Source organism: Vibrio sp. STUT-A11 (assembly GCF_026000435.1).
Classification (GTDB): Bacteria; Pseudomonadota; Gammaproteobacteria; order Enterobacterales; family Vibrionaceae; genus Vibrio.
This window is the reverse complement of sequence record NZ_AP026764.1, coordinates 806,313-863,983: the sequence shown is the minus strand read 5'-3', so window position 1 is coordinate 863,983 and position 57,671 is coordinate 806,313. Positions and strand designations below refer to the sequence as shown.

The 57,671-nt window shown below is 45.0% G+C and carries 51 protein-coding genes and 1 riboswitch (1 of these 52 only partly in view); of the genes, 33 read left to right on the top strand and 18 right to left on the bottom strand.

Features of this window, described 5'->3' with window-relative positions; genetic code table 11:
* Window positions 1–79: 79 nt before the first annotated feature.
* The 4 genes from OO774_RS19550 (at window position 80) to OO774_RS19535 (ending at window position 3,853) form a co-directional block, all read left to right on the top strand.
* The gene (locus OO774_RS19550) at window positions 80–436 is read left to right on the top strand and encodes a diacylglycerol kinase (RefSeq protein ID WP_269469180.1); all 357 of its coding nucleotides are present in this window, start codon (window positions 80–82) and stop codon (window positions 434–436) included.
* A gap of 21 nt (window positions 437–457) precedes the next feature.
* Window positions 458–2,116 (top strand): phosphoethanolamine--lipid A transferase, encoded by a 1,659-nt coding sequence (locus OO774_RS19545; RefSeq protein WP_264908545.1) that lies wholly within the window; start codon window positions 458–460, stop codon window positions 2,114–2,116.
* A gap of 136 nt (window positions 2,117–2,252) precedes the next feature.
* A complete protein-coding gene (locus OO774_RS19540) occupies window positions 2,253–3,185 on the top strand; it encodes a Gfo/Idh/MocA family oxidoreductase (protein WP_264908544.1) in 933 nt (310 codons plus the stop codon).
* 236 nt (window positions 3,186–3,421) lie between these two features.
* Window positions 3,422–3,853: a YccF domain-containing protein gene (locus OO774_RS19535; RefSeq protein ID WP_264908543.1), complete on the top strand. Its 432-nt coding sequence runs from the start codon at window positions 3,422–3,424 to the stop codon at window positions 3,851–3,853.
* Window positions 3,854–4,437: 584 nt separating this feature from the next.
* Here OO774_RS19535 and OO774_RS19530 read toward each other — a convergent pair.
* Window positions 4,438–5,286 (bottom strand): pirin family protein, encoded by an 849-nt coding sequence (locus OO774_RS19530; RefSeq protein WP_264908541.1) that lies wholly within the window; start codon window positions 5,284–5,286, stop codon window positions 4,438–4,440.
* Between the two features lie 431 nt (window positions 5,287–5,717).
* On the opposite strand from OO774_RS19530, the gene OO774_RS19525 reads away from it, so the two are divergent.
* The 5 genes from OO774_RS19525 (at window position 5,718) to OO774_RS19505 (ending at window position 8,598) form a co-directional block, all read left to right on the top strand.
* On the top strand, window positions 5,718–5,927 hold the full coding sequence (locus OO774_RS19525; protein WP_041155911.1) for a cold-shock protein: 210 nt from the start codon (window positions 5,718–5,720) through the stop codon (window positions 5,925–5,927).
* Between the two features lie 238 nt (window positions 5,928–6,165).
* The gene (locus tag OO774_RS19520) at window positions 6,166–6,375 is read left to right on the top strand and encodes a hypothetical protein (RefSeq protein WP_176290718.1); all 210 of its coding nucleotides are present in this window, start codon (window positions 6,166–6,168) and stop codon (window positions 6,373–6,375) included.
* Between the two features lie 50 nt (window positions 6,376–6,425).
* Window positions 6,426–6,566 (top strand): hypothetical protein, encoded by a 141-nt coding sequence (locus tag OO774_RS19515; protein WP_014233734.1) that lies wholly within the window; start codon window positions 6,426–6,428, stop codon window positions 6,564–6,566.
* Between the two features lie 181 nt (window positions 6,567–6,747).
* Window positions 6,748–6,847: riboswitch (purine riboswitch) on the top strand.
* An 89-nt stretch (window positions 6,848–6,936) separates the two neighbouring features.
* On the top strand, window positions 6,937–7,950 hold the full coding sequence (locus OO774_RS19510) for an adenosine deaminase (protein WP_264908539.1): 1,014 nt from the start codon (window positions 6,937–6,939) through the stop codon (window positions 7,948–7,950).
* Window positions 7,951–8,124: 174 nt separating this feature from the next.
* Entirely contained in the window at window positions 8,125–8,598 is a 474-nt protein-coding gene (locus OO774_RS19505) for a peroxiredoxin (protein WP_264908537.1), read from the top strand.
* Window positions 8,599–9,271: 673 nt separating this feature from the next.
* Here the strand turns inward: OO774_RS19505 and yghU are convergent.
* Window positions 9,272–10,129 carry a glutathione-dependent disulfide-bond oxidoreductase gene (yghU, locus tag OO774_RS19500; protein ID WP_264908535.1) on the bottom strand — a complete coding sequence of 286 codons (858 nt, stop codon included), beginning with the start codon at window positions 10,127–10,129 and terminating at the stop codon, window positions 9,272–9,274.
* A gap of 248 nt (window positions 10,130–10,377) precedes the next feature.
* Window positions 10,378–11,097 (bottom strand): beta-ketoacyl-ACP reductase, encoded by a 720-nt coding sequence (locus tag OO774_RS19495; RefSeq protein WP_264908533.1) that lies wholly within the window; start codon window positions 11,095–11,097, stop codon window positions 10,378–10,380.
* A gap of 307 nt (window positions 11,098–11,404) precedes the next feature.
* Between OO774_RS19495 and OO774_RS19490 the strand changes: the two genes are divergently transcribed.
* The gene (locus tag OO774_RS19490; RefSeq protein WP_264908532.1) at window positions 11,405–12,061 is read left to right on the top strand and encodes a cupin domain-containing protein; all 657 of its coding nucleotides are present in this window, start codon (window positions 11,405–11,407) and stop codon (window positions 12,059–12,061) included.
* Between the two features lie 43 nt (window positions 12,062–12,104).
* Here OO774_RS19490 and OO774_RS19485 read toward each other — a convergent pair whose 3' ends face one another.
* Window positions 12,105–12,344, bottom strand: coding sequence for a YdcH family protein (locus OO774_RS19485; RefSeq protein ID WP_264908530.1), 240 nt, complete (start codon window positions 12,342–12,344; stop codon window positions 12,105–12,107).
* Between the two features lie 545 nt (window positions 12,345–12,889).
* On the opposite strand from OO774_RS19485, the gene OO774_RS19480 reads away from it, so the two are divergent.
* The 3 genes from OO774_RS19480 to OO774_RS19470 all read left to right on the top strand — a co-directional run bounded on the left by OO774_RS19480 (window position 12,890) and on the right by OO774_RS19470 (window position 16,576).
* Window positions 12,890–13,918 carry a hypothetical protein gene (locus tag OO774_RS19480; RefSeq protein WP_264908529.1) on the top strand — a complete coding sequence of 343 codons (1,029 nt, stop codon included), beginning with the start codon at window positions 12,890–12,892 and terminating at the stop codon, window positions 13,916–13,918.
* A gap of 162 nt (window positions 13,919–14,080) precedes the next feature.
* A complete protein-coding gene (locus OO774_RS19475) occupies window positions 14,081–14,794 on the top strand; it encodes a lipoate--protein ligase (RefSeq protein ID WP_264908528.1) in 714 nt (237 codons plus the stop codon).
* Between the two features lie 237 nt (window positions 14,795–15,031).
* Window positions 15,032–16,576, top strand: a complete 1,545-nt coding sequence (locus tag OO774_RS19470; protein ID WP_264908526.1) for a DEAD/DEAH box helicase — start codon at window positions 15,032–15,034, stop codon at window positions 16,574–16,576.
* 100 nt (window positions 16,577–16,676) lie between these two features.
* Here OO774_RS19470 and OO774_RS19465 read toward each other — a convergent pair whose 3' ends face one another.
* Genes OO774_RS19465 through OO774_RS19455 form a run of 3 tightly spaced genes read right to left on the bottom strand, consistent with a single transcriptional unit; the run spans window position 16,677 to window position 19,054 of the window.
* Window positions 16,677–17,735 (bottom strand): zinc-binding dehydrogenase, encoded by a 1,059-nt coding sequence (locus OO774_RS19465; RefSeq protein WP_264908524.1) that lies wholly within the window; start codon window positions 17,733–17,735, stop codon window positions 16,677–16,679.
* 4 nt (window positions 17,736–17,739) lie between these two features.
* Window positions 17,740–18,252 (bottom strand): 2,4'-dihydroxyacetophenone dioxygenase family protein, encoded by a 513-nt coding sequence (locus OO774_RS19460; protein WP_264908523.1) that lies wholly within the window; start codon window positions 18,250–18,252, stop codon window positions 17,740–17,742.
* Between the two features lie 40 nt (window positions 18,253–18,292).
* Window positions 18,293–19,054, bottom strand: a complete 762-nt coding sequence (locus tag OO774_RS19455) for an SDR family oxidoreductase (RefSeq protein ID WP_264908522.1) — start codon at window positions 19,052–19,054, stop codon at window positions 18,293–18,295.
* A gap of 128 nt (window positions 19,055–19,182) precedes the next feature.
* Between OO774_RS19455 and OO774_RS19450 the strand changes: the two genes are divergently transcribed.
* Window positions 19,183–20,199: an AraC family transcriptional regulator gene (locus OO774_RS19450; RefSeq protein WP_264908519.1), complete on the top strand. Its 1,017-nt coding sequence runs from the start codon at window positions 19,183–19,185 to the stop codon at window positions 20,197–20,199.
* Between the two features lie 56 nt (window positions 20,200–20,255).
* On the opposite strand, the gene OO774_RS19445 is transcribed toward OO774_RS19450, so the two are convergent.
* Complete coding sequence (locus OO774_RS19445; protein WP_264908517.1) at window positions 20,256–21,698, bottom strand: family 1 glycosylhydrolase; 1,443 nt, start codon at window positions 21,696–21,698, stop codon at window positions 20,256–20,258.
* 410 nt (window positions 21,699–22,108) lie between these two features.
* Here OO774_RS19445 and OO774_RS19440 point away from each other — a divergent pair, with 410 nt between their 5' ends.
* Both OO774_RS19440 and OO774_RS19435 read left to right on the top strand, forming a co-directional pair.
* The gene (locus OO774_RS19440; RefSeq protein WP_264908515.1) at window positions 22,109–23,998 is read left to right on the top strand and encodes a beta-glucoside-specific PTS transporter subunit IIABC; all 1,890 of its coding nucleotides are present in this window, start codon (window positions 22,109–22,111) and stop codon (window positions 23,996–23,998) included.
* Between the two features lie 12 nt (window positions 23,999–24,010).
* Window positions 24,011–25,447 (top strand): 6-phospho-beta-glucosidase, encoded by a 1,437-nt coding sequence (locus tag OO774_RS19435; RefSeq protein ID WP_264908513.1) that lies wholly within the window; start codon window positions 24,011–24,013, stop codon window positions 25,445–25,447.
* Between the two features lie 227 nt (window positions 25,448–25,674).
* Here the strand turns inward: OO774_RS19435 and hxpB are convergent, their stop codons facing one another.
* A complete protein-coding gene (hxpB, locus tag OO774_RS19430) occupies window positions 25,675–26,349 on the bottom strand; it encodes a hexitol phosphatase HxpB (protein ID WP_264908511.1) in 675 nt (224 codons plus the stop codon).
* Window positions 26,350–26,735: 386 nt separating this feature from the next.
* On the opposite strand from hxpB, the gene OO774_RS19425 reads away from it, so the two are divergent.
* The 7 genes from OO774_RS19425 to OO774_RS19395 all read left to right on the top strand — a co-directional run bounded on the left by OO774_RS19425 (window position 26,736) and on the right by OO774_RS19395 (window position 34,960).
* Entirely contained in the window at window positions 26,736–27,740 is a 1,005-nt protein-coding gene (locus OO774_RS19425; protein ID WP_264908509.1) for a LacI family DNA-binding transcriptional regulator, read from the top strand.
* Window positions 27,741–28,191: 451 nt separating this feature from the next.
* Complete coding sequence (gene doeA, locus OO774_RS19420; RefSeq protein ID WP_264908507.1) at window positions 28,192–29,379, top strand: ectoine hydrolase DoeA; 1,188 nt, start codon at window positions 28,192–28,194, stop codon at window positions 29,377–29,379.
* Between the two features lie 45 nt (window positions 29,380–29,424).
* A complete protein-coding gene (gene doeB / locus OO774_RS19415) occupies window positions 29,425–30,432 on the top strand; it encodes a N(2)-acetyl-L-2,4-diaminobutanoate deacetylase DoeB (RefSeq protein ID WP_264908505.1) in 1,008 nt (335 codons plus the stop codon).
* Between the two features lie 52 nt (window positions 30,433–30,484).
* Window positions 30,485–30,964: an Lrp/AsnC family transcriptional regulator gene (locus OO774_RS19410; protein WP_264908503.1), complete on the top strand. Its 480-nt coding sequence runs from the start codon at window positions 30,485–30,487 to the stop codon at window positions 30,962–30,964.
* A gap of 152 nt (window positions 30,965–31,116) precedes the next feature.
* Complete coding sequence (locus OO774_RS19405; RefSeq protein WP_264908657.1) at window positions 31,117–32,655, top strand: NAD-dependent succinate-semialdehyde dehydrogenase; 1,539 nt, start codon at window positions 31,117–31,119, stop codon at window positions 32,653–32,655.
* A gap of 34 nt (window positions 32,656–32,689) precedes the next feature.
* Window positions 32,690–34,096 (top strand): aspartate aminotransferase family protein, encoded by a 1,407-nt coding sequence (locus tag OO774_RS19400; RefSeq protein WP_264908501.1) that lies wholly within the window; start codon window positions 32,690–32,692, stop codon window positions 34,094–34,096.
* A 342-nt stretch (window positions 34,097–34,438) separates the two neighbouring features.
* Complete coding sequence (locus tag OO774_RS19395) at window positions 34,439–34,960, top strand: DUF2058 domain-containing protein (RefSeq protein WP_264908499.1); 522 nt, start codon at window positions 34,439–34,441, stop codon at window positions 34,958–34,960.
* Window positions 34,961–35,050: 90 nt separating this feature from the next.
* On the opposite strand, the gene OO774_RS19390 is transcribed toward OO774_RS19395, so the two are convergent.
* Entirely contained in the window at window positions 35,051–36,877 is a 1,827-nt protein-coding gene (locus OO774_RS19390; RefSeq protein ID WP_264908497.1) for an ABC transporter ATP-binding protein, read from the bottom strand.
* Between the two features lie 144 nt (window positions 36,878–37,021).
* On the opposite strand from OO774_RS19390, the gene OO774_RS19385 reads away from it, so the two are divergent.
* Genes OO774_RS19385 through fhuB form a run of 4 tightly spaced genes read left to right on the top strand, consistent with a single transcriptional unit; the run spans window position 37,022 to window position 42,837 of the window.
* Window positions 37,022–39,109: a TonB-dependent siderophore receptor gene (locus tag OO774_RS19385; protein ID WP_264908495.1), complete on the top strand. Its 2,088-nt coding sequence runs from the start codon at window positions 37,022–37,024 to the stop codon at window positions 39,107–39,109.
* 52 nt (window positions 39,110–39,161) lie between these two features.
* Entirely contained in the window at window positions 39,162–39,947 is a 786-nt protein-coding gene (locus OO774_RS19380; protein ID WP_264908494.1) for an ABC transporter ATP-binding protein, read from the top strand.
* Window positions 39,938–40,873 (top strand): iron-siderophore ABC transporter substrate-binding protein, encoded by a 936-nt coding sequence (locus OO774_RS19375; protein ID WP_264908492.1) that lies wholly within the window; start codon window positions 39,938–39,940, stop codon window positions 40,871–40,873. Before OO774_RS19380 ends, OO774_RS19375 begins: the two co-directional genes overlap by 10 nt.
* Window positions 40,870–42,837 (top strand): Fe(3+)-hydroxamate ABC transporter permease FhuB, encoded by a 1,968-nt coding sequence (fhuB, locus tag OO774_RS19370; RefSeq protein WP_264908490.1) that lies wholly within the window; start codon window positions 40,870–40,872, stop codon window positions 42,835–42,837. Before OO774_RS19375 ends, fhuB begins: the two co-directional genes overlap by 4 nt.
* Window positions 42,838–43,106: 269 nt before the next feature.
* Here fhuB and OO774_RS19365 read toward each other — a convergent pair whose 3' ends face one another.
* The 7 genes from OO774_RS19365 to OO774_RS19335 all read right to left on the bottom strand — a co-directional run bounded on the left by OO774_RS19365 (window position 43,107) and on the right by OO774_RS19335 (window position 49,983).
* Window positions 43,107–43,952 carry a mechanosensitive ion channel family protein gene (locus OO774_RS19365; RefSeq protein WP_264908488.1) on the bottom strand — a complete coding sequence of 282 codons (846 nt, stop codon included), beginning with the start codon at window positions 43,950–43,952 and terminating at the stop codon, window positions 43,107–43,109.
* Between the two features lie 166 nt (window positions 43,953–44,118).
* Window positions 44,119–45,459: an HlyD family type I secretion periplasmic adaptor subunit gene (locus OO774_RS19360; RefSeq protein WP_264908486.1), complete on the bottom strand. Its 1,341-nt coding sequence runs from the start codon at window positions 45,457–45,459 to the stop codon at window positions 44,119–44,121.
* Entirely contained in the window at window positions 45,431–47,152 is a 1,722-nt protein-coding gene (locus tag OO774_RS19355; protein WP_264908484.1) for a type I secretion system permease/ATPase, read from the bottom strand. Before OO774_RS19355 ends, OO774_RS19360 begins: the two co-directional genes overlap by 29 nt.
* Window positions 47,153–47,230: 78 nt before the next feature.
* On the bottom strand, window positions 47,231–47,803 hold the full coding sequence (locus tag OO774_RS19350) for a calcium-binding protein (RefSeq protein ID WP_264908482.1): 573 nt from the start codon (window positions 47,801–47,803) through the stop codon (window positions 47,231–47,233).
* A gap of 243 nt (window positions 47,804–48,046) precedes the next feature.
* Window positions 48,047–48,691, bottom strand: coding sequence for a LuxR C-terminal-related transcriptional regulator (locus OO774_RS19345; protein ID WP_269469179.1), 645 nt, complete (start codon window positions 48,689–48,691; stop codon window positions 48,047–48,049).
* Window positions 48,692–48,930: 239 nt separating this feature from the next.
* Window positions 48,931–49,599 carry a LuxR C-terminal-related transcriptional regulator gene (locus OO774_RS19340; protein WP_264908479.1) on the bottom strand — a complete coding sequence of 223 codons (669 nt, stop codon included), beginning with the start codon at window positions 49,597–49,599 and terminating at the stop codon, window positions 48,931–48,933.
* Window positions 49,600–49,782: 183 nt separating this feature from the next.
* The gene (locus OO774_RS19335) at window positions 49,783–49,983 is read right to left on the bottom strand and encodes a restriction endonuclease subunit S (protein ID WP_264908477.1); all 201 of its coding nucleotides are present in this window, start codon (window positions 49,981–49,983) and stop codon (window positions 49,783–49,785) included.
* A 247-nt stretch (window positions 49,984–50,230) separates the two neighbouring features.
* Between OO774_RS19335 and OO774_RS19330 the strand changes: the two genes are divergently transcribed.
* From OO774_RS19330 to OO774_RS19305, 6 genes are read left to right on the top strand one after another with little or no spacing between them, the layout of a single operon-like run.
* On the top strand, window positions 50,231–51,187 hold the full coding sequence (locus OO774_RS19330; protein WP_014234903.1) for a MoxR family ATPase: 957 nt from the start codon (window positions 50,231–50,233) through the stop codon (window positions 51,185–51,187).
* Between the two features lie 15 nt (window positions 51,188–51,202).
* Window positions 51,203–52,129 (top strand): DUF58 domain-containing protein, encoded by a 927-nt coding sequence (locus OO774_RS19325; protein ID WP_264908474.1) that lies wholly within the window; start codon window positions 51,203–51,205, stop codon window positions 52,127–52,129.
* A 28-nt stretch (window positions 52,130–52,157) separates the two neighbouring features.
* On the top strand, window positions 52,158–52,634 hold the full coding sequence (locus OO774_RS19320) for a DUF4381 domain-containing protein (protein WP_264908472.1): 477 nt from the start codon (window positions 52,158–52,160) through the stop codon (window positions 52,632–52,634).
* Window positions 52,627–53,631, top strand: a complete 1,005-nt coding sequence (locus OO774_RS19315) for a VWA domain-containing protein (RefSeq protein ID WP_264908470.1) — start codon at window positions 52,627–52,629, stop codon at window positions 53,629–53,631. The genes OO774_RS19320 and OO774_RS19315 overlap by 8 nt, the downstream gene beginning before the upstream one ends.
* The gene (locus OO774_RS19310; RefSeq protein WP_264908468.1) at window positions 53,624–55,585 is read left to right on the top strand and encodes a VWA domain-containing protein; all 1,962 of its coding nucleotides are present in this window, start codon (window positions 53,624–53,626) and stop codon (window positions 55,583–55,585) included. Before OO774_RS19315 ends, OO774_RS19310 begins: the two co-directional genes overlap by 8 nt.
* Before the next feature lie 4 nt (window positions 55,586–55,589).
* Window positions 55,590–57,236 (top strand): BatD family protein, encoded by a 1,647-nt coding sequence (locus OO774_RS19305; RefSeq protein WP_264908466.1) that lies wholly within the window; start codon window positions 55,590–55,592, stop codon window positions 57,234–57,236.
* 340 nt (window positions 57,237–57,576) lie between these two features.
* Here the strand turns inward: OO774_RS19305 and pstB are convergent, their stop codons facing one another.
* Window positions 57,577–57,671: the final stretch of a phosphate ABC transporter ATP-binding protein PstB gene (pstB, locus tag OO774_RS19300; RefSeq protein WP_264908464.1), read on the bottom strand. Its footprint extends 655 nt past the window's final position; the window shows 95 of its 750 coding nt (coding positions 656–750); its start codon lies beyond the right edge, outside the window; it ends in the stop codon at window positions 57,577–57,579.

The following is a 57,671-nucleotide window of genomic DNA, read 5'->3' as shown; positions in this document are numbered from 1 at the left end:
ACCTATTAATCTCGCCATTAGCTTGGTGCACGTCGAAACCAGGCATGCATTTATCAATAAGCAGTATTGGAACTCTATTTTGAAACCAGGAAAAACAGGCATTCGCCGAGTCATGGACGCGACCGGATATTCATTACAAGGATTGAAAGCCGCTTGGATTAATGAAGCTGCGTTTAGACAAGAATTACTTCTTTCAGTCATTCTCTCGATCAGCGCATTCTTCTTGCCCGTCACAACATTAGAACGAGTGCTGATGATCGGCAGTTTATTTTTGGTGTTAATCGTCGAATTAATTAATTCCGCCGTAGAAGCGGTTGTTGACCGTGTCAGCGACGAATGGCACGTACTAAGTGGCCGTGCCAAAGACATTGGCTCTGCCGCCGTGTTTGTTGCACTACTACTCGTCCTGTTTGTTTGGACGTCATTTTTGCTTTAGTTTTTTGTAAGGCAGTTATTTATGAAGACAGTTGATTTACAACGAGAAGGGGTATCTTACGTTACCTTTTCTTTTTTATTAGCGTTTTATTTTGCGCTTGTTGTCAATATCCCGATTTACAAAGAGCTCATTGGGATTCTATCTAGCCTCGATAACGTTAAAGTCGGGTTTGTTGTTACCATCCCAATTTTCTTTATCGCTGCACTTAACTTCCTTTTCAATTTGTTCAGTTGGCCGTGGATAGGGAAACCGTTTTTTATCCTACTGCTCATTCTCTCGAGCATGGTGAGCTACGCGAGTTACAACTATGGCACACTGTTCGACTACGGCATGATCGCCAATATTGTTGAAACAGATACCAGCGAAGCCAGCTCATACTTCAGTGCGTATTCCGCTTTGTGGGTGCTATTAATGGGTATGGTACCTGCGCTGGTAGTAGCCAACACCAAGTTGCGTCCGTTAAGCGGCCAATGTTTGCACTTTTCTATCACCAAGTTGGTGTCTATGATCGCCTCTCTTGCTGTTATTGCGGGCATTGCAGCGTTGTATTATCAAGACTATGCATCGGTAGGCAGAAACAACAGCTATCTGAAAAAAATGATTATCCCAACTCAGTTCGTCTACAGTACCGCGGGATACGTGAAAAAAAATTACCTTACGACTCCGGAGCCTTATCGAGAAATTGGTACCGAGGCCAAACAGTCCGCAGCAGCGTTAACACAAGCACAGAAAAAGCCAACGCTGTTAGTCTTTGTTGTCGGTGAAACTGCTCGCTCTCAAAATTATCAACTCAACGGATACGAGCGAACAACGAACCCCTACACCAGCAAGCTAGACGTAATTTCCTTTCAGGATTTTGCTTCCTGCGGCACCGCAACAGCGGTATCGCTTCCGTGTATGTTTTCCCAACTGACACACCATAACTTCGACCGTAGTAAAGCAGACAACCAAGACAATGTGTTAGATATTATGCAACGAGCAGACATAGACGTGATGTGGAAAGAAAACGATGGCGGTGATAAGCACGTTGCACACAAAATCAAAAAGATCGCGGTAGACAGAACGAAGACAGATCAATGGTGTAATGGCACTACTTGCTATGATATGGCGCTTCTAGACAACTTTGAGCAAGAAATAGATAGTATGAAGGGTAACCGAGTCGTCACGCTACATCTTATCGGCAGCCATGGTCCAACCTACTTCCAGCGATATCCGAAAGACAAAGCGTTCTTCCAACCAGATTGCCCTCGTGCCGATATCGAAAACTGTAGTGTCGAACAAATCGTCAATAGCTATGACAACACCATCCGCTACACAGACTATGTGCTAGAACAGGCCATCGATAAACTCACGACATTGGAAGACAAATACAACACGGCTTTGGTTTACATCTCTGACCATGGCGAATCTCTGGGTGAAAGTGGTATGTTCCTGCATGGCATGCCTTATAGCCTCGCACCAGACACCCAAAAACGAGTGCCTTTTATAATGTGGATGTCACCAAACTTTAAGCAGGCAAAACAGATTAATACTGACTGTTTGAGCCAAGAAGCGCAAAGAGTGGGTAAATACTCTCAGGATAATGTCTTCCACTCGCTGTTAGGCATTATGGATGTTAAAACCAGCGCGTACGACAGCGCACTGGACATTTTCAAAACATGCCGCACGGCACATACCTAAGTAATTAATGGGTAAACTAAAACATGAAGCCTGACCACAAATTGTGAGTCAGGCTTTTTTATGACATGACACTTCAGCAAATTCTCTCTCCCCCTTGCTATACTGGCTGCTAGTCACCTCAAAGAGAACAACCCAGATGAAAATTGGCATCATCGGCTTAGGCGATATTGCGCAAAAGGCTTACCTTCCGGTTATCACTCAGCTCCCCAATATTGACTTGGTATTTTGTACCAGAAATGCAAATACCCTGAGCGCTGTGGCTCAACAGTATAGAATCGCAGAAACCTGTCATGACTATCAGCAACTTATGAACTTCGGCGTCGATGCCGTCATGATACACGCCGCTACCAGTGTCCACTTTCAAATCGCTGAATACTTTTTAAAGCAGGGTATTCCGACCTTTGTGGATAAACCTCTGGCTGACAATGCCGCAGAGGTCGAAAAACTGTATGAGATTTCGGCTCAGACGAATCAGCCTCTTTATGTTGGCTTCAATCGCCGCCATATACCACTCTACAATCAACACATGCATGGCGTCCAAAAGGGCGATCTCACTGGATTGAAGTCGCTTCGCTGGGAAAAGAATCGACATAACTTGCCAGGCGACGTTCGTACTTTTATTTTTGACGACTTCATTCATCCGTTAGACAGTGTGAACGTAGTGGCTAAAGCCAACCTGAAGGACATTTACGTCGCCCATCAGTTTGATGGAGCTAAGTTAGCCCGGCTGGATGTGCAATGGCAACATGGTGAGACACTTCTGCATGCTTCAATGAATCGCCATTTTGGCATCACAACCGAACGAGTACAGGCGTGTTACGCCAACCAAGCGGTCGAGTTCGACTCTTTTATCGAGGGCAAACTTTGGCAAGAAAACCAAGAGCAAAAATTAAGCTTGAAGGATTGGACGCCAATGCTAACCAGTAAAGGCTTCCATGCCATGCTATTAGATTGGTTTAGCGTCATAGAAAGCGGAAAACTGGGGAATACAGTTGTCGATCGCAATATCGCCAGCCACCAATTAGCAGAAGCAATATACCAACAAATTGAGAAAGCCATTTTACGTTAAGCGCCGCTAATACGGTATCCACGTTCATTTGCTTAAGTTCAATTGAATAAGCATGGTGTGTCTTCTCATCTAACAGTTAGTTACTTCCCCCACCCGAGCTAAGATTAATGTTATTCATACTCTGTTAAGATTCCTGTGACATACTTAAAATCATGTCCAGCTTGGATTCAATGACGTCACTTTACATCGGTGGCATGAACTCGATTTAAAATCGACGATTAGAAATAGGAAATAGAATGAGAACTCTTGGCAACATCATCTGGTTTGTGTTGGGTGGCGTATTTATGGGATTGCTTTGGTGGTTTTTTGGTATTCTGGCATTCATAAGCATTCTCGGTATCCCTTGGGGACGTGCTTGTTTCGTCATGGGTAACTTTTCGTTCTTCCCGTTCGGAAAGGAAGCCATTTCACGTGATGAACTGACCAAGGAGATGGACATCGGAACCAGTCCACTTGGCGTTATTGGCAATATCGTGTGGTTTGTGTTTGCAGGTATCTGGCTGGCAATCGGTCATGTCATTTCCGCCGTTGCTTGCTTCGTTACCATCATCGGTATTCCGTTTGCACTTCAGCACCTGAAACTGGCGATGATCTCTCTTGCGCCAATAGGTAAAACTGTCGTATCGAAAGAAGAAGCTGCGATGGCACGCTTCAATATTAATCGATAGAACTCTCTACCCTCTGGGAGATTATTCTCAGAGGGCAACGCCTGTCAAAAGTAAGCCAATGATTGCCACTGCGTACTCAATTATGGTTGGTTGTGTGTTCATAGCGTCACCTAATATTGAAGATTAATACCTAGCTCACGAACCTGCGTTTCTTCTCAAAGCAGAACTACAAGCATAGTAAAGATCCTCTTGATAGGAGGAGATTCAGGCGACAATAACGAGAGATATTATGTCGGCGTCGAGTATTGTCAGCAAAGATAATGACTTACAAACTCGAAATTTTGGTAGGGAGTTGATAAAAAGAACTGACTCAAGTTTGCCCACCAGAGATATTCAGATTGAAACGCTCAAACCGCTTTCCAGAACTTTTACTTGCAGTCTATGGGCCCGGTTTAGAGGCAGGAGTACACCCCATTCCGTGCTGGCACCGCCTTTAAAGTTACCGAATTTTAAAAGAAAAAAGCCACACCCTAAGGCGTGGCGAATGCAAATTCGATGGCAGTGGATTATCGTACTTGCTTTTAAATAAGCCCAACAGTCAGGCTCCAATTCTCTTATTGTTGTTCCCGGCAAAGCACCGCAAACTAATAAGTTTCAAACAGTCCGGCATTGTAGTCTTGAATTGCTTGTTCGATTTCTTCAATGCTGTTCATCACAAATGGACCATAGTGAACCACAGGCTCGTTAATCGGCTCGCCAATGAAAACTAATACTCCACTTGCGTCGTTTGCCGTCAGCTCAACCAACTCTCCTTGAGACAAGAGCGCCATTTCGCCTTGTTTTATGACGCGTTGCTGAGTTTCAATTTTACCTTGGTAGACATAAACCATCATGTTGTGGTTCGACTCGGTGACAAGCTGGAGCGTTGCGCCTGCATGTGGTCGCCAATCAGCAACCGTTGCATCAACGCCCGTTTTCGTTAGTGGACCGCTCGTTCGGTTCCCATTGATATTAAGTTCCCCGGCAATGATACGAACCAAACCACCATTTTCCTCATTCACTTCGGTGATGGTTTCAGGCTGGAAATCGTGATACTGAGCAGGCTGCATTTTGTTTTTTGCTGGCTGATTAATCCAAATCTGAAAACCATGCAGCTCACCGTCTTGCATAATTGGCATTTCACTATGAATAACACCACGGCCAGCAGCCATCCATTGAGCGCCACCAGAACGAAGCTCACCAACATTATTCATGTGGTCGCGATGCTGAAAATGTCCTTTCAGCATATAAGTCAGGGTTTCAATGCCTCGGTGAGGATGCGGAGGAAAACCACCGATATAGTCAGCGCGGTTATCAGACTTCAGCTCATCTACCATCAAAAATGGTGAAAAACTGGCATTATTGAACCCGGCTACACGGCGGATTTTAACTCCATCTCCATCAGCAGTGGGCTGGGAAGGAATCACCTGACGGACTTCTCTTGTTTTACTCATAACCTTTCTCCTCAAAAGCCTTGCTCGCCGTTTTAAAATGGCTAGCAATACTCGGCTATCGGTATGTCCCTATTGTAGGTTGACGGAAAATAATCATGACCATATGCAGTTGAGCTAATTGTTCAATTTTTTCGAACAATAAGGAACTCACCTATCCATACAAAAACCAACGCCCGAAAAGCCAGCATTAAAGCAAGGGTAAAAAACAATCAAAAATAAGTGTGGCTATTTCCTAAACTCGGTGTATAGTGAGCGTTGGCTCTTAAAGAAGAGCTGTTAATGCAACATTTAGTTTAAGTTCCTTCTCAGTAAAATCTTGAATCACCCATTCAGACACCTGCGTACAACTTCCTCTTGATTGAACATTCAATAGCTTAAAAAAGATCCACACGAAAATTCGTAATTAAAATGTTTATTTCAAAGGTGTTTTTATGTCTAAAGTAACTGGTTCAGTAAAATGGTTTAACGAAACTAAAGGCTTTGGTTTCCTATCTCAAGACAACGGCGGCCAAGATGTATTCGTACACTTCAACGCGATTGTTGCTGACGGTTTCAAAACTTTGACTGAAGGTCAGAAAGTAAGCTTTAACGTAGAGCAAGGTAACAAAGGTCCTCAAGCGACTGAAGTTACTCCTCTATAAGACTGCTTTTCTTGGTGTAGCATATCCATGCTGCACCAAACTTCTCTCCTTTCAAAAAATCCTTCACATTTTGTAGCCTATCAAGGGCTAGCTTCGTGCTGTCTAAAATAAATTTAGCAGTACAATTTATATTTTATTAATAAAAGGAAAGTAATATGTCCTCTAGAAGAACAGGCCGCCAAAGGCACTGGTATCAACTAATTAACAAAGAGAAAATCGTAAAGAAACAGGAGAATAAATGTTAGAAATTGAGTTTAATTTAAAACAACCACAAACCACTTGGAATGCCAGAATACATCAACTTAACAGCGATATATTAATGCGACATGTATTGCCAAAACTTCAAACCAACAGTGTTTTTATTGACTTCCAATATAATGAAAAGGATGGTGAAGGTGCAATTCTGTGTGACGAAGGTTCAAAGATAGGAAGTTTTATTGTCAAATAAAACATTTTTCAGGCATTGATAGTATTCATGTTCAAGTTGGAGGCCTTTTTATGGCTAAGAAAAGTAACAAACAATTAGAAAAAGAAAAAAAAGAATCTGAGCAAAATAATGCAGCGATTAAGCAAAAAACTCGACGCCGTATTGAAGACATTATGGAACAAAGAGAGTTTGATAAATTATTTGATCTCTGAAATATTAACATCGTTTTCTTTCTTCATGTTAAGTGTAAGGTAACGCCGCCTGCCTTTCACTCACATGAACAGTGCCTTTTCCATCCGAATACCCTTCTATACAGCCGATACTAGCCAATCTTCAATTATTTCACTCGTTCTACGACACCAATAAACCCCTAGTCAAATTGATAATTTTGCGTATAATCGCAACCGTTTGCTTCGTATAACCCCAATGATATGGTTTGGGGGTCTCTACCAGCTCCCGCAAAGTGCTGATTACGAAGAGTTGAGATCACGATGTATCTTACTCTTTGTAATAGCGTTCGACTTATTTCTATCAATACCTATTCTTAGAGTAACTGCATCCACAATACACGAAAGGTGGAATATGAACGCATTTATTCAAGGTCTTCCAAAAGTAGAGTTACACTTACATATTGAAGGTTCACTTGAGCCAGAGTTGCTGTTCAAGCTTGCTAAACGCAACAATATTGAAATCCCGTACTCGACCCCTAGTGAATTACGCGAAGCTTACCAGTTTGAAGATTTACAATCTTTTCTCGATCTTTACTACCAGGGCGCGAACGCTTTACGTACGGAGCAAGATTTTTATGACCTAACCTGGGAGTACTTAGAACATTGCAAGGCCGATAACGTCATTCATACGGAAATCTTTTTTGATCCTCAAACTCATACCGAACGCGGTATTGATTTTGATACAGTGATCAACGGAATTAGTCGCGCTTTAAAAGATGGTCAGGACCAACTTGGCATTACTTCTCAAATCATTGCCTGCTTCCTTCGTCACCTATCAGAAGAGAGCGCAATCGAAACGCTTCAATCTATCCTTAAACATCGCGACAAGATCATTGGTGTCGGCTTGGATTCCTCTGAAAAAGGGCACCCACCAGCAAAATTTGAGCGCGTGTTCCAACAAGCCAAAGCGGCGGGCCTACTTACGGTTGCACACGCAGGTGAAGAAGGCCCGGCACAGAATATCTCTGACGCAATTGAAATGTTGGAAGTCAGTCGCGTCGATCACGGTGTTCGCTGTGTTGAAGACAATACCTTGGTTGCCTCACTTATCGAAAGCAAAATGCCTCTTACTGTCTGCCCACTCTCGAACATTAAGCTGTGTGTCTTTGATGACATGAAGCACCACAACGTTGTCGATCTTCTTCGTCAAGGCGTAGCAGTCACCATTAACTCAGATGACCCGGCTTACTTTGGTGGCTACATGACCGACAATTTCCTCGCTGTGAGTCAGGCACACCCAATGAGCAACGATGAAATCGCGCAGTTCACGCTTAACGCCATAGAAGCGAGTTTCATTGACGACAAAATGAAAGCTAACTATCGTTCTCAAGTAAAAAACTACGTTGAAAATCATTCTTCTTTATAGAAATTGAGACTCGCTAAATCGTTATAAACTGATGTGTATACTCAAATGACTTTCCGATTTAATTCAGAATGTTAATAATACTTGGGTATACCCCTACAAACCCTCAGTGGTTAATGCTCAACTTAAGCGCTAGACTGACTGAGACAAATAACGAATATCAAAAGGAAGACAATTATGATTCAACAAGGCCAAGCACTACCTTCTGCAACTGTCAGTGAACTAACAGCCGATGGCATGGCAAATCACGACGTAACTGAGCTGTTTGCGAATAAAAAAGTAGTGCTGTTTGCTGTACCGGGCGCGTTCACTCCGACTTGTTCAGAAGCTCACTTACCAGGCTATGTTGTTCTAGCAGACCAGCTAAAAGCAAAAGGCGTTGATCTTATCGCATGTATCGCAACAAATGATGCATTTGTTATGCATGCTTGGGGTGAAGCTCAAAATGCTTCTGAGATTATGATGCTGGGTGACGGTGATGCTAGCTTCACCAAAGCACTTGGTCTGGAAATGGATACTGGCAGTTTTGGTGGTATTCGCTCGCAACGTTACGCGATGATTGTTGAGAATGGTGTCGTGACCACACTTAATGTTGAAGAACCACAGAAGTTTGAAGTGAGCAACGCAGAGACGATTCTTGCTGCACTTTAATTAAAAAATAACGCCTCGACTGAGCTCGGGGCGTTGTTTTATGTGTATTGATACTAGTAACAAATTCCACCTTCTTACCCTATGGCATAACTAGAATGAATGACTCGACAATTGCTCGAATCTGCAATTTAAGCCAAATTGTTAACATGAGAGAAGATAAAAAAACGTCCGCACTCAGGCAGGTTAATAAAAACACCTGTGCGGACATAACAGAAACCCAGTTCATGCTGGTGAACTGACAAATAGGGGGCAATGAAAATCAACGAAATATGACTTCCAATAAGAATAGTATTACGTCCCTATGAGTTTATATTGTTAGCTAAAGGTCAATAATAATACGGGTAAAATAGGCTAGCTGGATATAAAGCCGACAAATAAGTTGCTTTAAAAAACAAAATCAAAAATATAGAGTAAAACATAAATCTCATTTATATCTGCTATTAATAAGACTTATCTTTTCGAAGAAAATTTTAAAATCGAATATTCATTGAAATTAGTGATACCAACAACTCTAGTCTAAAGTTTAGAGAAACCATTTTCATCATGGCGTAACAAATAGGATAGGAGCTGTTGATAATTTTGAGTATACGAGTTCATTGGTAATGGGTATTTATGACCGAGATACAGCAGAAAAACTGCGCACCAACAATCGGTACGCAGGGTAACCTCTCGGTTAGAATTTTAGTTCTAACACGTTGTCAATATCTTGTGCGCTATGTCGCTCTGCGAGATACTCGCCTTCTTCACCCCAAGTTCGGTTAACGATGCGACCACGTTTTACCGCTTCGCGTTGTTCAATGGCTTTAGCCCAACGAACCACGTGCCCGTAGCTGTTTACATCTAAAAACTCTGCCGCATCGTAAGCTCGTCCTAACACTAAGTTGCCATACCACGGCCACGTAGCAATATCCGCGATACTGTATTCGTCGCCAGCTAAAAACTCATGGTTTGCTAAACGCTTGTCCAAAACATCCAGTTGACGCTTCGCTTCCATGGTAAAGCGGTTGATGGGATATTCGAACTTCTCTGGCGCATAGGCATAAAAATGCCCAAAACCACCACCCAGGTAGGGCGCAGAACCTTGTAGCCAGAACAGCCAATTCATTACTTCCGCCCGCTTTGCGCCCTCTTTAGGTAAGAACAGGCCAAATTTTTCCGCTAAGTAGAAAAGAATGTTGCCAGATTCAAAAACATTCACTGGCTCTTCGCCAGAACGATCAACTAACGCAGGAATTTTTGAATTTGGGTTTACTGCGACAAACCCGGAACCAAACTGGTCACTATCACCGATTTTAATCAAATGTGCGTCGTATTCCGCTTCTTTCACACCAGCAGCCAACAGCTCTTCAAACATAATGGTGACTTTCTGACCGTTTGGAGTCCCCATGGAATATAACTGGAATGGATGTTCACCAACGGGTAATTCTTGCTCATGACGTGCGCCTGAGTCCGGACGGTTGATGCTTGCCCATTGGCCGCCATTTTCACTGTCGTTTGTCCAAACTTTTGGTGGTATGTACTCGTTTGACATTGTTATTCCTTATCGTGTTTGAATACGCCTTTGGCTGATAGGATCAGTAGTGTGTCACTCAATCCCGTATCTTGAATTCACTTAGATATAATCAGAATATTAGGTCGAAATAGTGAATTTAAAGCCCGCCAGACGAGTTTGGTTAGAACCTTTGGTTATGGTTATTTCTTTAGCGGTATAAGATAAATCAAGCAGATAAAGCGAGGAACGGAAAAAGCCGCCCCATAAGAAGGGACGGCGTGAAGAGACTACAAAACTAAACCACCATCTATTTTCAGCACTTGTCCAGTAATGAATTCACTCTTATCTGATGCTAAAAAGGCCACACCATTGGCGATATCTCGCACTGAGCCCATACGCCCTAATGGTGTTTTTCCTTCCATCATTTTGATCACTTTCTCTGGTAGGTCTTTGGTCATATCGGTGACAATGAACCCGGGAGCAACGCAATTCACACGTATTTGTGCACCTTTTCGAGCGAGTTCTTTCGCCCACCCTTTACTCATTGAGATGACACCGCCTTTACTGGCAGCATAATTACTCTGACCAATATTCCCATCGGTACCTACGATAGAAGAGATATTCACGATGCTCCCGGTACCTTGATTTAGCATGACCGGAGCGACGCTTTGAGTTAATAAAAAGACCGCTTTCAGGTTTACATCAATGACGCTGTCCCAATCTTTTTCCAGCATATCCTGAAGTAAAGCGTCTCGAGTAATACCTGCATTATTCACGAGCACATCAATGCGATGATGTTGCTGAATGATGCTCTCTACAACTTCATTAACCCCTTTGGAGTCACAAAGGTTGACTTGATAGCTCGTGAGCTGCGGTGACTGGCTCCACTCGACAGGAGAAATATCTAACCCGATGACATCAAAGCCATCTTCCAGTAATTGCTCACAAATCGCTCTCCCAATACCGCGAGCGGCACCCGTGACAATGGCTACTTTGTCATTTTTCATCTTGGTGTTCCTATATTTTAGAGGATACACCCTGCGCTTAAGCACTTGTTCCTGTATCCTCTTTGGCTTCTCGTTCTAGCACGCCTTTGCGTCGCTAATAAAACTATAGATAAATTCTAAGGACGAATTGTGAGCGAACCGATACAATTGGCCAGTATTTGTTCAACACACCCGTAGTTCGAAGCGTTTATCTCATCTTTTTTTCACAAATTTTCATACACTCTTTTTCTGAGGTTTTAAGTCAATTTGGAGTGTGACACGTATAATAAGAACACGTTGTACTCAAAATAGGACTTTGAATTTCAGCATGTTGAATATGAATTTTACTCAGAGAATTGTGATTGAAACTACTCAACAAGCATGGTTTGCCAGCCCAGCGCCAGGTGTTTGGCGCAAGCCACTAGAACGTGAAGCGAAAGAATCAGGGCACACAACCAGTATTGTAAAATATGAAGCTGGATCACGCTTTGCGACGCACTACCACCCGTTCGGTGAGGAAATTTTAGTGCTTGAAGGCGTATTTTCTGATGAAAATGGCGATTACCCAGCTGGTACTTATATTCGCAACCCTCCAGGTAGCCATCATGCTCCGTTCAGTAACGAAGGGTGTGTCATTCTGGTAAAACTGAACCAGTTTGATCCGCAAGATCTTTCAGAAGTACGCATCAATACCAATAAGGCAGAGTGGCTCCGCGGAATTGGTGGCCTGCAAGTGATGCCTTTGCATGAATTTGGTCATGAACGTGTTGCGTTAGTGAAATGGCCGAAAGGAGAACAGTTTCATGCACACCAACACTTTGGTGGCGAAGAAATATTAGTTTTAGCTGGCGAGCTTAAAGATGAATTCGGAGTCTATCCCAAGCATACCTGGATGAGAAGTCCACATTTAAGTGAACACACTCCGTTTGTTGAAGAGGAAACGGTGATTTGGGTCAAGACCGGGCATCTGCCAGTTGAAAAATAAAAAGGCTCGTATGCCTAGATACGAGCCGATACTCATTACTTAGCTATGAACCCATAATCCTGGAATGTAACCAATCTTTCAGCTCAGCACGATTATGCTTCAGCATGTTCATCTCGTGATCATCTATGGGGTTGCCTTGCAGCTCCAAAATTCGTATTTCTTTATCTAAAGCGTTGTAGTTTCTCACGTTTTCAGCAAAGGACGTATCACTTTCTGACAGATGGGATATGGTATCCAAGTGTTCTGGAAATTCATGAGTTAATGAGTGATTTTCACCTAACATATCGACCTCTTGGTGGATGGTTGATGTATATGTTTGCTCACATTTTAAGCGGCGCAATAATAACCATAGCATTACATTGAACAATATATCGTCGAATTGTCCACACTTTTACTTACTCCTAGTCATAACCCAAACCAAGAAGTCGGCCCACACTTTCACCGAGGCTTTAGTGCGCCTCGAGCAGACGAAAAGACTGCTAATAAAAATATATTTTTTCCTTCAAATCAACTTTCTACAGTAAGTGTCTGTTTTTAAATGCACCTCAACAAACGACGAAAAATCTGCCCACAGTCACACATTTGATGGTTCGAATAGTTAGGTCTATCTTTCTAACAAAGACATCAACTTTGTAGCTTTATTGCTCTCTAATTCAGGCACTTTTGAAAGTGTAGAAATAGAGTAAATCAAAGTGTCGAAGATTTACTATGACAAGGTAACCTGCTACGAAGAGTTGATCACAACCATTCTGAAAGCCGCGATACCACACAGACTGATTCGAAAAGATAAGTCCGTCTATCGCGCCAAAAGACAGAGGGGTTATCAGGATGAACATTCGAATATCAAAAGGACTCGTCATTACGGTCGCGGCTGTCCTGTTTACCTATTTTTCCGCTTACTACTCTCACGCGGCAACATCGCCAAACTGCAATAACATACTGGCAACCAACCGGACCACTGTCTCACAAAAAATGGTGGCGTTACTCGGGAAGGACATCACCAAGTCCAATCGAATCACCACCGTCGTTCCAACAGCGGAAAATCCGTTCGTAACAGAAGAGTTGGTATCAGTTTCTAATGACGTTTCACCCAATGGCCGCTATCCAAAACGCACGCTAAAAGATATTCAACGGATGAGAGCAAATTTGGCACAAGCTGCGAAAGAGGCTGAACGATTGAAAGGTACCTATGAGTTAGCCTTTGTCAGCCTTGTCGATGGCTATTGTCAGTTTTCAAGCCACAAACTGACCCAATATGCAAAAATAGATTTTGACCATTTAGAAGGTCTTACTCTTTATTCTATTCCAGCCCTAATAGCCATGGCTGACCAGTCTTACGCCATGGGTAAAAAGCAGAGCAATAAACAGTCGAACGAATCGAATAACCGCAGCAAGGACGAACAACAAAACCAAGAAGCCGCAAGCGCAGTCGCCGCCGCGAGCTATCAAAATGACAATGTGCTAGTAAAAGTAGAAGACTTCGATGGCTCTAACGTGACGTTCTCGGTAACGAACATCGGTTCCGAAGGCGAACTGGAGCCTCAGTTCAACTCATTTAGTGCTTATCGCAATGAAAGCGGAAACCTTCTGTATAGACCGGAATCTCTGCTCAGTATTGAAGATACTAATGGTAACAGCCTGCCAACAATAGGGATCGCGGAGATTTCCACTCAAGGACGTAAACGTTTATCTATCTCACCAGGCGAAACACGAAAGTTCGTCACACAACTGGTAAAAAAAGTACCAGAACACACCCAATTAAGCTTAGAGTTTCCGGCTAAGGCGTTGAATACGGAACGACCTTTTTCGTTGTCATTCACCGACTTAATTGCTATCGCGACGGCTAACATAAACTAGTCGAATTAGCGCGCTCTAGACTCACTTAACTAACGCAAAGCGGGCATTCCCAGCCTGCTTTGACACTTCAATGAGATGAACAACCCAAACAGTGAAGCGCTAAGTAGCAATCGGTTTGTATCTGAGATAAAACGTATAGCGTTGAAAAGTGAGGAATAGTATTTGGCTGCAAAGAATAAACTGATCCGTTATGTCGCAACGGAAGTCTCTGATGTTTTTGATAAAGAAGATGAGCTAATCGCCCAGGTTCAATCCAATCAACTGTCGCAAGTACTGCTCCTCTGGCAAGTCAAAAGCCCGACATTGGTGCTGCCAGCGGGGAGGAAATGGCCTGTCTCGGAAGTATTACTACACGCTTTGGCTGAGTCCGGCTGGAAGTTATTCTCACGTAAGACAGGCGGTGCACCTGTCCCTCAAGTACCGGGTATCATCAACCTATCTCACATCTATCATTGGCCAGTAGATCAACCCTACGACATAAAAAAAGCCTACCTCGATTTGTGCGCTATTTTAACGGTCTTTTTTGAACAACTTGGCGTTAAGGTCGACGTGCACGCGACGCCATACTCGTACTGTGATGGTGAGTATAATTTGAATATTGGAGGGCAAAAAGTCGTCGGAACCGCACAACGTGTGTTACTTAAAAAAGGCGGAGGAAAAGTCGTCTTATCCCAGGCTTGCATTCTGATTGATGCCAATGTCGACAAAATTGTTGAGCCAGTGCGACTGTGTAACCAACTTTGTGGTCACAGCGATGATATTCGAGGAGATGTCCACACCCCCCTATTCGATCACATAAAACAAAGGCCATCCGTTGACTCGCTATTCCAGCACTTGACCAGTGCGTTTCTGGAGCACGCTCGAACCGGTAAGTAGAACACGAGAAAGATCTGACTTTTCTTTTTCCTCTCAGTTTCATGCTGTTACTACACCTCAATATCCCAAGTTAGGTTGAGGTAAAGAGCGATTTTCATTGTAGGTATCAAAAGGAGATGGCGATCAAATACGGAATTAGTTGAAGCTAGCGCATAAAAGCCTCAGAATGTCGCACTTTTCGCGGCGAAACTAATTTCGACGCGTTGTTATCTAACTCGACAATTGAGAATCATACATATGGGTTTTACCTCGTTAGGTCTATCTGCTCCAATCCTTAAAGCTATTCAGGAAAAAGGCTACGATACCCCTTCTCCAATTCAGGCTCAGGCAATTCCGGCAATATTGGAAGGGAAAGACGTCATGGCAGCAGCACAGACTGGTACAGGTAAAACAGCAGGCTTTACACTGCCAATCCTGGAGCGTTTGTCCAATGGACCTCGCGTTCGTAGTAACCATATTCGCGCTTTAATCCTGACCCCTACCCGCGAGCTTGCCGCTCAGGTACAGGAAAACGTCTTCATGTACAGTCGCCACCTTCCGCTTACGAGCGCCGTGGTATTTGGTGGGGTGAAGATCAACCCGCAAATGCTTCGTCTGCGTAAAGGTGCGGATGTACTGGTCGCCACGCCTGGTCGACTGATGGACCTTTACAACCAGAACGCAATTAAGTTCGACCAACTGGAAGTACTGGTGCTGGACGAGGCGGACCGTATGTTAGATATGGGTTTTATTCGCGATATTCGTAAGATTCTTGATTTACTACCGAAGCAGCGTCAGAACCTGCTGTTCTCAGCGACCTTCTCAAATGAGATTCGTGACCTTGCGAAAGGTTTGGTGAACAACCCTGTCGAGATCTCAGTTAACCCGGCTAACTCTACCGCGAGAACGGTTGAACAAAGCATTTATCCATCAGACGTGAAGAAAAAAGCACCGATGCTGGTGAAGCTGATTAACGATGGTGACTGGCGACAAGTACTGGTATTCATGCGCACAAAACATGGCGCAAACCGCTTGGCTAAGTTCCTAGCAGAGCAAAATCTACCAGCAGCTGCGATTCATGGTAACAAGAGCCAAGGTGCGCGTACCAAAGCACTGGCTGATTTTAAATCGGGTGCGATTCGAGTACTGGTTGCGACTGACATCGCCGCTCGCGGTATTGATATTCCTCAGTTACCACAAGTTGTGAACTTTGAATTGCCAAAAGTGGCTGAAGATTACGTTCACCGCATTGGTCGTACTGGTCGTGCAGGCGAAGTGGGCAAAGCGATCTCGCTGGTTTGTGCGATTGAAGCGCCAGAATTATTTGCGATCGAGCGTTTGATCCAAGAAGTGTTGCCACGTAAAGAGCTTGATGGCTTCGCACCAACTAATGTTGTGCCAGAGTCAAAACTGGATACACGTCCGATTAAGCCGAAAAAACCAAAGAAACCTAAAAAACCAAAAGCACCTCAAGCGGAAGGCAGCAACACGCAACCTGCCGATAAAAAAGCCTCTACCTCTAACGGTGCTGGTAAACCTAAGCGCCGTTTCAATGGTAACGGCAAGGGTAATAACAGCGGCAACAAAAATGGCGCTAACCAAGCCGGAGCGGCTAAACCAAAAGGGAACCGTGAAGGCCAAGGGCGCGGTGCAAACGCTAACCCTAATGGCAACAAGCCAAGCAGTAACAGAAACAGCAATGGTGGCAAACCATCGGGTAGCCGCAGACCAAACAACGCAAAACCATCAGGCAATAAGCCATCAGGACAACGTCGTCAGGCGCGCTCGCAGCCTACCAACTAAGCTTGGATCCTTAGCTCCCGATTGCAGATATAAAAAAGCCCCAATACTACGGTGTATTGGGGCATGACTAAGGTAAAAAACCTTATGCAATCAACTTAAATTAAACGACTTGTAACTCGCCATTTCGCCAAGGTTCAATGACAACTTTAATGTGATCGTTTGGTGTCATAAGTTGAGTAAATGCACCTTCAACGCCATCCATACCCACTTTCGCTGTCAGCATTTTCTGCCATGGCACTTTGCCTTCCGCAATCGCTTGAAGACATTGCTCAAACTCCTGTGGTTGGTAGTAGTAAGAAAAGCGTAGATCAAGCTCTTTAACCGTCGCGTAAGCGTAGTTGACGCTGGTTGGTGTGGTATGAATACCAGTCACAACAATGCGAGCACCAGCTGGAGAACGGCGGATAAAGTCATCGATCAACGTATGTTTACCTACACACTCAAAGATAACCAGACGCGAACCTGCTGCAACTTCGGCACCGACTGCAACTTCATCTTCCTTAGTCGGATTGACGACTCGTGTCGCACCAAATTCTTTTGCCAGTTCCAGCTTTTCATCCTGAATATCAACCGCCAGAATGTTACTGACACCACGTTGATGTAGCGCAGTAATAGCCGCAAGTCCGATAGGGCCACACCCAACAACCAATGCAACTTCATCAGTTTGAATGTCACTGCGGTTCACCGCATGTAAGCCAACCGCGAGTGGTTCCGTTAGCGCGGCAGCTTCTGAAGGTACATTCTCAGGAACAGGCAGAAGTAGCGCTTCATCAAGCAAGAAATATTCAGAGTATGCACCATGAATACCCGGAGTCACGCCAACACCAGCGCCATTTTGGCTCAGTAGGATTGGTACTGAAGTCACGCGACTACCAACGGGTAGTGCTTGTTGTGTTTCATCACCGTATTCTACGATTTCCGCACAAAACTCATGACCAAGCATAACTTCAGTATGGTCATCCATGCTTTCTGGCATTACACCGAGCTTGCGGTAAACATCAAATACTTCATCTGTATGTCGCGCAATGTGTAAGTCAGAACCACAAATGCCACACGCCAAGCTACGAACAAGAACTTGGCCCGCAGCTGGCTTAGGCACATCCACCTGTTGCAAATGAACGCTGCCATCTTGCATCACGATGCTGTTCATTGTAGTCATAACATTACTCTCCAAGCTGATCGCTCATTACTGCAAGACCACCCGGCTTGAAGTAACGTGGCGTGATGCCTTGGGCTTTAGCCGTTGCAACGACAACTTGCTCAATCCAGCCAGCATCCATGATGTTCATGAAGTTGCCATCTTGGTCAAAGTTGATGTTTGCACCTTGGATGACCATAAAGCCATCTGCACCGCCTGACTCTTCTGGGCAGTGGAATGTGTGGATAGAACCGCCTGGCTCGTACAGGTAGCTACCAGCCGTTTGTTTTTGATCTGGGTATTCTGTGTAATGCCACATGCCGCTTAGCGTATAGAAATGCACCACGCCTGTGTGGAAGTGCTTAGGTAGTGTAATTCCTGGCTTAAACTTCGCTCGAATCACCCAAGTGCCGTTCTCTGGGTCCAGAAACAACGGGTAAACATCTACCCCCGGCAGTGCATCTTTGATGATCGACTCTTCATTTGTGTTTAGGGTTAACAGTAAATCTTGATGATTAATAACTTCTGGTAATGACATAATTGCTTCCTCGCTTTTGTTGTAATTAGACTTCCACGTCTTAACCCAGTAGTGGGTATTTAAAATTCTCGAAACCGTCTGATGCACTGACGGTACAACCGTTGATGCAATTCGCTTTTTCGCTGACCAAAAATGCAACCACGTTGGCGATTTCTTCAGTTTGAGTAAAGGTATCGCGCATCTGCTCTTTACGGATGTGTTCCCAAAGGCCAATCGCTTCGTACTGGCGTAACATCGGTGTATCCACGCGACCCGGTGCGATGGCGCAAACACGAATGCCCAGAGGTGCAAGTTCTAAGGCTGCACATTTTGTCATCATGTCAACCGCGGCTTTGCTCACGTTGTAAGTGAACGTCATTTCCGCCGCCATTTGCGCGTAAACAGAAGAGGTATTAAGGATAACACCTGGTGTGCCTTGTGCCTGAAACTGACGCCCTGCCGCCAAAATGCCGTAGTAAACGCCGTTTTGGTTGACTTTAGAAACCGGCTCGAAATCTTCGACTGGATCATGCTCTAGCAGTGGTTTCGCTAAACCAATCCCAGCGTTGTTGATCATGATATCCAGCTTGCCGAAGTGCTCGACAGCATACTGAACCATTGCTTCAACTTGCTGATAATCGGTCACATCCGCTGAAAAGCTCTTTAGTGACTTGGTATCTGCGTCTTTATAAACTTCAAGCGACTGCTCTGAAATGTCGACAGCCAGCACGTTCGCTCCTTGCTCACGTAGCTTGCCTACGATGGCTTGACCAATTCCACCAGCGGCACCAGTGACGATGGCCGTTTTGTTCATCAGTTCCATTTAGCTTCCCTTTCTCGATATGTTATCAAAATGTAACTTAGATCAACTCACTGACACTCACTTGACCTTTTGCGAATAAAATTTGATATATTACGATTCACAAACCATTAACATTTCAAAATCGAGATATGTATATCGTTAGAAGCGGTGCTGCAGACAAATTTGATAGTTTAGTTTCTGAGTACGGACAGAATCCTATAGAGATAATGAAACAGGCGGGACTTTCTGCTGCTCAGTTCCGCGATCCCGATACTTACATCGCTAACTCGAGGCTGGCCGAACTTCTGGAAGCCGCGGCGTTACGCTGTCAGGAATCGATGTTTGGCGTGTTACTGGCTCAACGGCAGAGCTTTAATGCCTTGGGTGACTTGCCTATGCTGGTTGCTCGTGCAGAAACGGTAAGGGAGGCTTTACGACGCGCTAACGATTACCTCTATTTGCAATCTTCCGGTGTGAAGTTCTCGATGACACCACAAGATGATTGGATGAAACTTGCTTTAACTATTGATACCTACAGTGAGCAAGTCACTACTCAGCTAATGCAGGTAAGTGTCATGCAAATGGCAAGGTTTGTAGCAAACTTGCTTAACATCGATACGAATAGCTTCACCCTATACTTAACTCAGTTTGGTAGTTTGGAAAACCGAAGTGGCAGCTCTGCTCCCTTCCCCAAGATTCGATTTGGTGAAAAATTTAACGGCATCATGCTTAAAGCAAGTCTGCTTGATACTCGAAACCATCAAGATGAAGACGCTCTAGATAGGCACTTTCAGGAGCATCTTAAATACCTGAAAAATCGCTATCCAGATAATCTGAGCGATCAAGCCAGAGATATGATCGGGCGGTTATTACCAACGGGAGAGTGCAGCGTTGAGCAGGTTGCCAGAGCATTAGATATGCACCCGAGAATGCTACAAATCCGATTAAAAGAGCGCGGGAAGAATTATAGCCTTCTCTTGAGACAAGTGAGGCAGAGCCTGGCGGAGCGTCGCCTTAATGAAAATATCCAAAGTATTACCGATATCGCCCTACAACTTGGCTATGCCGAAACGGCGGTATTCAGTCGTCATTTTCGTCAATGGACAGGGAAATCGCCGAGTCAATGGCGAAAAGATCATCAATTACAAAAAGTAAAAGAGCGCTAATATCAGCGCTCTTTTACTTTCAGTTGGTTGATTTACTTGAACGACTTAAGTAAACGTTAAAGCTCTGAACCATTCGACGCGATGACTTGTTTGTACCAGTCGAAAGAGGCTTTTTTCTTACGATCTAAGCTACCTTCACCCTTGTTGTCTTTATCGACATAAATAAAGCCGTAGCGTTTTTCCATCTCACCGGTTGAAGCACTCACGAGGTCAATACAGCCCCAAGGTGTGTAACCCCACAGTTCGACACCGTCTTTGACCGCCTCTCCCATTTGTTCAATGTGCGATTTCAGGTAATCAATACGGTAGCTATCGTTGATTGAGCCATCCTCTTCAACTTTATCGAACGCACCTAAACCGTTTTCAACCACCATCAAAGGAATCTCATAACGAGCGTAGATTTCATTCAGTGTGTAACGCAGACCAATTGGGTCAATTTGCCATCCCCAATCAGAGGCTTGCAAATATGGGTTTTTAACACCGCCCATTAGGTTACCAGAAGTCGTTTCCTTACTTGAATCCGCGGAAACACAGTTCGACATGTAGTAACTTAGCGTGTAGTAGTCGACGGTTCCTTCAGCAAGAATCTCTGCATCGCCCGCTTCCATTTTCACTTCAATGTTATTTTCTTCGAAGTAGCGTTTCGCGTAGTACGGATATTGACCGCGTACCTGAATATCACCGCAGAAGTAGTTGTGCATTTTCATATGTTCCTGAGCAAGCACAATATCTTCCGGATTACAGGTGAATGGATAAGTGGTCAGGAAGCAGATCATACAACCGACCTTGTTCTCAGGGTTGATCTCATGAGCCAGTTTTACCGCTTTTGCGCTGGCGACAAACTGATGGTGTAACGCCTGGAAACGTAGCTGCGGGTAGTCGACCTGATTGATAAAATCTTCGGTACCTTCGTTAAGGATCCCCAAGCCTAAATAGTTACCGATAGGCATCGTACCGATGTTGATTTCGTTGAAAGTTAACCAATATTTCACTTTGCCATTGAAGCGCTTAAACAGTGTTTCCGCGTAGCGTGTATAGCAATCAACCACTTCTCTGCCAGCCCAGCCGTTGTATTCTTGAGTCAGACCAAACGGCAGTTCGTAATGTGAGATAGTAACCAGCGGCTCAATATCGTATTTTTTTAGCTCGTCGATAACGTCCTCATAGAACTTTAAACCCGCTTCATTGGGTTCCCGCTCCATACCGGTTGGGAAAATTCGGGTCCAGTTAATAGAAAAGCGGAAGGTTTTAAAGCCCATTTCAGCAAACAACGCAATGTCTTCTCTGAAGCGGTGATAAAAGTCGATGGCTTCATGTGAAGGATAGTGAACACCTTCTTCAATAGTGCGAGTGATTCGGCGCGCAACGATATGAGTCCCACCGCTAAACATATCACTTGTGCTTGGCCCCTTACCATCGACATCCCAAGCTCCTTCAAATTGGTTTGCTGCCGTTGCACCACCCCACATAAAACCTTCTGGAAAAACGTTGCTGCTCATTCTACACCTACTATTATTCAACGACTTAAAACATTACCCATTCAGATCGACTAGCGATTTAAATCAGATCTGCAATGCATTTGCATACAATACAACACAAAATGAAACCGGTTACAATAATGCATAAAAATATTTTTTAAGGCTTATTGATGACGAAAATGAACCCAACTCCAACGTTTGGCATCATTATTTCTGGTTATTTTTCGTCCTAAAAGCCGCGCTTGAATATGTTCTTAGCGCCAGAAAAAGAGATCCGTATAGCGTTTTTAAATCGTCTGACGATTGTTTCTGTGATCCAATCCTGCATTGCTTTTTATCGTTGTTGATGTAAAAAGTTATTCCGACTTATTCTGAAACCGGTTCCAATAAGTTTGACAGTAAGTAAATATAATAAAGGGAAAGGTGAATATATGGCTGCGGTCAGAGATTATGCTCAGCTTGCGAAAGACATTCTTGCGCAAGTGGGCGGACAAGAAAATATCACTAGATTTTCACGCTGTGCGACCCGCCTGCGATTGGTGTTAAAGGAAACGCCTGATGGTGCTGCTGACAAAGTTAAAGAAATGCCAGGCGTTATTACGGTTGTAATGAGTGGCGGGCAGTTTCAGGTTGTTATCGGTACTCATGTACAAGATGTTTATGCCGCGATGTCATCGTTAGTTGATACGTCATTGATGTCTGAAAGTTCTGAAAAAGTGCGACTCATGGACGCTATTATTGCTTCGATGTCATCCATCTTCGCACCTTTTGTTTATATTCTTGCTGCTGCTGGTATCTTGCAGGGCGCTTTGATTTTCGTCCACTATCTGGCTCCAGGCGTTGCAGGAACCGGCGCATTTGAAGTACTTAACTTCATGTCCTGGACGCCATTTGTCTTCCTCCCTATTTTTATCGCCATCACCGCATCCAAACATTTTAACTGTAACCCTCTTATTGCGATTCTCTGTTCATGCGCACTGATCAACCCATCATGGGGAGAAATGGCGTCGCGAATAGCTGATGGTGAGCTGATCACCTTCTTAGGTTTACCACTGGCGAAAACCGTTTATACCGCATCGGTGCTGCCACCTATTTTCATGGTTTGGGCACTGAGCTATGTAGAAAGATACATTAAACGCGTCCTTCCTGATGTCGTTCGTGAACTATTCACGCCGCTACTTTGCATGTTAATCATGGTTCCTGCGACACTGGTATTAATTGGCCCAGCTACCAGCTTCGTCGCAAGTCTGATTGCAACTGGCTACAACACATTGTACGACGTTGCACCCGTCGTCGCCGCGGCTGTTATTGGTGGTATTTGGCAAGTATTGGTTATCTTTGGCGTGCATTGGGGCACCACTCCGATTGTCCTAGCGAACTACGAAAACTTTGGTTATGACTCCATTCAGGCATTCTGTGGCATCGCCGTTGTGGCACAAATGGCTGCCGCTTTCGCTGTCGCATTAAAGTCTCGTAATACTCGCATGAAAACGACCGCCTATTCAGCAGGCATCACAGGCTTCTTCGGCATTACAGAACCTGCAATTTACGGTGTGACATTAAGACTGAAAAAACCATTTATATGCGGCTGTATCGGCGGCGCAATTGGCGCGGCAGTCGCGAGTTTGTTTAACACGTACTACTATGCTTATGCAGGTCTGACGGGCATTCTAACTGTAGTTAATGCTATTAACCCGGATAATCCAAGCTCGTTTACTGGTGCACTTCTTGGTACAGGAATTACCATCTTCGTCACCATCACACTGGTTTATTTTGTAGGCTTTGAAGACCCGGAAGAGGCAGACGATAAGCAAGAAAGTGATTTAAAAGTGGCGCCTGAAGTTGCACCTGCAATGAAAAAATCTGCGACGTTAGTTAGCCCATTAAAAGGCGAGATCATTCCTCTTGAAAGCGTTAACGATGAAAGCTTTTCACAAAAATTACTCGGAGATGGCGTCGCAATCAGACCAAGTGAAGGCGTCGTAAGAGCCCCTTGCGATGCAGTAATTTCATCGGTGATTGAAACCAAACATGCCGTGGGTATGACATCCACTAACGGGGCTGAAGTACTGATTCATGTTGGCCTCGATACCGTAGAACTAAAAGGTCAGTTCTTTGAATGTTTGGTCGAACTTGACCAAGAAGTTAAAGCTGGTGACCCACTAATCAAATTTGATCTGCAAAGTATTGCTGAAGCGGGTTATGACACAACCACACCGTTTATCGTAATGAACAGTGATGAGTATGAATTTGAACTGATCGAGCAAGATCAAGAAGATAAACAAATTGAAATTGGACAGCCTGTTATTCAAATGGCTTAAGGGTAAGTAAAGATGAGTAGTATTTTTCCGGAAAACTTTTTATGGGGCGGCGCAGTTGCAGCTCACCAAGTTGAAGGTGGTTGGGACCGAGATGGTAAAGGCCCGAGTATTGTTGATGTGTTGTCCGGTGGTGATGTTAACACCCAGCGCAAAATTACCGACGGTGTGTTGGAGGGTTATCACTACCCTAACCACGAGGCTACTGCGTTTTACGATCACTACAAGGGTGATGTTGCACTGCTGGCTGAGATGGGCTTCAAATGTTTCCGTACGTCAATCTACTGGCCACGTATTTTCCCTAAAGGTGACGAGTTAGTACCAAACGAAGCAGGTTTACAGTACTACGATGACTTGTTCGATGAGTTATTGAAACACGGTATTGAGCCAGTTATTACCTTATCTCACTTTGAAATGCCGCTGCATTTGTCGAAAGAATACGGGGGCTTTAAAGATCGTCGTGTGGTCGATTTCTTTGTTCGCTACGCAGAAACTGTTATGCGTCGTTACAAAAACAAAGTGAAATACTGGATGACGTTTAACGAGATCAACAACCAACGCGATTTGCATTTACCTCTGTGGGGCTACTCAAACTCAGGCGTAGATTACACGATTGAGGAAAATCCAGAAGAATGTATGTACCAGGTGGTTCACCATGAAATGGTAGCCAGTGCAAAAGTGGTCAAGTTAGGTCATGAGATCAACCCGGACTTCCAAATTGGCTGTATGGTTGCGTGGGTACCAATTTATCCATATTCGTGTAATCCGGATGATGTCATGCTGGCTCAAGAAGCAATGCGTAACCGTTTCTTCTTTAGTGATGTCCATATGCGTGGTGAATACCCAGCCTACACCCTGAAAGCCTGGGAACGTAAAGGCTACAACATCAAGATGGAACCAGGCGATCTGGAAATCTTAAAAGAAGGCGTCTGCGATTATGTCGGGTTCAGCTACTACATGTCGGTAGCGGTAAAAGCCGATGCGGAAGAAACAACAGAAGGCTCAATGAGTGGCTTTACCGGCAGCGTGAAGAACCCTCACGTTCAAGCCTCTGAATGGGGTTGGCAGATTGATCCTGTCGGCTTGCGTTACTCACTCTGCGAACTGTATGAGCGCTACAACAAGCCATTATTCATTGTAGAAAATGGTTTTGGCGCGATAGACAAGGTCGAAGAGAACGGCGAAATCAACGATGACTACCGAATCGACTACCTGAAAGCGCATATTGAAGAAATGCAGAAAGCCGTTAATTACGATGGCGTTGATCTGATGGGTTACACCCCTTGGGGCTGTATCGATTGTGTCTCTTATGGTACGGGTGAATACCGTAAACGCTATGGCTTTATCCATGTTGATCGCCACGACGATGGCACTGGTACCATGGAGCGTAGCCGTAAGAAGAGTTTCTACTGGTACCAAGGCGTCATCAGCAGCAACGGTGACAAACTGTAAAGCGACATTGAAAAAACTGTAAATAGACACAATGCACCCTGAGCCTGCGGTAAAGGGTGCATTTTTTATCCTGAAGATCGCTCATAAACCACGGCCGCAGATAACGGATTTAAGTCAAAGTAGATATTTTAGGAACAAAAAAGGGCTTCTCTAGATCCTAGGGGAAGCCTTTTTATTCAACCTAAATTGCAGCGAATGCCGTCAGCCAATCTCTAATACGTACAAGATCAGGCTATCGATTTACCGAGAAGTTTAACCACCTCTTTGGACGTAGAAAAATCTTCAAGAGAAGTCAGTTTGATATCAGCGATACCAAAGCGCGGATTCATTTCTTGCCCTGGCTCAGGGACACAGATAGCAGTCATGCCAGCAGCCTTCGCCGCAATCAAACCGTTGACGGAGTCTTCAATCGCCAGACAATTATAAGGTTCAGCATTCAATTTAACGGCCGCGCCCATATACACCTGTGGATGCGGTTTTCCATACGGCAAATGCTCCGCGGAAACATAAATCGAGAAGTACTTACCGATTTCAAATGTTTCCAGAACCGCTTCGATTAGACGCAATGGCGAAGATGAAGCCAAGCCTATTTTCAAATCAGTCTTAGCCAATAAATCCAGAGATTCCTTTACACCAGGAAGCAATTGACCATGTGCTTTAATTTGTCCTATCACTTCCACCAAAATGGTATCCGCAAGATCGGACGCGCACTTCGGGTCCAAATCGCAGTAGCGAATCCAGTAATTAGCAATTTCGTCAATGCGCAGGCCAGTACTCTGATAAGCGAGCTGTTCGGTAATCTGTCCACCAAAACGGGCAACTGCATTGACTTTTGCCTTACGCCAGAAAGGTTCGGAATCAACAAGCACTCCGTCCATATCAAAAATAATTGTATCTATCAAAATGGTTTCCTGTTCCTTAGATGTGAAAAATGATTTCTAAATGACTTTAAGATGCAGGATTCAGATTTCGCTGTCTCGACAGGTTAACCCAGTAGGGGCCATATCAGGAAGACAACTTAATAGCGAAGCATGTTGATACTTTTTTACTCATTAAGAACCCTCTGATTTTCCATTGCAGTATAACAAGCAATGTAACCGGTTACATTACATTAACTAACTATTTCAAAAAAGTGTGACGTCCAGCGTAAGATGACAACGTTACACACTAAACCAAGTTTCCTCCGGCTGTGAATGAACACCAGTTTATAGCTAAAACAAGACAACAATTTACTTTCGTTCAGACAAATAGTGTAAACTGACAAGCTGTTGTGTTTGAGAGTAGAAAAATGGCGACAATCAAAGACGTATGTAAAGCTGCAGGTGTATCGAAAGCGACCGTATCTAGAGTTATTAATGGAAGCGAATATGTTAAAGATCAGACCCGTGAGTCTGTATTAGCAGCAATGAAATCTTTAGGTTATCAACCTAATGCTTTTGCCCGCGCTCTGGCGACAAACAGCTACAATACATTCGGTTTAATTCTTCCTCATTTTGAAAGCCACTATTTTAGTTCCATGCTGACCGAAGCCGCACTGGATATGCAAAAAGCAGACAAGAAGTTATTTGTTATGAACAGTAGCGACAATGCAGAAGGGGAAGAAGACGCGGTTCGCTCGCTGAATGCCCATAACTGTGATGCCATTCTTGTTTATAGCCGCCATTTGTCCGAGCAGCAGCTTTCTACTCTTCAACAGGAAATCAAAACCCAGCTTATCGTTATCAACCGTGCTTTGGATGATGAGAAATTATTTAGTTTCGGTTTTGACCAAGAACAAGTCGCTCGCCTTGCAACCAACTACCTTTTGGACATTGGCCATAAACACGTCGCCTGTATAACTACACCAATGTCCAGCAGTACCGGTCATAAACGTCTTTCTGCCTACAAAGAAGCCCTGAAAGAGCATGGTGTCGAGGTCGTAGACTCACTTATTTTGGAAGGTGAGAGCACCACCAAAAGTGGTTATGACGCAACGATCAAACTCATTGATAGTGGCACACCTTTTAGCGCTATTTTTTCTTGTACCGACTCAATGGCCATCGGAGCTATCCGCGCATTGCATGATAGAGGCATAAAGGTTCCGGAAGATATCTCCGTCATCGGTATTGATGGCGATCCAACTGCCGATTATATCGTGCCACGCCTGTCTACCGTTACACTACCAGTTTCGGAGCTAACCCGAGATGCTGTCACCACGGCACTCACGCTTAATAATGAGCAACAAACTAAGCAAAAACACTTCCAGTATCAGGGCTCATTGCAAATAAAAGAATCCACTCAAAAAGTGAGCTAATATCGCTTTATCAGTTCAAAGACTAGAGCCTGTTGATCTTTCAATAGCACGGGCTCATTCAGTGAAAAACGTACCCAATTAGCCATTAATCATAAGACTATCTCGATCAATCTTTGCCCACAAGTCGAAGATAATCAGTTCACAGCCTCTTGTCAGAAAAAACCTAAAATACATAGACCTACCGATTTGACTTTCCATAATACATCTTTGTCGAGAAACGAGTGTCAGCGTTTTTTACATAAAAAAATGCGGCATTAAGGACGAATCTCAACCACACTTGTCGTTATTGATAAGAATTAAAACGACGAGGAGCAGATAAATGTGCCGATATTTTTAGCCATCAATTTCAAACCGTGGTTAAAAATAATAACAGGTCTAAGTGACCTGAGTATGGAATTTTAGGCCTCACTTCCGAGGGCAAAGAGCATCGGATTTTCAACAAGGAGAGTGTATGAGAGGCATTACTATGCATTTTACGTTGGAGGAATTCCAAGAACGTTTATCTAAAGTTCGACAATCGATGCTCGAACGAGAATTAGATGTACTCATCATTCATGACCCATCCAACATGTCTTGGTTGACCGGGTACGATGGATGGTCTTTTTATGTGCCACAGTGTGTGATAGTAGGTCCTGAAGGAGAACCTATCTGGTATGGACGCTACCACGACGCAAACGGCGCTTATCGAACCGCGTATATGTCGGCAGAAAACATCGCCTCCTACCCCGATCACTATGTGATGAACCCACCTCTGCATCCAATGGATTATCTGGTTGAGTCTGTGTTGACGCCCCGCTGCTGGGACCGTGGACGCATTGGTGTAGAAAAGGACAACTATTACTTCAGTGCGACCGCTTACGAATCGTTGATTGACCATTTGCCGAATGCGCAGTTACTCGATGCCACTGGTTTGGTTAACTGGTGTCGGGCGGTAAAGTCAGATCAAGAATTATCTTATATGTACCGCGCTGCGCGTATTGTAGAAAACATGCACCGTGTCGCGTTTGACATGATAGAACCGGGCTTACCTAAACATCATCTGGTTGCAGAAATAAACCGTCAGGCCGTCCTTGGCCACGAAGAACATTTTGGTGATTACACTGCTATTGTTCCGCTATTGCCTTCAGGTGCTGATGCATCTGCGCCACACTTAACGTGGGACGACAGACCGTTCAAAAAAGGAGAAGGGACTTTCTTTGAGATCGCAGGGGCGCACAGGCGTTACCACTGCCCTCTCTCCCGCACCATTTTCTTGGGTGAACCTGACGATAAATTTAAACGCGCAGATGAAGCACTGACTCGCGGGCTTGAGGCTGGCTTAGAGGCTGCAAAACCGGGAAATACTTGTGCTGATATTGCCAATGCGTTGAATAAGGTTCTCGATAAAGCAGGCTTTTCTCGCGAGGGTGCACGCTGCGGTTATCCGATTGGCCTGAGTTATCCACCCGATTGGGGCGAACGGACCATGAGTCTTCGCGACACCGACAAAACCGTTCTAAAAGAGGGCATGACGTTCCACTTTATGCCCGGCCTATGGTTTAAAGACTGGGGATTAGAGACGACTGAGAGTATTGTCATCACCCGACTTGGCGCGAAAACTCTGTGCGACTTTCCGCGCCATTTGTTTATTAAACATTAATGATGGATGTAAACCTAGAATACGCAGCAACGAAGAGGAAATGGCATGCAAAATAGCTCGATCACAGCCACCGTAGACTTTGACCGAGAAGGAACTCAACACGGATTTCTAACCCTCCCTCATTCCCATGACGATTCCGCATGGGGAAGCATTATGATCCCAATAACGGTGATTAAAAATGGCCCGGGTCCAACATCATTACTGACAGGGGGCAACCATGGTGACGAATATGAAGGGATCACCAGCCTCTTAAAGCTATCGAGTTCACTACAGCCGGAACAAATACGCGGCCGCGTCATTGTTGTACCAATGATGAATTTGCCAGCGGTTCAGAATGCCTCTCGTACTTCCCCTATCGACAAAGGCAACTTAAACCGAAGTTTTCCCGGCAACCCAGTAGGGACCACAACGGAAAAGATCGCCGATTATTTTACTCGTTATCTGGTACCTCTATGCGACTTCGCCCTGGACATTCACTCAGGGGGGAAAACGTTAGATATCGTCCCTTTTGCTGCCGCGCATCGCTTAGATAATCCACAACAGGAAGAAGCCTGCATACTGGGAGCGAAACTGTTTGGTGCCCCTTATACCATGATCATGCTCGAAATGGATGCCACCAGCTTGTATGACACCGCCGTTGAATCTCAGGACAAAGTGTTCGTTACAACAGAGCTTCGAGGGGGCGGAACCAGTACGCCACAAACTATTCAGTTTGCAGACCGCGGTATTCGCAACTTTTTGCGCTTTGCCGGCAACCTGCCCGGAGAATATGAGTCCCCCCTTCAGCTAACCCAATTACTCGATATGCCCGATGCAGACTGCTACGTGCAAAGTCAGCATAAAGGTATCACAGAGTACCTGTTTGAGCTTGGAGACATCATTGAGCAAGGCGATGTTATTGTCAGAATCTACTCCATCGAACGCACCGGCGAAGCGCCAATAGAATATCAAGCAGAGCGAGACGGTATTTTCGCCGCACGCCGTTTTCCTGCTATGGTGAATATTGGAGACACGCTCGCTGTCATTGCGAAGGATTGTGGCAAGTTCATTTAAACATCGTACATACTTTCGTCAGTATTTCGTCCCAATCAAGAGGAGACCAACCATGCGCCTCGATCGCTACGACGTCAAAATTTTACAGATTCTGCACGACAATGGTCGCATTACTAAATCTCATCTTGCAGAAGAAATAAACCTGTCCGTCAGTCCGTGCTGGGAACGGGTTAAAAAGCTCGAAGAAGCGGGCATTATCGAAGGTTATGGCGCAAAGGTGAATGCCGATGTGTTATTTAAACGTACGTCTGTCATGGTCGAGGTTTCACTCAAAGAACACAATGCGCAGGCGTTCAAACGCTTTGAGCAATTGGTCAGGCATACCCCTGAAGTGACCGATTGCTACGCCACAGGCGGCGGAGTTGATTATATTCTCAAGGTTCAATCCGAAGATATCGACCAATACCAAAGGCTTATCGACAACTGGCTGGATTCTGAAGTCGGCATTGAACGCTACTTTACTTATATCGTCACCAAAACCATCAAGCGAGATTCAGGTAATTTAGAGTTCAATCAAAACGCTTTGTTATAAAAGGGAAAGTTAAACCGATAGTGAACAGAAAAAACCGCCATTTTCTGTCTTTATAAAGAAAAATCTCCAACTACCAGCCCCTGCATCAGAAATAATTTATCCCTCTCCTCGATTAGAGTTTATCTATGGACAACGATGCTCGAGAGGGACTTATGGCAGCACTTCACCCGTTTCATAGCAACGAAATCAAACATGGCGACGAAGTTAAAGCTTCACACGACATGATGGCAATCATGGAAGACGTACGCTTAGTCAGAGGGTTAGCGTACGTTAATGGCAAATGGACCAGCGGTGATAACTTCCACCCGGTGAGTAATCCGGCCGATGATACGGTTATCGGTTACATCACCCGACTGTCTCAACAGCAGCTGTATAAAGCCATCGATGATGCTGATCGTGCCTTTCGTCAATGGCGACAAATGCAGGCAGAACAACGCGCTGAAATATTAATGCGCTGGCATGATCTGATTGTGCAATCCAAACCCGATCTTGCCCGCTTAATGGTAATGGAACAAGGCAAAACCTTAAACGATGCACTCGGAGAAATAGATTACGGCGCATCGTTTATCCGTTGGTTTGCTGAAGAAGCGCGTCGTAGCTACGGTGAAACGATTCCCAGCCATATACCCAATGCTCAGCTTTCGACAATACGCGAGCCTATTGGGGTTGCAGCCCTGATTACGCCATGGAATTTCCCCAATGCCATGGTCACGAGAAAAGCGGCCGCCGCATTAGCCATTGGCTGTCCAGTGATCATTAAGCCCGCCAGTGAAACCCCTTTCTCCTCCTTGGCATTGGCGGAATTAGCCGACCGAGCAGAATTTCCAGCAGGCGTATTTAACGTGGTCACTGGTGACGCTTCCATGGTTTCGCAGACGCTATGTCGCTCAGACAAGGTCAAAGCGCTCTCTTTCACTGGCTCCACTCGCGTTGGCAAACTGCTGCTTCGTGACGCTGCCCAAACCGTGAAGAAGTGCAGTATGGAACTGGGTGGCAATGCGCCCTTTATCGTACTACCGGATATGGAAGTTGAAGCCGCAGCCAAAGCAGCCGTAGACGCGAAATTCCAAACCGCCGGACAAGATTGTTTGGCCGCCAACCGAATTTTTGTGCCACAGGATAAATACGAGCCGTTCTTAGCAGCGTTTGCCAAACAGATGAGCATGATTGTGTTGGGGAACGGCTTAGACGACAAATCCACGATGGGACCGCTGATCAATCGAGCCGCTGTAGACAAAGCCCATGACCTCGTCCGTGACGCGCTGGATAAAGGTGCAAGATTAGTCGCGGGTTACCACGACGCAGTTCCGGGCGATAACTTCTTCGCTCCGACTCTACTCGCCGATGTAACGCCAGAAATGGCCGTGTACCGTGAAGAGAACTTTTGCCCGGTCGCAGGCGTGCTTCCTTATCAAGATTTAGACCGCGTTATAGAAATGAGTAACGACACCGAATATGGTCTTGCTGCCTATGTTTATGGCCATGATATTCGCCAAATCTGGCGATGTATGCGTGGGTTAGAGTTTGGCATGGTAAGCGTAAACTCCGTCAAGATGACTGGTCATCCAATCCCCTTTGGCGGCGTAAAACAGTCCGGATTAGGACGGGAGGGAAGCCTTCACGGCTTTGAAGAATACAGCGAGATTAAATATTGCTGCTTAGGTGCATTACCGACAGTCAGTGGCAGTTGAGACAGGAAATTACAATATCAACAGGAGAATGATTATGAGCACTAAAACCCAACAACTTCTAGAGATCGACCGTCAACGTGTATTTCATGCCTCAACGCATTTAAAGCAGTATGCGGCTGGTGAGCTTCCGGGAAGAATCATTTCTAACGGGCAAGGCATTCGAATCACGGATTCTGAGGGAAATGAACTGCTCGACGGCTTCGCTGGTTTGTACTGTGTGAATATCGGTTATGGCAGAACAGAGATGGCCGATGCGATCTATGAACAAGCGAAAGAACTTGCCTATTACCACACCTATGTCGGTCATACCAATGAGGCCTTGGTTAAACTCTCCGACCGTATCATCAAAATGTCTCCGGATGGCATGAGTAAAGTCTACTACGGCATGTCCGGTAGTGATGCCAACGAAACCCAACTAAAACTAGTGTGGTATTACAATAATGTTCGTGGTTTGCCAGAGAAGAAAAAGATCATCTCCCGTGATCGCGCTTACCATGGTTCAAGCATTGCCTCGGGTTCGATGACTGGCCTGCCACTGTTCCATGCCCACTTTGATCTTCCGCTTGAGCGTATAAAACATACTATGGCACCTTATTATTATCGCCGAGAAGATGACAGCATGTCGGAACTGGAATTCTCCCAATACTGCGCGGATCAGCTTGAGGCGATGATTCTTGCGGAGGGACCAGAAACCATCGCGGCAATGATCGCGGAACCTGTACTCGGGACAGGTGGCATTGTGCCGCCACCAGAAGGCTACTGGCAGGCAATTCGTAAAGTCCTAGATAAATACGATGTTCTGTTGATCGCTGATGAAGTAGTGTGTGGCTTTGGCCGTTTAGGTGCCGATTTTGGCTCCATCCATTATGACATGAAACCCGACCTTATCACTGTGGCAAAAGGGCTAACCTCCGCGTACCAGCCACTTTCTGGGGTGATTGTCGGCGAACGAGTATGGAATGTACTGGAAAATGGTACCGACCAGTGGGGCGCAATCGGCCATGGTTATACCTATTCAGGGCATCCAATGGGGGCGGCGGCGGCGAACTGCAACTTAGATATCATTGAGCGAGAAGGCTTGGTGCAAAACGCAGCAAACGTGGGGGCTTACTTGCAGCAACGTATGAGTGAAACCTTCAACGATCATCCGCTCGTCGGGGATTCTCGTGGTATTGGTTTACTGCATGCACTGGAGTTTTCACCAGACAAACTGCGTCGCGCGCACTTTGATCCTAATTTAAAAGTGGGCCCACAAGTCTCCGCTGCCTGTCTGGAAGTTGGCCTGATTGCACGGGCTATGCCCCATGGTGACATCCTGGGCTTCGCGCCAGCGCTCATCACCAGCCGCAACGATGTCGACACTATCGTGACTAAAGCTCATCGTGCGGTTAACAAAGTGATGGATAACCTGGTTACGTCTAAACAGTGGAACGCTAAGTAGTGACATAAAGACTAATGTTAATCGCTTTAGAACGTTATAGATTGAAACTGATCGGCTTTAACTTAATCGCAGTCATTCCAGCGAGCCATAGCGAGACTAGGAATCTAATATCAACATGCTGAAACGGTCTAGGAATTACCCTGGCAACAAAGCACACGGAAAGTAGATTCTGAATCTCGCTCGTACCTCGCGGTTCAGAATGACAGGACGCATGAATATGCCGGCTTTTACCTCAAGAGCCGGCATTTTGTTAGGATATTCACCCCTCTTCCCCTCCTCACCCTTTCCTTGCGGATCAGGACTGGTTAAAATAGCAAAAATTGCGTATTAACTGGATTAAACATGGCAAAACTAACCCTTCAAGAACAAATGTTAAAAGCTGGCTTGGTTAACGAGAAAAAACTCAAGAAAGCCAAAAAAGGCTCTAAAAAATCCCGCGTTCAGGCTCGTGAAGTCAAAGCGGCGGTTGAAGAAAGCAAACGCCAGCAGTTAGAACGAGATAAAGCGTTGAGCGAACAACAAAATGCTGAGCGTCTGAGTAAAGAGATCAAAGCGCAAATCAATCAACTGATCGAAATGAACAAGATTGATTTGAAAGATGGCGATATCAAATACAACTTCACCGACGGAACGTTGGTGAAATCACTGTACGTTGATTCACTCGTTCGTGAACAGTTGATCAAAGGTATTCTGGCGATCGCAATCGTAGGCGAGAGCTATCTGGTTATCCCACGTGGCGTAGCAAACAAAATCGCCCAGCGTGACGAATCTGTGATCATCGATCAGAAAGAACCTGAAGCCGACATTCCTGCAGAAGATGACCCATACGCAGAGTTCGTCGTTCCTGATGATCTGATGTGGTAAACAGACAACAAATATTTCGGCATAAGAAAGGGAAGCCCGCGCTTCCCTTGTAAAATCATTAGATTGAGGTGATTCCTGTACCACCCAATACTATTCTGTCAAGAAACCGCCTGTCTGATGTTTCCATAACTGAGCATAAACTCCGTTAAGCTTTAGAAGCTCCTGATGAGAGCCTTGTTCGATAACTTCGCCATTATCCATCACAATTAAACGATCCATCGCCGCGATGGTCGATAAACGGTGAGCAATCGCAATCACGGTCTTTCCTTCCATCAATACTTCAAGGTTCTCTTGAATCGCAGACTCCACTTCCGAATCCAGTGCCGATGTTGCTTCATCCATAATTAGAATCGGTGCATTTTTCAGCAGAACACGCGCGATAGCAACACGTTGACGCTGACCGCCAGAGAGTTTAACGCCACGCTCACCGACTTCAACATCGTAGCCAACATTACCTTGCTCATCTTTCAGAGTCTGGATAAATTCGTGTGCATGCGCTTTCTCAGCGGCGGCAATCACTGACTCCGTAGAGGCGTCTGGATCACCATACAGAATGTTTTCTCTGATCGAGCGGTGCAACAAAGAAGTATCCTGCGTAATCATTCCGATATGCTGACGCAAAGATTCTTGCTCTACTTGTGAAATATCCTGTCCGTCGATACAAATTTTACCGGAATTCACATCGTAAAAACGCAATAACAAGTTAACCAACGTTGATTTGCCCGCACCTGATCGACCAACGATACCGACTTTCTCACCCGCTTTAATCGTCAGGTTAAGGTTTTCAAATACCGCTTTTTCTTCGCTGTAATTGAACCCTACCGTATCGAAACAAATTTCACCTTGTTGAATTTGCAACGGTTTCGCATTCGGTACATCTTTTACTTCAACGTCATTAGAAATCGTGCTGATACCATCAACAACGGTACCAATGTTCTCAAATAGCGAACTAACTTCCCACATGATCCATTTCGACATGCCTTGTACGCGCAGTGCAATACTAATCCCGATTGCAATCGCACCAATCGTAACCGCCGCGTCCAGCCACAGGTAAACGGAAATCACACCAATAGACAGAAGCAACAAGTAGTTGATTGCATCGACACTCAACAGCAAGCAAGTCACCATGCGCATCTGACGGTATACCGTCACCAAAAACTGCTTCATGCTGCTTTCTGCATACTCGAGCTCACGCTGAGAATGCGCAAACAGCTTAACCGTCGAGATGTTGGTGTAAGAGTCAACAATACGGCCTGTCATCACAGAGCGAGCATCCGCCTGATCGGTCGCGACTCGTTTCATTTTCGGAATAAAGTAGAGCTGAATGACGACATACAGCGCAAGCCAGACAATGATAGGTAGCATGAGCAAACCATCGGCCTCACCCATCATCCATATCATCGACAAAAAATAGACACTGATGTAAACCAATACATCCAGCAGCTTCATCACGGTTTCTCGCACCGCCAAGGCACTTTGCATCACTTTTGTTGCAACGCGGCCAGCGAAATCTCTCTGGAAGAAACCAACCGCTTGCTTGAGTAAGTAACGATGAATCAGCCAGCGAATCGACATTGGGTAATTACCCAGCAATGTTTGGTGCATCACCATCGAATGCACAAAACCTAATGCGGGCATGACGACGACAACTAGAAACAGCATCATCAGCATTTGATCGCCCTGATCTTGCCAGAAAGTGGCTCGTTCTTGATTAGATAGTATGTCGACAAGCTCACCCATATAGCGCAATAGGGTGACTTCGGTGATCGCAATCAGCGCACTAAACACCGCCATGATAATAAGCGGCACTTCAAAACCACGAGTATAAAAACGACAAAAGCCAAACAATGTCTTGGGTGGCTTTTCGGTTTCATGCAAGGGGAACGGTTGGGTTAATTTTTCAAACCAATTAAACATAACAACTACTTTGGTACATCGATCAAATTTGCTGACGTTTTACTATCTTTTGATGCAAAAGTCAGTAAAATACCTAAACAATATATCAAATGATAATAATTACAATTTAGTTTTTTATTTTAGATAATTGTCGGGAATGTATTAATGACAAATCATAACTACCTCGCCATCGCTGTTCGTAAAGCGTTGGTTTGTGCTATCGCGCCAGCTGCAGTGGTATCGTTTATGGCACACGCACAAGATGATTCAACTGAGATGGAAACCATCACAGTCACCGCACAAGCACTTAAAGTCGAAACGCCAGCTAAAGAAACACCACGCAGTGTTTCCATTGTCTCTGAAGATGAATTGCGCGTCCGCGCACCGAAAAAATTAGATGAAGCATTACGTTATACATCTGGTGTCACGTCTCAACCTTACGGCTCTGATAACGACACGGATTGGTTTAAAGTACGTGGTTTCGATGCAGCGACTTACCTCAACGGTAACCGCTTGTTTCGCGACGGCTACTACACTTGGCTCGTTGAACCATATGGTCTGGAAAGTGTTGAAGTCGTAAAAGGCCCATCAGCGATTTTATTCGGTGAATCGGCACCGGGTGGCGTAGTAAACGCCGTGCAGAAAAAACCGACCTTCACACCACAAGGCGAAGTGAAAGTTGAAGTTGGCAACAATAATCATCAATCGGTTGGCTTTGATATCGCCGACGAAGCGAATGATTCCGGTACCATGCGTTACCGTCTGGTTGGTTTAATGAGCAGTCAGGATGGTGAACTGGACGATACAGAAAATGAACGTTTCTACATCGCACCGAGTCTGGAAATCGATGTTTCAGATCGTACTATGTTGACTCTGATGGCAACCTATCTAAAAGATGATGGTGTGCCTACTAACCCGTTCTTCCCGGCGGCAGGTACGCTTCTTAGCTCGGATTACGGCAAAGTCGACCCATCAACCAACTTGGGTCAACCAGATTACGATAAGTATGAGCGTACCCAATTCTCTCTAGGTTACATGCTTGAGCATGATATCAACGATACTTGGACATTCTCGCAGAACGCTAACTACGGCTCGAACGAGCTTTACCTAAGAAGCTCTTACGTTTTCCCTAACAGCGACGCCGCGACAGAAGAGTTAACTCAGGGTGTAGTGTTCCGTGATGGTAAAAACCAAAGTTTCACCTTCGACAACAATGCCGTTGGCAACTGGGCGACGGACAATGCCGAGCACACGGTGCTGGTTGGTGTTGATCTGCAATATCACAAGACAAAGGGTGATGAACAAGACAATTACGCCTTCGGTACGATTAACCCATTTAACCCAGTGTATGGCAACTACACACCACTAGACTCTGCGGACAACATCAAGCGTGAGATCGAGAAATCTCAGGCAAGTGTCTACTCACAATACCAACTTAAGTTCCACGAACAATGGATTGGTAATGTTGGTGCCCGTTATGACTGGGTGAAAACAGAAAACAGTGGTAAAGGTGCAAGCGTCGATCAGAGTGAGTCTCGCGATGATGGCGAACTGTCTCTAAGCGCTGGCCTAATGTACCTTGCGGACAACGGGCTTTCTCCATACGCCAACTACTCTCAGTCGTTTGAAGTGATCAGTACCATCGATACGGCAACGAATAAGCTCTACAAACCACTTGAGGGTGAGCAAGTTGAAGTCGGTGTTAAGTATGAGCCAAGCTTTATGGATGGCTTCGTTAACATCGCATGGTTCGATATCACACAGAAAAATGCACTGGTCACAAACCCATCAACTTGGGTTGCTACTCAGACGGGTGAAGTCACATCAACAGGTGTTGAAGTTGAAGGTGCCGCTCAGCTAACTGACGACGTTAAATTACTGGCAAGCTACACCTATACTAAAGCGGAAACTGACGAGACTTATGGCAAGGGCACGCAACAAGCGGGGCTTATTCCTAAGCACCAGGCGTCTGCATGGGTAGATTACAGCGCATACCGCTTAATTCCGGGTCTGAACGTTGGTACAGGTGTACGTTACGTAGGTGAATCTAAAGACAACCCGGCTAGCTCAGATCTCACCGTACCATCCGTGACACTATGGGATGCATCAGTGTCATACGACATCACGTCACAATGGCAGGCACAGCTTAATGTGAACAACATTCTGGATAAAGAGTTTATCTCTGGCTGCGATTACTACTGTTACTTCGGTCAGTCTCGCTCTGTGATGCTAAACGCTAACTACCGCTGGTAATTGTTCTTCCAACTCCCCTCACATGAGGGGAGTATCATCTTGAGACCTATCCATGTTTCAACTCTCTAATATTCAGATCGTTCGAGGTGGACGTAAGATCCTCACTATCGATCAACTTAATATCCCAACCAATGAACTCACCGTGGTGCTTGGTCATAATGGTTCAGGGAAATCGACCTTGGTTAACTTGCTTTCTGGGCAAATGGCACCAGACAAAGGCAGCGTCGAACTCAACGGTCAAAACCTCTCATCTCTCAAAACCAAACAACTGGCAAAACAAATCGCCTACTTGCCACAAAAGCTTCCGGCTTCTGCAGGTTTAACGGTTGAAGAACTGGTTCGTTTGGGCCGCTTTCCATGGCGTGGCGCTCTTGGCCGATGGAATGCAGAAGATAAACAGATCATTTCTCAAGCAATGCAGCGTACAGGGGTCACAGCATTCTCTAACGCGCTAGCTGACGACCTGTCTGGTGGTGAGCGTCAACGAGCCTGGGTCTCCATGCTGCTCGCTCAACAATCTCCAATTCTGATTCTCGATGAACCCACTTCAGCCCTAGACGTACACCATCAATTTCAGCTGATGGCATTACTGTCAGAGTTAAATAAAACCGAGAATGTCGGGATCATTGTTATCTTGCATGATTTGAACCTGGCGCTTCGCTACGCCACTCACATCGTGGCCCTGAAGAAAGGGCAAATCGCTTTTGAAGGTAAAGCAGAAATGCTTCTCGACGAAGCGCGTTTGTCGGATCTCTATGAGTCACCAATTTCGCTGATTGATCACCCAACTCCGGCAGACACTGTTGCCAGCCGTAAGGTCGCGGTTGTATGCGCTTAGTAGGTCGTTTTCTAGAACGCTTGGTGAGCACATCAATGGTGATTGCTAGTGTGCTGTGCCTCTCACCGGCACAGGCGGAAATAACCATCACTGATACTTACTCTACCCACACCTTTGAGCAAGTTCCTCAACGGGTGGTGGCATTAAACTGGGATATTCTCGAGCAGGTACTGGCGTTAGATGTTGAGCCGATTGCCGCACCAAATCTACCAGGTTATCGTCAATGGGTAGTCAACCCGTATGCTCCTGAATCTATTGAAGACATTGGCACACGTGCTGAGCCTAATTTAGAGAAAATCGCCAGCTTAAATCCCGATGTTATTTTAGCTGCGTCACCACAGCAGGATTTAATCCCACTCCTTTCACAAATTGCGCCTGTTGTTTATCTGCCAAACTTCTCAGAAAATGAAGCGGCCGCCGACACTGCCATCCGCCATTTTCGTACACTGGGAAAGTTGTTTGACAAGCAAGATCTTGTAGAACAGAAATTAACCGCATTAAACCAATCGTTCGATCAAATGCGTGCACGTATACAACAGCATTATACGGACCCATTAGAGGTATTAGTGATGCGCTTTTCTACTCCGAACGTTGTATTTTTGTCTACCGAAAACTCCACCACTGATTATGTTGTTAAGCAACTAGGGTTAATCCGTTCGATAGAAGAATCGCCTAGAGCCTGGGGAGTGAAACAAGCTCGTATCAATCGCCTACAGGATCTTGAAGACAGCTACATCTTATACGTTCAGCCTTTCCCACAAGAAGCCAAACTTAAAAGCTCGCCTCTTTGGCAAGCCATGCCTTTTGTGAAAAAGCACAGAGTTAATTCGGTCAGAGCCGTTTGGGCATATGGTGGGGCAATGTCTTTACAATACATGGCTGAAGCCATCACTGAGAGTTTAATTGAGTTGGCACCAGAACAATGAGAATAAAACAATACATCGGTTACTTAGCACTGATTCTGTTGCTCAGTATTTTTAGCCTTCAATTAGACACCAGCTTGTCATTAGGCGCGCAGTGGGGGCTACTGACTCAAGCAGATCTTGGCGGTGAGTTTCGTGACGTGTTCTTCCTTCAGTCTCAATTACCGAGACTGTGTATCACTCTGCTTGTCGGTGCAATGCTTGGACTCACCGGCAGTTTGATGCAACAGCTGACACAGAACCACTTAACCTCCCCTCTGACTCTGGGAACCTCCTCTGGTGCCTGGCTTGCACTGGTCGTAGTGAATATCTGGTTTGTAGATTGGGTGGCGGATTATTCTGCATTGGCAGCAATGGCTGGTGCACTTATTGCGTTTGGATTGATCGTTTCTATCGCAGGTATTCGAAATATGACCGGCTTACCGCTCGTGGTATCAGGCATGGTGATTAACATACTGCTTGGATCCGTTGCGACCGCGATTATCATCCTAAATGCCCAATTCGCGCAGAATATCTTCATGTGGGGTGCCGGGGATCTATCTCAATACAGTTGGGAGTGGTTTGAATGGCTATTACCGCGTTCTGCGATCGCAATCATCATTATTCTGATAGCACCACGCATATTAACACTGTTAAAACTGGGTCAGGAAGGCGCAGCAGCACGAGGTCTGGCCGTACTTCCCGCTTTTGGTGTTTTAATGGTTATGGGTATCTGGCTCGTCTCTGCTTCGATCACCGCAGTCGGCATCATCAGTTTTATCGGACTGCTCACACCCAATATCGCCCGTGCAATGGGAGCAAGAACGCCTCGTGATGAACTCATAAGTAGCCTGTTACTTGGCGCAACCTTGTTACTGGTTACCGACTCACTCGCCATCACACTAAGTTTATGGCTGGAAGAAACCATTCCTAGTGGCGTCGCAGCAGCCGCCATCGGGGCACCTGCTTTGATCTGGTTTACCCGTAAAAAGCTCACCGCAACCGATCAGCTCAACCTTTCCATGAGTCAGGGCAGAGCGCAACTATCAAAACTAACCGTCGTAAGCATAATCGTCCTGAGTTTCGCTGGCATGCTGGTCTATTCACTGATCACTCATGGCGCGAATGGTATCGAGATTACGCTACCAGGAGAGTTTCAATGGCAACTGCGCTGGCCACGCATGATAACTGCACTCGCGGTTGGTATCGCGCTCTCGGTTGCGGGCGTTATTTTACAACGAGTTGTTTATAACCCCTTAGCCAGCCCAGACATTCTTGGTGTGTCTGCGGGCGCAACGTTTGCCATTATTATCACTGGCGTGATTTCTGGCTCTTTACTGGCGTCCTTTAACTGGGGAGTAGCTTTTTTAGGCAGTTTGATCGTATTAATGCTGTTACTGATTATCGGTAAACGAAGCCAGTTCAATCCTTCCAACTTCATCTTATCGGGTATTGCGCTTTCCGCTCTACTCGAAGCATTAGTCCAGTTTGCCTTAGCCCAAGGCTCTGGTGAAAGTTATAAGATCTTGCTGTGGTTAACAGGTTCTATTTACCGTGTGACCTCCCAGACTGCGGTTATGTTGACGATTGCAGTATTAATCCTCTTCGTTAGCGTATTTGCTATATCCCGATGGTTAACTCTCATCTCTATTGGTCGTGCATTTTCGAATGCGAGAGGACTAAATCCTTCGCTTGCCAACACCATAATGCTAACGATGGTTGCCCTACTGTGTGCGTTTTCTACCGCTACAGTCGGCCCCGTTTCTTTTGTTGGTTTGGTCGCCCCTCATATGGCGATAATGCTGGGTGCAAGAAAGGTGAAAGAGCAACTGCTGGTCGGAAGTTTAATTGGTGCCACGCTAATGCTTTGGGCTGATTGGCTAGGTCAGATAGCCATCTATCCTAGTCAAGTCGCCGCAGGAACTTTGGTTGCGATTATCGGTAGTGCTTACTTCTTATTCCTGATGCTGAAAAGTAAATTCAACTAAATAAACAAAAACCGCTCTCAACATAGAAAGGCCGTTCGTTTAACAACGAACGGCCTATTTTTGTCTCTCGTCTTCCTGAACAGCGACGAAGGAGCGTGATTCAGGATCTACTTTCCGCACTCTTTATGGTCAACGTTATTTCTTTAACTTCTCAGCACACTATTATTAGATTCCTAGCCTCGCTAGAGCTCGCTGGAATGACGCAGATAAAATTCGTTAAGCGATTGGAATTTCTCTCACCATAGCAGGTTATGCTTTATCTAAATGGGTTATTTGATATCTAGCGGAAAGCGTTGTTCATAAAGGCCCATAAAATCCTGACGAATCAGATGTTCCAAGTGATTCGCTTTGTCCGTTGGGCAAAAGATCATAACATGTACATTCTGCTCACCCGTTGCGTTACTGGAAATATGAATATGTGGCTCAGCACCTGGCAAGTCGACACCTGCATGCTTTTCTATCATCGCGTTATAACGATGTGCAACCTCACTGAAGTAGCTACAATGCGCCTCAATTTTCTCAGTTAATAGTGTCAACAATGGGTACAAGTTGACAAAATCTCTCACTACAATTGAGAAATTATGATAAACATAGCGCTTCATAAAATTCAGGTTCTTTACCGGATAAGTAAAAAACATGCTGTTTGGTAGGGTGGCGGTTTTCCCTGTGTAATGATATTGGCCATGATGAAGATCGATTTCTTGAATCACTGTGGCCATCATGTTGTGTTCGATCACCTCACCACATAATTTCCCCACTTCGATCCAGTCTCCCACTCGAAAAGAGCGTGAACTGGCACGCTGGATAGAACCGGTAAAACAAAGAATAATTTCTTTTGAAGCCACCACGATTGCAACCGCGATTGCAGTCACACTTAATGCAAACTCACTGATTTCAGACTGCCAAAGAATAAAAAGAAGCAGAAGGGTGACAATAAACGTGCCATTTTTCGTTCTCGACATCCAACTACGTTGCTTTTCAGACAGAAACGCATGATCACCACGAATCATAGAAAGAATAAACCGACGCGTTAACCACACGGCAATAAGAATTAACGTGGTAAATAGCATTTTATGGGTCAGTAGAAAACTGACGACCAACTGCACTTTTTCCATTATCAACTTCCTGCTATTGATAAATATTTCTCAGAACAGGCAACAATAGCAAAAATAACTCGAACTTGTCCGATTCAGCTTCTCTAAATGATACAAAAACACCAAGAATTCGATACAGATGAATCGAACCCTAAGTGTAGGGAAGTGAAAACGTCTTTTGGAGAATTTAATCTTCTCGAAAAGCTCTATTCATACTATCTGTGACTGGTCTAACTAGGTAACTGAGTGGAGTGCGCGGTTCAGATAGGATAAGCACTTCAGCGTTCATTCCCGAAGTTAAGTGATATCTAGCAACATCATCTTGAGAAACGGCAATTCTCGCTAGATAGAAATCTTCTTGATCTTGCTGTGTGAGCTTATCGGCAGAAATGGTAAGAACGGTGCCGTCTAACGGTGCTAAGTTTCTCGCGTTTAATGCAGTGACTCTGATTCGAGCTTGCTGACCTGGGTTAACTAAATCAATATCCTGAGGGTTGACTCTCGCTTCAACCAGTAACTGGTCATTTTGAGGCACCAGTTCTAACAGCGTTTCTCCTGAGCCGATCACACCTCTTTCTGTAAACACCTGCATGTTGACGACCCGGCCAGAGATTGGCGCTTTGATAGATGTTCTGGTTACCACATCCTGTGCAGAGCGATACTCTTCACGAATGCTGACGATTTCCTTTTGGGTATTTCTCAGCTCTTCAACGACTTCATTCAATCTTTGCAGCTTTAACTCTTCTACCTTAGACTGGTTTTCTTCTAGCTGTTTATTCACCGTAAGCGATTGTCGATCCAGTTGACTAAGCGTACTTCTCACTTCTGCGGCGAGACGCTTAAGCTGGAGTAAAGTGGATTTGCCCGAAAACCCTTTTTGGACTAAAGCTTGGTTACTCGTGATCTCTTCTTCTATAAAGTTTAACCTTTCTCTTTCAATCACTTTAGTCTGCTGAAGGTTTTGCAGCTCTAAGTTCGCACCGGAAATGCTTTGTTCAATAATCCCTAGCTGACTTTGAAAGTAACGCTGCCTGGCTTCAAAGATCTTACTTTGCACTAGTTGTGCTTCTCGAACGATTTCAACGCGAGGTAGATTATTAAGATCGTCCGACCAGACAATGGAAGGTAATTCATCCAATTCAGTACTCAACCGATTTTCCTTCGCTAAGGTATGAATAAACTGCCCGCTTAAGGAATCTAATCTAGCCATGGCCTGATGTTTAGACAATTGGATCAACGGCTGACCCTTTTGAACCAAGTCGCCTTCTTGAACAAACAACTTTTCAATGATACCGCCCTCTAAATGTTGAATAGCTTGTCGGTTACTCAGGACCGAGAAATCTCCATAGGCGATTGCTGCGCTTTCCAGCTTTGCTGTTGCCGCCCAAAAACCAACACCACCTAAAAAAACGCAAGTGGCTACAACGGCCAGCAAAATGGGCTTTTTGAAACTCAGCTGGAGCTCGGGAGAAAAGCGATAAACACTGTCAGTGGCTGATTTATTGACTGTTGGCAGTTGATTGCTCATTGGTCACCCTTGGTATATCCGTTTTATCTTTACCCATTATGCGTTTTAGTACTTCATCACGAGCGCCGTATAACTTAACTCTCCCATCCGACAAATAAAGTAACCGATCCATCTGCCTCAGCGTACTCGCATTATGCGCGATCACAATAATGCTCGTTCCTTGCTGTTTTAAGTGTGCAATCAAACGTTGAAACGCAGCCTCACCTTCGCCATCAAGGTTCGCATTCGCTTCATCAAATACGACTACAGAAGGTTCACCGTAAATTGCCCGTGCAAGTGCAACTCTCTGACGCTCTCCGCCAGACAAACCACGCCCACGTTCTCCGATAACAAAGTCATAGCCTTTGTTCTTTTTTAGTATCAAATCGTGGCATCCAGCGAGTTGCGCAGCACGAATAACTTTAGAGGGGTCTTCATCTTTAAAACGCGCAATGTTTTCTCTGATGGTTCCAGGGAACAGCTCAACTTCTTGCGCAAGATAACCGAAATGTGCACCACGATCTTCCGCCGCCCAGGTAGAGACCTCCATCCCATCGAGCGTAACTTTACCTGCAGAAGGTTTGATATTTCCGAGCATCAGCCGAGCCAATGTCGACTTGCCCGTTCCAGAGGGGCCAATCAGACCAACCGAAATCCCAGCGGGAATAGACAACGAAACTGCCGAAAGTACGGGTTCTGTTGCTCCAAAGTGTCGGTATGTTAGCCCAATGAGTTCGTAATTCCCTTGCGGTTTCGGCAATGGCATATCAGATTCATCGAACTTTAAAACGGCGTCAATATCCTTTAACCGTTGATAGGAGTTTCTGGCCGACATTGCGCCTCTCCAGGTGCCAATCGCTTGTTCCATCGGAGATAATGCCCTGCTCATAAGAATAGAGCTGGCGATCATGGCTCCCGCGGTAATTTCGTGCTGAATCACCAGCCAGGCACCACCACCAAGCAGTGCAACCTGCAGTGTACTACGAACAAATTTAGACAGATTACTGATGTAAATCGTTTTTCCTGCCACGCTCTCTTCCAACGAATTGACTTGACTCATGCGTGATTGCCATTTTTCTAAAAACGCATTCATCATGCCCATGGCAAGAATAGAATTAGAGTTTTGTGTCGCCAGTTCCGCGTCATTAATTTGGGAGAGGGCTTTAACCTCGCTCTCTTGTATTGTTTTTCTGGCTAAAGCCTCATTAAGAATCCCCAACCCCAAAAGCACAATCGATCCTACCAGAGCAATATGACCCAACAAAGGGTGTAACAAATAGACGAACAAGATGAAAAGCGGAGTCCAAGGCGCATCTAACAGAGGATAAGGCGCTTGACTGCTTAAAAAGCCTTTAATATTTTGAATATCTCTGAGCACTTGAGGCGTAAAGCTTGTGCCGGTAAGAGACTGATATTGGATACTGCGCTTAAGCATAAACACGGAAAGTTTCGTATCCATCCAGTATCCAAACGATTTACTCACCTGAGCACGGGCGATATCAATAATAGACATCGTAAAAAGCGCCGCCACGACAATGACACTAAGTAAAGCGAGTGTGTCTATTGAATATGATGAGAGGACACGGTTGTACACTTGCAACATGTACAAAGGTATAGAAAGAACAAGTAAGTTGATGAAGAGACTAAAACCAATTAGCAGCCCCATAAGCGCAAATAGTTTTTTCCGCACTTGTTTGAAAACTGTTTTCTGCACGATAACTTCCGTTTAATCGACAATGCAGGCGCTAGGCGACTTTGCCTAACGCCTGGATTGGCTGCCTATTTAAAATGTTTAGAAAACAAATAAATCTGCACCATGAGTGGTGATGTCTGTCTCAGTAATACCAACGAGCTTAACAGTTAAGTCAGCACCATCGGTAAAGATTGCATTACCCGCATTATCGTAACTAAAGCACAAGTCAGAGAAATCATTCACTGAACAGCTATTAATACGAATCAGATCTTCACCGATAGTAAAGTCAGCAACTTTTGCCTCACCGTGTCCATCATAATTATCGGTGAATACAAATACGTCATCGCCTTCCCCACCAACCATAAAGTTGTTACCAGAGCCAGCAACCAGTACGTCGTTGCCGGTGCTACCATTTAGCGTGTTATCGCCCTGCAACCCATAAAGGATATCATCCCCATGGCCACCAGCTAGGTAGTCATCACCTGTACCACCTCTGATAACATCGTTACCTGCGCCACCAACCAAGTGGTCATTACCGGCCCCGCCGATCAAGAGGTCATCGCCGCCGCCACCAACAAAAACATCATCTCCGTCATATCCAACGAACAGATCATCTCCACCTTCGAAATCAGAGATTACATCCGCTTCTGGTGTACCATAATAGTCAGTCATTTCTTCACTCCCTTTGTTTCGGCTTAACAATCGAGCACCTCTATTAATATTATCTCTATTGTATTCAGCCTGATTACATTGCTTACTCGTACTGCCACCGAAATTCTAGTAGGCAACTGCGTATGTAATAGTGTGAATAAGGAATGATATTTAAATCTAATACTAATTTAATATAAAACTATCGTATTAGTTTACTTAGTATGAGTTTCACCTCATATTTGACGACTTAATATCTCGCTAGAACTATAAATTCCGCTTTGCCCAATTCGTCGCTTGAGTTCTATTTTTTACATCTAACTTTCTAAAAATATTATATAGATGAGACTTAATAGTATGTTCGCTGATAAATAATGAATCAGCAATCTCCATGTTTGAGCCACCATCTTTTAATATTTTCAAAACTTGTATCTCGCGTCTAGTAAGTTCAACCTCGACCGTAGGTTCGACAATGGGTAAGGTTTCCTTTTCTTTGTAGTAACACACCATCTGCTCTAAAAGCCGACGAGGTAACCAGTTGTCCCCTTGCATGATGGCAATAACGCCTTGGCACACCATATCCATCGAATCCCGCGGACCAAAGATACCTTTTACCGCAGGCCAAGACGTGAGTTCTTCGACGTTGAGCTCGTGTCCCCGATTGATCATAATTGTACCTAGCACTTTACTACTATTTTTTAGGTGAGCTAAAGTGTCAAAGTTCATATCAACCGAAAAATCAACCAGTAAAAAATAACGAGTTGGAGTGCATTCATGATAACTCTGGTTCTTAGAATCTAAGATCGTTATTTTTGTTTCAGTATTTTTAGAAAGCATTTGCTTAAAGTTTTCACTTTGTAAGCTCTGCTTCGTTATCATTAGGACCTCAGGCTTTTCCATGTTCTGTTCCATAATGTTTCTCAAACTTTCATTGACTAAATACTCACTAATTAGTTGTGAGTCATTAGCTATCTAATTCATCCCTAAGTATTAAGAAATTAGATTACGGGTATTTTTATTTTTTTAAAATGACAAAACAGTTAAAAACTTAAACAAAAAAAGTGTTTCTCATAAAAGAAACACTTTTCTCATTATTTAAATTACGTTCAACAATATCCACAATTGAAATATTGGCATTAACTTTTATGGGTTTAAATAGGTATAGAATACTCAGAAATATTTTCCTTTGCCCAAATGAGTGCCTGAACTCTATTCTTTACTTCTATTTTTTTAAAGATGTTGTGCAAGTGAGTCTTCACGGTATTTTCACTAACAAACAACTGTTTAGCGATTTGTTGATTCGACGCTCCCATGGCAAGAAAAGTGATTATTTGCAGTTCTCTTTTAGTTAATATACTTGGGGCTTGTTTGTATACTGGCTTGCTGTTCTGACGAAGATGAGTAATGTATTGCTGAGAAAATTTACGGCTGAACCACATGTCACCCTGTAAGATCTTATCAATACCCGTTTGTAGCATTTGAACATCATCAGAAGTATAAAAAATGCCCACTAGCGTGTTCCAAAGAAAAAGCTCTTCCGTAGAGATCGCCCTATCGCAGTTAATCAGAATTTCTCGAATACCCGCAAACTCTGACTCTTTAAAGTTCCGGTATAGCAAAAGCGTTTCATCGGTCAGAATACTGAAGTCTAAGATAATGGCTGAAATGGGCTGATCTTGAAGCGATCGGCTAGTAAGGTTTTCGGGCGTTAGCAAAATAACGCTTATGCCGAGTTTGGTTTCCAAAACATCCTTCAATAAAGATGATTGTAAACTTCCCTCAGTAACTAAAATGATATTCCCTGTCGTGTGATACTCCATCCCGCAAACATTCCTCTAACCGTATAGATTGAACTGCACAATAGAGTTGGTTAGAGCGCAAATAATGTCAAGTATGAAAATGACTAATACGAGTCAACTAACATATTGATATAGAATGGTTTTATTCGTAAACAAACCAATAAGAATGAAAAAGGGAGTAAACACTCCCTTTAAGTCGTAAATTTAGTGAATTGGCACTGCATTCTTTTGGTTAAACTTGCCGAAATACTGTTCTAGAATCTCTGGCGTCAATTTGCCTTCTGCTTCTAGCTTTTTCAGTTCTGCGGCTATTGCCTTCTGCTCTTCTAGCGAAGGTAGCTTCACTTCTTCTTCCTGAGAGACCTCTTGGGAGATTTGCTCTAGCTCTTGTTCGAAATCATTCATAGTACTTACCTAAATATAACCATTGAACTTTTAACTCCCTCTATTCTATCCAAGTCTATCGCTTCACGCTACCAAGCATCTAATAAGGTCTAATACTCTGCTTTTCTCACCCACCATAAAGGCTTGTAAAACGAGTCAATGACCCAATATTGAAAAGATAGTTTTTAAGTTCGTACTGGGAACTTTTTCTACCAAGTAAATGACCAATACGGATAATCAACTCAAATGGATATCGAGAGTCCACATCATGCATAAATCTAACTTCGAAACGCTTCAACGATACCTCGAGTCTCAAATCATTGGCCAACAGGACTTGGTCAAACAATTGTTGATCGCCCTTCTTGCTGACGGACACATTTTGGTTGAAGGACCGCCAGGGCTGGCAAAAACCCGAGCCGTTAAATCACTCTCAGACTGCGTTGAAGGTGATTTCCACCGTATTCAGTTCACTCCCGATTTGCTGCCTGCCGATTTAACTGGTACGGATATCTTCCGACCAGAAACTGGAGAATTTACGTTTCAGTCTGGTCCTATCTTCAACTCACTCATTCTGGCCGACGAGATCAACCGTGCGCCCGCTAAAGTTCAGGCAGCCATGCTTGAAGCCATGGCCGAGAAACAAGTAACCGCCGGGCGCCACACCTATGCTTTGCCAGAACTATTCTTAGTCATGGCAACGCAGAACCCGATCGAACAAGAAGGGACTTACCCACTTCCGGAAGCCCAGTTAGACCGCTTTTTGTTGCATTTAGAAGTGAATTATCCGGATGCCGAACACGAACTGGCAATATTGCGTATCAACCGTGGGGAAGCAAAAGGCGAAGCCGCAATCGAACGTCCAAGTATCAGCCAACAAGATATCTTCACCGCGCGTAAAGAGGTGCTTGATATTCATATGGCAGAAACTATCGAGCAATACATCGTGCGTCTGGTGATGGCGACACGTCAAGCCAGCGAGTATGACAGCGAACTGGATAAGTGGTTAGCAATGGGTGTCAGCCCCCGAGCGACGATCGCGTTAGACCGATGTGCTCGAGCTCACGCTTGGCTCAAAGGGCGTGACTTTGTTTCACCAGAAGACGTACAGACCATGGCATACCCAGTGCTGCGTCACCGTTTGCTGCTGAGCTACCACGCACAAGCCGAAGGCATCAGTGCCAATCAAGTCATTGATAAGCTACTTAACCTTGTTGGCAGCGCATAAATATGGGTGAGTAATATGTCAGCAAAAGAGCCATTGCCACCTCATGCGAATGGGGTGACATTAACCTTAGAAGAACTGCTGCATCATCGGACCCAATCGATCCGATGGTTACCACCAGCGCAAAGTATTTGGTCACAGATGAGCGGTAGCCATACCAGTCGGCAGAAAGGTCGTGGTATGGACTTTATGGAAGTACGCCAATATCAGGCCGGAGATGACATTCGCAGTATTGATTGGCGCGTCACCGCACGCACGGGCAAAGCGCACACTAAATTGTTCGCTGAAGACAAAGAGCAAGCGGTGATTTTATACATCGACTTGAGTTCAAGTCTTTACTTTGGCTCAAAGTATGTACTGAAGTCCGTTCAACTGGCCCATTTTGCCAGTGTATTAATCTGGCTAACGCTGGCGAAGAAAGACCGCATTGGGGCTGTCATTGACGACGGGCATCAATGCCTGGAGTTTCGTCCGTCTTCCCTTCAAAAACAGGGCTTGCGTATCCTACATGCCATACTAAACATACATAATGAACAGCTGTCGCTCTTAGCAGAAAATGGAAGCCGTTCGATGCCTTATTCACAAGTATTCGAAACACTCCACACGCTCACACCTAAGGGCAGTGAGCTAATTTTGCTGAGTGATTTCTCACAAACGGGTGAAAAAGAGCTGACTCAATTGCGTCGGCTGAAACAACACAACTCTGTTCGAGCCATTCAGTTTTTTGACCCATTAGAAAAGGGAGAAACGGACTTTCGAGGACAAGTAAAAGCGTCTGATGGTCGTCGTAGTCAGTGGTTCAACTTTGGTTCCAAAGGAGAGAGAAGTGAGCTCGAATCGCACTTTGCAGCTCATCAGGAATCCATCAAACAACTATGCCATTCGATGGCGATTCCATTTAACAGCCTAACTAGTGGCTCTCCATTAATCCAGCAACTAAGCTAGCAGCCTTATTCTAATAGCAGTAATAACAATGACAACAAATAACCAAAGCTTAAACCTAGAACCTCTAATTTTACCTAATGCTCCCGATTGGTTGCCACTCGCTTGGGGGTGGTGGGCGCTGATGACAGGCATTGTGTTAACGATTTTGGGCGTATATCTCTATTTCAAATGGCGTACTAAGCGTCTGCTCGCCAAACGTACCGCACTGAAGCTTCTGACAAACTCAGTCTCGCCTCATACCCCTTCTTCTGCTTTAGAGATCTTACGTCAGGCAGCGTTGAGTTACTTTCCTCGCCAAGATATTGCACCGCTTACTGGCGCAGCTTGGTATGAATTTCTTGATTACCATACCGAAGAGAGTCGATTCTTAGATAAACAACAACAGTGGCAGGCCGCCTTGTATCAGAAATCCCCTCAGGGAGAGCACCAGGATTTAATTGAAGACTGTGTTTTTTGGGTCAGCCACGCTTTGCCACCGAAGAAAAAGGCCAACACCCGTGACTGAGCAAACCTTAGCAACCAGCCTTAGCCAATGGTTGAATATTGAATTTGTCTGGTGGTGGGCACTGATTTTACTGCCCCTACCCTTGCTTGTTTACAAGCTGCTGCCACAAGAAAGCCAGCAAGCAGAGATTAAACTAGCTTATTTGCCAGACAATACACACAGCAACAAGCCGAAACAAAAGCTGCAAAAAACCTTGTCCATTGCTATATGGACGTTATTAATCATCGCCTGTGCACGACCAGTTTGGTTTGGCGATCCAATAGAGTTTCAACCAAAATACCGAGACTTAATGCTGGTCGTTGACCTTTCAGGTTCAATGCAAAAAGAAGACATGAATTTGGACGGTGAGTTTACCGACCGGCTTACCGCTGTAAAAAAAGTCTTATCTGATTTCGTCGCGAAGCGTAAAGGCGATCGCTTAGGTGTTGTATTGTTTGGCAATCATGCCTATTTACAGACACCCCTTACCGCAGATCGACAAGCAGTCATACAACAGATCAATCAAACCGTTATTGGCTTAGTTGGGCAAAGCACCGCAATGGGTGACGGCATTGGTTTAGGCACCAAAACATTTGTCGATAGTAACGCACCTCAGCGAGTGATGGTTTTGCTCAGTGACGGCGGAAATACCGCAGGCGTATTGGACCCTATTGAGGCGGCAGAAATCGCTAAGAAATACAACGCGACGATTTATACCGTGGGCGTGGGTGCCGGTGAAATGATGGTCAAAGAGTTTTTTATGACTCGAAAAGTCGATACCGCAGCCGATCTCGATGAAAAGACGCTGACCAAAATTGCCGAAGTCACGGGTGGTCAATATTTCCGCGCCAGAGATGCCGAGCAGCTTGAGGCCATCTACGAAACGATTAATCAATTAGAACCTGTCTCTAGCGACACCCAAACGTGGCGCCCTCAATCCGAATGGTTCCGCTACCCGTTAAGTGCTGCATTGGGACTGTCCGTGTTGTTATTCTTGCTAAGGAGAAAACATGGCTGAGTTTATTTTCCTCCACCCGCTTTGGCTTATTGGCCTGATCGCTATCCCCATCGCGCTCACTGTGAATAAGAAATTGACGGGCAAAAGATCGGCACTTATTGCTCCTCACTTAGCGAAAGTGTTAGGGAATTCAGCGCAATCAAAGCACTACTTTGCTCTTTGGGGGATCTCATGGGCGTTAGCTTGCATTGCACTGGCTGGGCCAAGTTGGCAATCGAATCAACGACCAAGCTTCAAGTTGAGTCAGAATCGTATCTTAGTGCTCGATATGTCTCGCTCCATGTACGCGACAGATATCAAGCCAAACCGCTTAGCACAAACACGCTATAAGGCACTGGATTTACTACCGAACTGGAAAGAAGGCTCTACAGGGCTTATCGCCTACGCTGGTGATGCGTATAACTTGAGTCCTCTCACGACAGACTCAAACACGTTAGCTGGCATTATCGAGAACTTATCCCCTGACTTGATGCCTTTTCAAGGATCTAATCTGCCATCTGCAATTCAGTTGGCGTTAAATCAGTTTTCGCAAGCAGGAACCAATCAAGGTGACATTATTGTATTAGCCGATGATCTTGAGGATTCTGAACTAACCAACTCACTTAACCTGCTAAAAGGTAAAAAATTCCGTGTATCTGTCCTTGCAATAGGCACAGCAAATGGTGCACCGATTACGCTACCGAGTGGCTCCCAGCTCAAGAACAATCAAGGGGCAACGGTAATCGCGAAAACCAATTTAAAAAACCTACAGAAGCTTGCTAATGAAACGGATGGCCTGTTTATCCCGATTCAATATAGCAATCGTGATGTGGAATCCATCGCCTCTTTTACCAATAATTCCGGTAATAACTTTTCAGCGAAACAAAACGACGAAGTGCAAACTGGATCGAGAATGAATAATGGTTTTTGGTTATTGCCGTTACTGTTACTTCCTGCGGCTTTGCTTTTCCGTCGCGGCGTCATTTGGCTATTTATCGCCGGACTTACGCCAATGACCTGGACTGTTAAGGTTGAAGCAAACCCATTCTTAAATGAAAACCAGCAAGGTGCCGAGCTCTATCAACAAGGCGAATTTGAGAAGGCCAAAAGCGTGTTTACCGATCCAAATTGGAAAGGTGCAGCGAGTTACCAAAGCGGAGATTATGAAATGGCAATCAAAGCGTTTTCTGACAATCCATCATTTGAAGGGCGTTATAACCTCGCTAATTCTCTGGCGAAAAATGGTCAGCTCGAAGAAGCCGCGGACCTATACAAAGAATTGATCAAAGAAAAACCGGATTTCGACTCAGCGAAGAAAAACCTCTCGGTAGTAGAGGAGAAACTGAAGCAACAGCAGCAACAGCAGCAACAGCAGCAACAGCAGCAACAGCAGCAACAGCAGCAACAGCAGCAACAGCAGCAACAGCAGCAACAGCAGCAACAGCAGCAACAGCAGCAACAGCAGCAACAGCAGCAACAGCAGCAACAGCAGCAACAGCAGCAACAGCAGCAACAGCAGCAACAGCAGCAACAGCAGCAACAGCAGCAACAGCAGCAACAGCAGCAACAGCAGCAACAGCAGCAACAGCAGCAACAGCAGCAACAGCAGCAACAGCAGCAACAGCAGCAACAGCAGCAACAGCAGCAACAGCAGCAACAGCAGCAACAGTCTCAAAACGATCAGGATCAAGAGCAAGGACAACAGTCACAAAACCAGCAAGATTCTGAAAAGAAGCAAGAAAACCAAAAAAGTGAACCAGAACGCAACCATCAAAAAGACGACAATACGTCTGAGGAAGACGGTCAGCCGATGAAGGTACAGGCTCAACCAGACCAATCACAGCAGGATGATCCTGAATTCCGCCGTCTGGAAGCAGTAGAAAGCGCGCGAGATCCAAGCTTTCTGATTCGTGCACAAATGCAGCTGCAAGCGCAGCAAAAACAACGTCCGCAACAATCGCAAAAGGAGTGGTAAGCCTGTGATGAAAAAAGGCGTAATGCTGGTCTTTATTTTTTTGACCAGCCTGTTATTGAGTATGTCGGCAACGGCTCAAAATCTCGAAGCAAGTGTCAACAAAACTCAAGCCGTGAAAAACGAAGTCATCAACCTGAGAATCATGGCTGACACGGAGTTGAGTTCCGATGCGATCGATTTCAGTGTATTAGATAAAGACTTTTTCTTAGGGCAACCTCGCTATGGCCGATCCAGCAATAATATTAATGGGCGTAAATATTTACGTACCGAGTGGAGCATTTCTATCGCTCCGATGAAAGAAGGGGTGTTAACCATTCCTAGCTTTAGCGTGGACGGAATGAGTACTGAACCAATTAAATTGCGAGTAACCGCGAGTCAAACGGAACCTGATCTCGACGATCTGTTCAACTTCTCAATGAGCGTCGACAACCATACTTTATATCCGCAGCAATCGGCGAACCTGCGTATGCAGCTTATTATCAAGGCAGATACTCGTCGCTTGGACAACCCTAAGATCATTCCTCCCAGCATTGAAGGGATGAAACTCGAACCCGTTGGAGAAATGCAACAAGGTCAGCAAGTCATGGCTGGGCTTGAAGTGACGGTTGTAGAGCAATCTTTTCGTTTGACCGCGGATACTGCCGGCACTTACACGTTAAATGGTCCACAGCTGACAGGTTCGTACATTTACGGTGATAGCCTGACGGGTTCGACCAAGGTCATGCCAATCAAAACCAACATTGAACAAATGCCGATTACGGTCAAAGCCATTCCTGCGGAGTTTCAGGGGAAATGGTTGCCTGCCTCAGCGTTAGAGATGACGCAAAGTTGGCAAGACGACGAGGGTAACAAGTTATCGCCAAATGAACTGAATAAAGTAAAGCAAGGCTCTTCCATCACTCGCACTATTCAAATCAAGGCGCGTGGAACCCAAGCAGAGTTCTTACCTCGCATTGATATGGATTACCCAACGTCACTGCGTGTGTACCCAGAACAACCGCAGTTTGCAACAACGCGTGATGGCACGCTGGCCATGACAGTGAAACAAGTGATCATACCAACAGAAGTAGGCACTTTTACTCTGCCTGGCTATACCCTTAACTGGTGGAACAGTAGCCAGGACGCAGCCAAACAGGCAACACTATCGGCCATTGAGCTGGATGTAGAACAAAGTGATATGGGCTTGATCACCTTGCCAGAAACGACTCTGCCACAAGCGCCAGCAACGACAGAATCCCCGGTTCCTCAAAGTGGCGTCAGTGAACTATGGCGAGTGCTCACTTTTGTCTTTGCAGGACTGTGGGTAATAACATCCATCATCACGGTTGTGGTTTGGAAAAAGCGTCCGCAAGAAAGTAAAAATCGAGAGATAAATTCGCAAACTCAGCTAAACGTTGACGGACTTAAGGCTGTTATCAAGCAAGGCGATGCTGCCAAAATCGAAAGAGCCATTAACGAATATTTAGATGCAAACCGTGAATCGTTGAATTCAGAAGTCGTGGAAGCAGTAAAACACGATCTTGAAGTGATGAATCAGGCTCGTTTCAGCGCTCAACAACAGCCTTGGAGCTCAGATTCCCTGCTGGCCAATATCAGCAAGTTGTCCAAGACGAAAAGAACTCAATCTAATCCTCAGCTTGAAAAACTATAAAAAAAAGCCCCTCGTAAAGAGGGGCAAAGTTACCATCGCTTATAGTTATGTATTTATGCCAATATATATACCCAAATGACTTCAAGATGCCGGATTCAGAGCGTTGTCACTGATGCTAGTTCAAGGAAAATAACGCAGCGGAATAGCAAGCTCTTTCCAAGTTATTTGACGCAGAAATTGTGTCAGTGACACGCTCCCGAAGGGCGAGTTGTCTTGACTCACAGTCTTTGTTAACGATTTTTGATTTAGAACCACTAGATCTTCAAATCGTTGCCGCGTCTGAGAGCCAAGTCATTCTCGCTGAACCAAGCATCTCGAGGTTATTTGGGTATACTGTTGATTAACCAAAGTCACCGTTTACGTAACCTTGAGTTCGGTCATCTTGTGGGTTGCTGAAGATCACTTGCGTCTCGTTATGCTCAACCAGTTCACCCA

Coding starts and splice junctions, on each gene's coding strand:
- OO774_RS19545 (WP_264908545.1), top strand. CDS start 458: ATGAAGACAGTTGATTTACAACGAGAAGGGGTATCTTACGTTACCTTT.
- OO774_RS19540 (WP_264908544.1), top strand. CDS start 2,253: ATGAAAATTGGCATCATCGGCTTAGGCGATATTGCGCAAAAGGCTTAC.
- OO774_RS19535 (WP_264908543.1), top strand. CDS start 3,422: ATGAGAACTCTTGGCAACATCATCTGGTTTGTGTTGGGTGGCGTATTT.
- OO774_RS19530 (WP_264908541.1), bottom strand. CDS start 5,286: ATGAGTAAAACAAGAGAAGTCCGTCAGGTGATTCCTTCCCAGCCCACT.
- OO774_RS19525 (WP_041155911.1), top strand. CDS start 5,718: ATGTCTAAAGTAACTGGTTCAGTAAAATGGTTTAACGAAACTAAAGGC.
- OO774_RS19520 (WP_176290718.1), top strand. CDS start 6,166: ATGTTAGAAATTGAGTTTAATTTAAAACAACCACAAACCACTTGGAAT.
- OO774_RS19515 (WP_014233734.1), top strand. CDS start 6,426: ATGGCTAAGAAAAGTAACAAACAATTAGAAAAAGAAAAAAAAGAATCT.
- OO774_RS19510 (WP_264908539.1), top strand. CDS start 6,937: ATGAACGCATTTATTCAAGGTCTTCCAAAAGTAGAGTTACACTTACAT.
- OO774_RS19505 (WP_264908537.1), top strand. CDS start 8,125: ATGATTCAACAAGGCCAAGCACTACCTTCTGCAACTGTCAGTGAACTA.
- yghU (WP_264908535.1), bottom strand. CDS start 10,129: ATGTCAAACGAGTACATACCACCAAAAGTTTGGACAAACGACAGTGAA.
- OO774_RS19495 (WP_264908533.1), bottom strand. CDS start 11,097: ATGAAAAATGACAAAGTAGCCATTGTCACGGGTGCCGCTCGCGGTATT.
- OO774_RS19490 (WP_264908532.1), top strand. CDS start 11,405: ATGTTGAATATGAATTTTACTCAGAGAATTGTGATTGAAACTACTCAA.
- OO774_RS19485 (WP_264908530.1), bottom strand. CDS start 12,344: ATGTTAGGTGAAAATCACTCATTAACTCATGAATTTCCAGAACACTTG.
- OO774_RS19480 (WP_264908529.1), top strand. CDS start 12,890: ATGAACATTCGAATATCAAAAGGACTCGTCATTACGGTCGCGGCTGTC.
- OO774_RS19470 (WP_264908526.1), top strand. CDS start 15,032: ATGGGTTTTACCTCGTTAGGTCTATCTGCTCCAATCCTTAAAGCTATT.
- OO774_RS19465 (WP_264908524.1), bottom strand. CDS start 17,735: ATGACTACAATGAACAGCATCGTGATGCAAGATGGCAGCGTTCATTTG.
- OO774_RS19460 (WP_264908523.1), bottom strand. CDS start 18,252: ATGTCATTACCAGAAGTTATTAATCATCAAGATTTACTGTTAACCCTA.
- OO774_RS19455 (WP_264908522.1), bottom strand. CDS start 19,054: ATGGAACTGATGAACAAAACGGCCATCGTCACTGGTGCCGCTGGTGGA.
- OO774_RS19450 (WP_264908519.1), top strand. CDS start 19,183: ATGTATATCGTTAGAAGCGGTGCTGCAGACAAATTTGATAGTTTAGTT.
- OO774_RS19445 (WP_264908517.1), bottom strand. CDS start 21,698: ATGAGCAGCAACGTTTTTCCAGAAGGTTTTATGTGGGGTGGTGCAACG.
- OO774_RS19440 (WP_264908515.1), top strand. CDS start 22,109: ATGGCTGCGGTCAGAGATTATGCTCAGCTTGCGAAAGACATTCTTGCG.
- OO774_RS19435 (WP_264908513.1), top strand. CDS start 24,011: ATGAGTAGTATTTTTCCGGAAAACTTTTTATGGGGCGGCGCAGTTGCA.
- OO774_RS19425 (WP_264908509.1), top strand. CDS start 26,736: ATGGCGACAATCAAAGACGTATGTAAAGCTGCAGGTGTATCGAAAGCG.
- doeA (WP_264908507.1), top strand. CDS start 28,192: ATGAGAGGCATTACTATGCATTTTACGTTGGAGGAATTCCAAGAACGT.
- doeB (WP_264908505.1), top strand. CDS start 29,425: ATGCAAAATAGCTCGATCACAGCCACCGTAGACTTTGACCGAGAAGGA.
- OO774_RS19410 (WP_264908503.1), top strand. CDS start 30,485: ATGCGCCTCGATCGCTACGACGTCAAAATTTTACAGATTCTGCACGAC.
- OO774_RS19405 (WP_264908657.1), top strand. CDS start 31,117: ATGGCAGCACTTCACCCGTTTCATAGCAACGAAATCAAACATGGCGAC.
- OO774_RS19400 (WP_264908501.1), top strand. CDS start 32,690: ATGAGCACTAAAACCCAACAACTTCTAGAGATCGACCGTCAACGTGTA.
- OO774_RS19395 (WP_264908499.1), top strand. CDS start 34,439: ATGGCAAAACTAACCCTTCAAGAACAAATGTTAAAAGCTGGCTTGGTT.
- OO774_RS19390 (WP_264908497.1), bottom strand. CDS start 36,877: ATGTTTAATTGGTTTGAAAAATTAACCCAACCGTTCCCCTTGCATGAA.
- OO774_RS19385 (WP_264908495.1), top strand. CDS start 37,022: ATGACAAATCATAACTACCTCGCCATCGCTGTTCGTAAAGCGTTGGTT.
- OO774_RS19380 (WP_264908494.1), top strand. CDS start 39,162: ATGTTTCAACTCTCTAATATTCAGATCGTTCGAGGTGGACGTAAGATC.
- OO774_RS19375 (WP_264908492.1), top strand. CDS start 39,938: ATGCGCTTAGTAGGTCGTTTTCTAGAACGCTTGGTGAGCACATCAATG.
- fhuB (WP_264908490.1), top strand. CDS start 40,870: ATGAGAATAAAACAATACATCGGTTACTTAGCACTGATTCTGTTGCTC.
- OO774_RS19365 (WP_264908488.1), bottom strand. CDS start 43,952: ATGGAAAAAGTGCAGTTGGTCGTCAGTTTTCTACTGACCCATAAAATG.
- OO774_RS19360 (WP_264908486.1), bottom strand. CDS start 45,459: ATGAGCAATCAACTGCCAACAGTCAATAAATCAGCCACTGACAGTGTT.
- OO774_RS19350 (WP_264908482.1), bottom strand. CDS start 47,803: ATGACTGACTATTATGGTACACCAGAAGCGGATGTAATCTCTGATTTC.
- OO774_RS19345 (WP_269469179.1), bottom strand. CDS start 48,691: ATGGAACAGAACATGGAAAAGCCTGAGGTCCTAATGATAACGAAGCAG.
- OO774_RS19340 (WP_264908479.1), bottom strand. CDS start 49,599: ATGGAGTATCACACGACAGGGAATATCATTTTAGTTACTGAGGGAAGT.
- OO774_RS19335 (WP_264908477.1), bottom strand. CDS start 49,983: ATGAATGATTTCGAACAAGAGCTAGAGCAAATCTCCCAAGAGGTCTCT.
- OO774_RS19330 (WP_014234903.1), top strand. CDS start 50,231: ATGCATAAATCTAACTTCGAAACGCTTCAACGATACCTCGAGTCTCAA.
- OO774_RS19325 (WP_264908474.1), top strand. CDS start 51,203: ATGTCAGCAAAAGAGCCATTGCCACCTCATGCGAATGGGGTGACATTA.
- OO774_RS19320 (WP_264908472.1), top strand. CDS start 52,158: ATGACAACAAATAACCAAAGCTTAAACCTAGAACCTCTAATTTTACCT.
- OO774_RS19310 (WP_264908468.1), top strand. CDS start 53,624: ATGGCTGAGTTTATTTTCCTCCACCCGCTTTGGCTTATTGGCCTGATC.